At 65.3% G+C, this 55,073-nt stretch carries 64 protein-coding genes and 1 tRNA gene (2 of these 65 cut by a window edge); 12 read left to right on the plus strand and 53 right to left on the minus strand.

All coding sequences use genetic code 11. The features are described 5' to 3' along the window. Window positions 1-657, plus strand: partial view of a LysR family transcriptional regulator gene (locus tag GU927_RS04545; protein WP_161761187.1) — the 3' portion only. It extends 228 nt beyond the left edge of the window; 657 of the gene's 885 nt are visible here — the last part of the coding sequence; its start codon lies off the left edge, out of view; its stop codon occupies window positions 655-657. A 32-nt stretch (window positions 658-689) separates the two neighbouring features. Continuing rightward, complete coding sequence (locus GU927_RS04550; protein WP_232489136.1) at window positions 690-1,541, plus strand: DMT family transporter; 852 nt, start codon at window positions 690-692, stop codon at window positions 1,539-1,541. A gap of 44 nt (window positions 1,542-1,585) precedes the next feature. On the opposite strand, the gene GU927_RS04555 is transcribed toward GU927_RS04550, so the two are convergent. From GU927_RS04555 to GU927_RS04580, 6 genes are all read right to left on the minus strand, one after another. Further along, window positions 1,586-3,091, minus strand: coding sequence for an aldehyde dehydrogenase (NADP(+)) (locus tag GU927_RS04555; RefSeq protein ID WP_161761189.1), 1,506 nt, complete (start codon window positions 3,089-3,091; stop codon window positions 1,586-1,588). Between the two features lie 62 nt (window positions 3,092-3,153). Next, window positions 3,154-4,704, minus strand: coding sequence for a sensor histidine kinase (locus GU927_RS20590; protein WP_161761190.1), 1,551 nt, complete (start codon window positions 4,702-4,704; stop codon window positions 3,154-3,156). Between the two features lie 186 nt (window positions 4,705-4,890). After that, window positions 4,891-4,967: transfer RNA gene (locus tag GU927_RS04565), tRNA-Arg, on the minus strand. Between the two features lie 58 nt (window positions 4,968-5,025). Next, entirely contained in the window at window positions 5,026-6,375 is a 1,350-nt protein-coding gene (locus GU927_RS04570; RefSeq protein WP_161761445.1) for a sensor histidine kinase, read from the minus strand. A gap of 225 nt (window positions 6,376-6,600) precedes the next feature. Then, entirely contained in the window at window positions 6,601-8,019 is a 1,419-nt protein-coding gene (locus tag GU927_RS04575; protein WP_161761191.1) for a dihydrolipoyl dehydrogenase family protein, read from the minus strand. Beyond that, window positions 8,019-8,750 carry a TVP38/TMEM64 family protein gene (locus GU927_RS04580; RefSeq protein WP_161761192.1) on the minus strand — a complete coding sequence of 244 codons (732 nt, stop codon included), beginning with the start codon at window positions 8,748-8,750 and terminating at the stop codon, window positions 8,019-8,021. Before GU927_RS04580 ends, GU927_RS04575 begins: the two co-directional genes overlap by 1 nt. Window positions 8,751-8,979: 229 nt before the next feature. On the opposite strand from GU927_RS04580, the gene rpmH reads away from it, so the two are divergent. From rpmH to yidD, 3 genes are read left to right on the plus strand one after another with little or no spacing between them, the layout of a single operon-like run. Beyond that, the gene (gene rpmH / locus GU927_RS04585; RefSeq protein WP_023666388.1) at window positions 8,980-9,114 is read left to right on the plus strand and encodes a 50S ribosomal protein L34; all 135 of its coding nucleotides are present in this window, start codon (window positions 8,980-8,982) and stop codon (window positions 9,112-9,114) included. Between the two features lie 38 nt (window positions 9,115-9,152). Beyond that, window positions 9,153-9,575, plus strand: a complete 423-nt coding sequence (rnpA, locus tag GU927_RS04590) for a ribonuclease P protein component (protein WP_161761193.1) — start codon at window positions 9,153-9,155, stop codon at window positions 9,573-9,575. Next, complete coding sequence (gene yidD, locus GU927_RS04595; RefSeq protein WP_161761194.1) at window positions 9,572-9,814, plus strand: membrane protein insertion efficiency factor YidD; 243 nt, start codon at window positions 9,572-9,574, stop codon at window positions 9,812-9,814. The genes rnpA and yidD overlap by 4 nt, the downstream gene beginning before the upstream one ends. A gap of 111 nt (window positions 9,815-9,925) precedes the next feature. Here the strand turns inward: yidD and GU927_RS04600 are convergent, their stop codons facing one another. Continuing rightward, complete coding sequence (locus GU927_RS04600) at window positions 9,926-10,462, minus strand: DUF3833 domain-containing protein (protein ID WP_161761195.1); 537 nt, start codon at window positions 10,460-10,462, stop codon at window positions 9,926-9,928. A gap of 117 nt (window positions 10,463-10,579) precedes the next feature. On the opposite strand from GU927_RS04600, the gene ttcA reads away from it, so the two are divergent. The 4 genes from ttcA (at window position 10,580) to yihA (ending at window position 14,800) form a co-directional block, all read left to right on the plus strand. Beyond that, entirely contained in the window at window positions 10,580-11,449 is an 870-nt protein-coding gene (ttcA, locus tag GU927_RS04605) for a tRNA 2-thiocytidine(32) synthetase TtcA (protein ID WP_161761196.1), read from the plus strand. A 128-nt stretch (window positions 11,450-11,577) separates the two neighbouring features. Beyond that, complete coding sequence (yidC, locus tag GU927_RS04610; protein WP_161761197.1) at window positions 11,578-13,404, plus strand: membrane protein insertase YidC; 1,827 nt, start codon at window positions 11,578-11,580, stop codon at window positions 13,402-13,404. Next, window positions 13,401-14,150, plus strand: coding sequence for an MOSC domain-containing protein (locus GU927_RS04615; RefSeq protein ID WP_161761198.1), 750 nt, complete (start codon window positions 13,401-13,403; stop codon window positions 14,148-14,150). Before yidC ends, GU927_RS04615 begins: the two co-directional genes overlap by 4 nt. Beyond that, window positions 14,147-14,800 (plus strand): ribosome biogenesis GTP-binding protein YihA/YsxC, encoded by a 654-nt coding sequence (gene yihA, locus GU927_RS04620; RefSeq protein WP_161761199.1) that lies wholly within the window; start codon window positions 14,147-14,149, stop codon window positions 14,798-14,800. Before GU927_RS04615 ends, yihA begins: the two co-directional genes overlap by 4 nt. A gap of 124 nt (window positions 14,801-14,924) precedes the next feature. Here the strand turns inward: yihA and GU927_RS04625 are convergent, their stop codons facing one another. After that, complete coding sequence (locus GU927_RS04625; RefSeq protein WP_161761446.1) at window positions 14,925-15,656, minus strand: SDR family oxidoreductase; 732 nt, start codon at window positions 15,654-15,656, stop codon at window positions 14,925-14,927. Window positions 15,657-15,798: 142 nt separating this feature from the next. Here GU927_RS04625 and argB point away from each other — a divergent pair, with 142 nt between their 5' ends. Genes argB through GU927_RS04640 form a run of 3 tightly spaced genes read left to right on the plus strand, consistent with a single transcriptional unit; the run spans window position 15,799 to window position 17,845 of the window. Next, a complete protein-coding gene (gene argB, locus GU927_RS04630) occupies window positions 15,799-16,677 on the plus strand; it encodes an acetylglutamate kinase (protein WP_161761447.1) in 879 nt (292 codons plus the stop codon). Next, window positions 16,674-17,318, plus strand: coding sequence for a ferredoxin (locus tag GU927_RS04635; RefSeq protein WP_161761200.1), 645 nt, complete (start codon window positions 16,674-16,676; stop codon window positions 17,316-17,318). The genes argB and GU927_RS04635 overlap by 4 nt, the downstream gene beginning before the upstream one ends. A gap of 23 nt (window positions 17,319-17,341) precedes the next feature. Beyond that, on the plus strand, window positions 17,342-17,845 hold the full coding sequence (locus GU927_RS04640; RefSeq protein WP_161761201.1) for a SixA phosphatase family protein: 504 nt from the start codon (window positions 17,342-17,344) through the stop codon (window positions 17,843-17,845). Window positions 17,846-17,933: 88 nt separating this feature from the next. On the opposite strand, the gene GU927_RS04645 is transcribed toward GU927_RS04640, so the two are convergent. From GU927_RS04645 to rpoB, 45 genes are all read right to left on the minus strand, one after another. Next, entirely contained in the window at window positions 17,934-18,713 is a 780-nt protein-coding gene (locus GU927_RS04645; RefSeq protein WP_161761202.1) for an amino acid ABC transporter ATP-binding protein, read from the minus strand. A gap of 10 nt (window positions 18,714-18,723) precedes the next feature. Continuing rightward, window positions 18,724-20,163, minus strand: a complete 1,440-nt coding sequence (locus tag GU927_RS04650; RefSeq protein WP_161761203.1) for an amino acid ABC transporter permease — start codon at window positions 20,161-20,163, stop codon at window positions 18,724-18,726. 1 nt (window position 20,164) lies between these two features. After that, a complete protein-coding gene (locus tag GU927_RS04655; protein ID WP_161761204.1) occupies window positions 20,165-21,442 on the minus strand; it encodes an amino acid ABC transporter permease in 1,278 nt (425 codons plus the stop codon). A 144-nt stretch (window positions 21,443-21,586) separates the two neighbouring features. Then, window positions 21,587-22,612: an amino acid ABC transporter substrate-binding protein gene (locus tag GU927_RS04660; RefSeq protein WP_161761205.1), complete on the minus strand. Its 1,026-nt coding sequence runs from the start codon at window positions 22,610-22,612 to the stop codon at window positions 21,587-21,589. A 248-nt stretch (window positions 22,613-22,860) separates the two neighbouring features. After that, window positions 22,861-23,568, minus strand: coding sequence for an ATP12 family chaperone protein (locus GU927_RS04665; protein WP_161761206.1), 708 nt, complete (start codon window positions 23,566-23,568; stop codon window positions 22,861-22,863). After that, on the minus strand, window positions 23,565-24,611 hold the full coding sequence (locus GU927_RS04670; RefSeq protein WP_161761207.1) for an RluA family pseudouridine synthase: 1,047 nt from the start codon (window positions 24,609-24,611) through the stop codon (window positions 23,565-23,567). Before GU927_RS04670 ends, GU927_RS04665 begins: the two co-directional genes overlap by 4 nt. Beyond that, on the minus strand, window positions 24,608-24,976 hold the full coding sequence (gene crcB / locus GU927_RS04675) for a fluoride efflux transporter CrcB (RefSeq protein ID WP_161761208.1): 369 nt from the start codon (window positions 24,974-24,976) through the stop codon (window positions 24,608-24,610). Before crcB ends, GU927_RS04670 begins: the two co-directional genes overlap by 4 nt. A gap of 451 nt (window positions 24,977-25,427) precedes the next feature. After that, a complete protein-coding gene (locus GU927_RS04680) occupies window positions 25,428-26,738 on the minus strand; it encodes a replication-associated recombination protein A (protein WP_161761209.1) in 1,311 nt (436 codons plus the stop codon). 23 nt (window positions 26,739-26,761) lie between these two features. Then, window positions 26,762-28,156 carry a trypsin-like peptidase domain-containing protein gene (locus GU927_RS04685; protein ID WP_232843662.1) on the minus strand — a complete coding sequence of 465 codons (1,395 nt, stop codon included), beginning with the start codon at window positions 28,154-28,156 and terminating at the stop codon, window positions 26,762-26,764. A gap of 129 nt (window positions 28,157-28,285) precedes the next feature. Beyond that, a complete protein-coding gene (locus GU927_RS04690) occupies window positions 28,286-28,873 on the minus strand; it encodes an acyl-homoserine-lactone synthase (protein ID WP_161761210.1) in 588 nt (195 codons plus the stop codon). A gap of 48 nt (window positions 28,874-28,921) precedes the next feature. Next, complete coding sequence (locus GU927_RS04695; RefSeq protein ID WP_332838486.1) at window positions 28,922-29,566, minus strand: autoinducer binding domain-containing protein; 645 nt, start codon at window positions 29,564-29,566, stop codon at window positions 28,922-28,924. A gap of 192 nt (window positions 29,567-29,758) precedes the next feature. Beyond that, the gene (gene rplQ / locus GU927_RS04700) at window positions 29,759-30,178 is read right to left on the minus strand and encodes a 50S ribosomal protein L17 (protein ID WP_023664561.1); all 420 of its coding nucleotides are present in this window, start codon (window positions 30,176-30,178) and stop codon (window positions 29,759-29,761) included. A gap of 133 nt (window positions 30,179-30,311) precedes the next feature. Continuing rightward, window positions 30,312-31,328, minus strand: a complete 1,017-nt coding sequence (locus GU927_RS04705; protein WP_161761212.1) for a DNA-directed RNA polymerase subunit alpha — start codon at window positions 31,326-31,328, stop codon at window positions 30,312-30,314. Between the two features lie 116 nt (window positions 31,329-31,444). Next, window positions 31,445-31,843, minus strand: a complete 399-nt coding sequence (rpsK, locus tag GU927_RS04710; RefSeq protein ID WP_101921432.1) for a 30S ribosomal protein S11 — start codon at window positions 31,841-31,843, stop codon at window positions 31,445-31,447. Between the two features lie 15 nt (window positions 31,844-31,858). Beyond that, window positions 31,859-32,227 carry a 30S ribosomal protein S13 gene (gene rpsM / locus GU927_RS04715; protein WP_023664558.1) on the minus strand — a complete coding sequence of 123 codons (369 nt, stop codon included), beginning with the start codon at window positions 32,225-32,227 and terminating at the stop codon, window positions 31,859-31,861. Between the two features lie 188 nt (window positions 32,228-32,415). Beyond that, on the minus strand, window positions 32,416-33,066 hold the full coding sequence (locus GU927_RS04720) for an adenylate kinase (RefSeq protein WP_161761213.1): 651 nt from the start codon (window positions 33,064-33,066) through the stop codon (window positions 32,416-32,418). Window positions 33,067-33,076: 10 nt separating this feature from the next. Next, the gene (secY, locus tag GU927_RS04725; protein ID WP_161761214.1) at window positions 33,077-34,435 is read right to left on the minus strand and encodes a preprotein translocase subunit SecY; all 1,359 of its coding nucleotides are present in this window, start codon (window positions 34,433-34,435) and stop codon (window positions 33,077-33,079) included. 100 nt (window positions 34,436-34,535) lie between these two features. After that, complete coding sequence (gene rplO, locus GU927_RS04730) at window positions 34,536-35,009, minus strand: 50S ribosomal protein L15 (protein ID WP_161761215.1); 474 nt, start codon at window positions 35,007-35,009, stop codon at window positions 34,536-34,538. A 170-nt stretch (window positions 35,010-35,179) separates the two neighbouring features. Beyond that, entirely contained in the window at window positions 35,180-35,371 is a 192-nt protein-coding gene (gene rpmD / locus GU927_RS04735; RefSeq protein WP_023666253.1) for a 50S ribosomal protein L30, read from the minus strand. A gap of 12 nt (window positions 35,372-35,383) precedes the next feature. Further along, entirely contained in the window at window positions 35,384-35,953 is a 570-nt protein-coding gene (rpsE, locus tag GU927_RS04740; protein ID WP_031339254.1) for a 30S ribosomal protein S5, read from the minus strand. Between the two features lie 106 nt (window positions 35,954-36,059). Beyond that, the gene (gene rplR / locus GU927_RS04745) at window positions 36,060-36,419 is read right to left on the minus strand and encodes a 50S ribosomal protein L18 (protein WP_161761216.1); all 360 of its coding nucleotides are present in this window, start codon (window positions 36,417-36,419) and stop codon (window positions 36,060-36,062) included. 11 nt (window positions 36,420-36,430) lie between these two features. After that, complete coding sequence (gene rplF / locus GU927_RS04750; protein ID WP_161761217.1) at window positions 36,431-36,964, minus strand: 50S ribosomal protein L6; 534 nt, start codon at window positions 36,962-36,964, stop codon at window positions 36,431-36,433. Window positions 36,965-36,974: 10 nt separating this feature from the next. Continuing rightward, window positions 36,975-37,373 (minus strand): 30S ribosomal protein S8, encoded by a 399-nt coding sequence (gene rpsH / locus GU927_RS04755; protein WP_161761218.1) that lies wholly within the window; start codon window positions 37,371-37,373, stop codon window positions 36,975-36,977. A 13-nt stretch (window positions 37,374-37,386) separates the two neighbouring features. Next, on the minus strand, window positions 37,387-37,692 hold the full coding sequence (rpsN, locus tag GU927_RS04760; RefSeq protein ID WP_161761219.1) for a 30S ribosomal protein S14: 306 nt from the start codon (window positions 37,690-37,692) through the stop codon (window positions 37,387-37,389). An 18-nt stretch (window positions 37,693-37,710) separates the two neighbouring features. Further along, a complete protein-coding gene (gene rplE, locus GU927_RS04765) occupies window positions 37,711-38,271 on the minus strand; it encodes a 50S ribosomal protein L5 (RefSeq protein WP_161761220.1) in 561 nt (186 codons plus the stop codon). Beyond that, window positions 38,271-38,576: a 50S ribosomal protein L24 gene (gene rplX, locus GU927_RS04770; protein ID WP_161761221.1), complete on the minus strand. Its 306-nt coding sequence runs from the start codon at window positions 38,574-38,576 to the stop codon at window positions 38,271-38,273. Before rplX ends, rplE begins: the two co-directional genes overlap by 1 nt. Further along, window positions 38,576-38,944 (minus strand): 50S ribosomal protein L14, encoded by a 369-nt coding sequence (rplN, locus tag GU927_RS04775; RefSeq protein WP_023666245.1) that lies wholly within the window; start codon window positions 38,942-38,944, stop codon window positions 38,576-38,578. Before rplN ends, rplX begins: the two co-directional genes overlap by 1 nt. 80 nt (window positions 38,945-39,024) lie before the next feature. Further along, a complete protein-coding gene (gene rpsQ, locus GU927_RS04780; protein ID WP_023666244.1) occupies window positions 39,025-39,258 on the minus strand; it encodes a 30S ribosomal protein S17 in 234 nt (77 codons plus the stop codon). 12 nt (window positions 39,259-39,270) lie between these two features. Then, window positions 39,271-39,471, minus strand: a complete 201-nt coding sequence (rpmC, locus tag GU927_RS04785) for a 50S ribosomal protein L29 (protein WP_031339252.1) — start codon at window positions 39,469-39,471, stop codon at window positions 39,271-39,273. Between the two features lie 261 nt (window positions 39,472-39,732). Beyond that, a complete protein-coding gene (gene rplP / locus GU927_RS04790; RefSeq protein ID WP_161761222.1) occupies window positions 39,733-40,146 on the minus strand; it encodes a 50S ribosomal protein L16 in 414 nt (137 codons plus the stop codon). 14 nt (window positions 40,147-40,160) lie between these two features. Next, window positions 40,161-40,877, minus strand: a complete 717-nt coding sequence (rpsC, locus tag GU927_RS04795; protein WP_023666241.1) for a 30S ribosomal protein S3 — start codon at window positions 40,875-40,877, stop codon at window positions 40,161-40,163. Beyond that, window positions 40,877-41,257 carry a 50S ribosomal protein L22 gene (rplV, locus tag GU927_RS04800; RefSeq protein WP_023666240.1) on the minus strand — a complete coding sequence of 127 codons (381 nt, stop codon included), beginning with the start codon at window positions 41,255-41,257 and terminating at the stop codon, window positions 40,877-40,879. Before rplV ends, rpsC begins: the two co-directional genes overlap by 1 nt. 3 nt (window positions 41,258-41,260) lie before the next feature. Beyond that, window positions 41,261-41,539 (minus strand): 30S ribosomal protein S19, encoded by a 279-nt coding sequence (rpsS, locus tag GU927_RS04805; RefSeq protein WP_161761223.1) that lies wholly within the window; start codon window positions 41,537-41,539, stop codon window positions 41,261-41,263. Window positions 41,540-41,542: 3 nt separating this feature from the next. After that, on the minus strand, window positions 41,543-42,382 hold the full coding sequence (rplB, locus tag GU927_RS04810; RefSeq protein WP_161761224.1) for a 50S ribosomal protein L2: 840 nt from the start codon (window positions 42,380-42,382) through the stop codon (window positions 41,543-41,545). Window positions 42,383-42,543: 161 nt separating this feature from the next. Beyond that, entirely contained in the window at window positions 42,544-42,840 is a 297-nt protein-coding gene (locus GU927_RS04815; RefSeq protein WP_161761225.1) for a 50S ribosomal protein L23, read from the minus strand. After that, window positions 42,837-43,457: a 50S ribosomal protein L4 gene (gene rplD, locus GU927_RS04820; protein ID WP_161761226.1), complete on the minus strand. Its 621-nt coding sequence runs from the start codon at window positions 43,455-43,457 to the stop codon at window positions 42,837-42,839. Before rplD ends, GU927_RS04815 begins: the two co-directional genes overlap by 4 nt. Then, window positions 43,454-44,179, minus strand: a complete 726-nt coding sequence (gene rplC, locus GU927_RS04825) for a 50S ribosomal protein L3 (RefSeq protein WP_161761449.1) — start codon at window positions 44,177-44,179, stop codon at window positions 43,454-43,456. The genes rplD and rplC overlap by 4 nt, the downstream gene beginning before the upstream one ends. A 13-nt stretch (window positions 44,180-44,192) precedes the next feature. Continuing rightward, the gene (gene rpsJ, locus GU927_RS04830) at window positions 44,193-44,501 is read right to left on the minus strand and encodes a 30S ribosomal protein S10 (protein ID WP_023666234.1); all 309 of its coding nucleotides are present in this window, start codon (window positions 44,499-44,501) and stop codon (window positions 44,193-44,195) included. Window positions 44,502-44,684: 183 nt separating this feature from the next. After that, complete coding sequence (tuf, locus tag GU927_RS04835) at window positions 44,685-45,860, minus strand: elongation factor Tu (RefSeq protein ID WP_161761227.1); 1,176 nt, start codon at window positions 45,858-45,860, stop codon at window positions 44,685-44,687. A gap of 88 nt (window positions 45,861-45,948) precedes the next feature. Next, window positions 45,949-48,066: an elongation factor G gene (fusA, locus tag GU927_RS04840; protein ID WP_161761228.1), complete on the minus strand. Its 2,118-nt coding sequence runs from the start codon at window positions 48,064-48,066 to the stop codon at window positions 45,949-45,951. 9 nt (window positions 48,067-48,075) lie between these two features. Beyond that, window positions 48,076-48,546, minus strand: coding sequence for a 30S ribosomal protein S7 (gene rpsG / locus GU927_RS04845; RefSeq protein WP_161761229.1), 471 nt, complete (start codon window positions 48,544-48,546; stop codon window positions 48,076-48,078). A gap of 11 nt (window positions 48,547-48,557) precedes the next feature. Further along, window positions 48,558-48,929 carry a 30S ribosomal protein S12 gene (gene rpsL, locus GU927_RS04850; protein WP_023667098.1) on the minus strand — a complete coding sequence of 124 codons (372 nt, stop codon included), beginning with the start codon at window positions 48,927-48,929 and terminating at the stop codon, window positions 48,558-48,560. Between the two features lie 296 nt (window positions 48,930-49,225). Next, window positions 49,226-50,104, minus strand: a complete 879-nt coding sequence (locus GU927_RS04855; protein WP_161761230.1) for a DMT family transporter — start codon at window positions 50,102-50,104, stop codon at window positions 49,226-49,228. A 122-nt stretch (window positions 50,105-50,226) separates the two neighbouring features. Beyond that, complete coding sequence (rpoC, locus tag GU927_RS04860) at window positions 50,227-54,465, minus strand: DNA-directed RNA polymerase subunit beta' (RefSeq protein WP_161761231.1); 4,239 nt, start codon at window positions 54,463-54,465, stop codon at window positions 50,227-50,229. 93 nt (window positions 54,466-54,558) lie between these two features. Beyond that, a protein-coding gene (gene rpoB, locus GU927_RS04865) for a DNA-directed RNA polymerase subunit beta (RefSeq protein ID WP_161761450.1) crosses the window boundary here: on the minus strand, window positions 54,559-55,073 show its 3' portion. Its footprint extends 3,619 nt past the window's final position; the window shows 515 of its 4,134 coding nt (coding positions 3,620-4,134); its start codon lies off the right edge, out of view; the stop codon is at window positions 54,559-54,561.

Consider the following 55,073-nt stretch of genomic DNA (forward strand, 5'->3'; position numbering starts at 1 on the left):
CAATTCGCCCAGCTTGCCAGCCGCATCAAGGGCTTCGGCGAAACCGTGGCCGGAGAGCTGGTCGTCACCTCCATCTCGGGCATGGGCGCGCTGCTCGTCCCCGTCCTGACCCGCTTCCAGACGCAATATCCCGACGTGCTCCTGCGCTTCCTGACCGACATGCGCGTCTTCCGTCTGGACTATGGCGAAGCCCACGTCGCCATCCGCGCCGGTGCCGCGCCGGAAGAACCCGACAACGTGGTCCAGCCGCTCGCCCGCATCCGCACCGGCCTCTACGCCGCACGCAGCTATGCCGAAGCCCACGGCATCCCGACGTCCGAGGCGGATTTCCCCGCCCACCGCTTCGTCGGCCCCGACAATGCCGACAACCGCGCCCCCTTCAACCGCTGGCTGCGCGACAACGTCCCTCTCGACCGCATCACCTTCCGCGCCACCGAGATGGCCGCGATGGACACTGCCGTGCGGCAGGGTCTGGGCATCGGCTTCCTCTCCGCCTTCCGCGCCGAAGCCGACCCCGACCTCGTCGAGGTGATGCCCCCCCGCCCCGAATGGGACGCGCCGCTCTGGATCGTCACCCATGTCGACCTGCACCGCACCCGCAAGGTGCAGGCCTTCCTGTCGGTGCTGAAAGAGGCCGCCCGCGGCTGGTCCCTGTGACGCTCACCGCCCCGCAGCGCGGCCATGCCGCCATGCTCGCCTTCTCGGCGCTGGTGGCAGGCTCCTTCAGCCTCGGCGCCATGGCCGCCCCCCTGATCGACCCGCTCGCCCTCACCGTCCTGCGTTTCCTGCTCGCAGGCGCGCTGGTCGGCACCGCCGCCTTCGCCACCACGGGCATCCGGCGCAGCGCCCTTGCCGCCCCGTGGCGCTACCTGATCCTCGGCGCGCTCCTTGCCACCTATTTCGTCCTGATGTTCGAAGGTCTGAAGACCGCCGAACCCGTCTCGGCGGCGGCGGTTTTCACCCTGACCCCGCTCATGGCCGCAGGCTTCGGCTGGCTCACCCTGCGCCAGCGCCTGACCGCCCGCATGGGCATAGCCCTTGCCATCGGGGCGGCGGGCGCGCTCTGGGTCATCTTCCGCGCCGATCTCGGCAAACTCCTTGCCCTGCACATCGGCTATGGCGAGGTAGTCTATTTCGCAGGCTGCGTCGCCCACGCCCTCTACGCGCCCCTCGTGCGCAAACTGAACCGCGGCGAACCCGCCGTCGTCTTCACCTTCGGGATGATGGTGGCAGGCTGGCTCCTGCTCGCCCTCCTCGGCGCGCCCGCCACGCTTGCCACCGACTGGCCCGCCCTGCCCGCCATCGTCTGGATCACGCTGGTCTACACGGCCGTCTTCGCCTCTGCCGCGACCTTCGTCCTCCTGCAATACGCCACGCTCCGCCTGCCCGCGGCCAAGGTCATGGCCTATACTTACCTCGTCCCCTCATGGGTCATCCTGTGGGAAATCGCGCTGGGCAAGGGCACGCCCCCCGCGCTGGTCCTCGTGGGCGTCGCCCTCTCCGTCACCGCCCTCGCGCTCCTGCTCAAGGACGAAGACTAGCCGCGCCGTATCAGGTGCGGGGGTTGCCCCCCGCTTCCGCCGGTTCAGCGCAGCTCTTCGGGCAGCAGCGCCTCGGGGATGTTCTGATAGCTCACGGGCCGCAGCCAGCGGCGGATCGCCATGGTCCCCACGCTGGTGGCACCGAAATTGGTCGATGCAGGGTAAGGCCCGCCATGCACCATGGCCTCGCAAACCTCCACCCCGGTGGGAAAGCCGTTGGCCAGCACGCGGCCCGCTTTGCGCTCCAGCACCGGCATCAGCCGCCGCGCCAGGTCGGTATCGCCCGCATCCATCTGGAGCGTGCAGGTCAACTGCCCTTCCAGCGACCGCGCCACGGCCTCCATCTGCGCGAAATCCGCCACCCGCACGATCAGGCCCAGCGGACCGAAGACCTCCTCGCCCAGCGCGTGATTGGCCAGCCAGTCATCGCCCGACACCTCGAACAGATAGGGCGTCGCATTGCGCCGGTCGCACATCGTGACCAGCACCTCGCGCACCCCCGCCGTGCCCGCGATCCGCTCGCGCCCCGCGCGATAGGCCGCCGCGATCCCGTCGGTCAGCATCACCTGCGGCCCGACCGCGCCCACCGCCTCTTTCGCCGCCGCGACGAAAGCATCCGCATCCGCCCCCCCGATCGCCACCACGATCCCCGGATTGGTGCAGAACTGCCCCGCCCCCATAGTCAGCGATCCGGCCCAGCCCTTGGCAATCGCCTCGCCCCGCGCCGCCAGCGCGGCGGGCATCAGGAAGACAGGGTTCACCGACCCCAATTCGCCATAGAACGGGATCGGCACCTCCCGCCGCGCGCACAGGTCGAACAGCGCCCGCCCCCCCGCAAGCGACCCCGTGAACCCCACCGCCGTGATCAGCGGATGCGTCACCAGCGCCGCGCCCAGATCGTTGCCCACCCCCTGTATCAGGCTGAATACGCCCGGATGCACGCCACAGGCCGCAATCGCCGCCGCCACCGCCTGCGCCACGATCTCGCCCGTTGCCGGATGGGCCGGATGCCCCTTCACCACCACCGGACACCCCGCCGCAAGGGCCGAGGCCGTATCCCCCCCCGCCGTGGAAAAGGCCAAGGGGAAGTTCGACGCCCCGAACACCGCCACCGGCCCCACCGGCCGCTGCATCATCCGGATATCGGGCCGCGGCAGCGGCTGGCGGTCCGGCAGCGCCACATCATGGCGCAGGTCCAGAAACCCCGTCTCGCGGATATGTTTCGCAAACAGCCGGATCTGCCCCGTCGTCCGCCCCCGCTCCCCCTCCAGCCGCGCCGCGGGCAGCCCCGTCTCGGCATGGCCCGCCGCCGTCAACTCGGCCCCGCGCGCCTCGATCTCTTCCGCGATCCGCTCCAGAAACGCCGCCCGATCCGCACGCGACAGCGCGGAATAGGACCAGAACGCCTCTTCCGCCGCCCGCACGGCACGGTCCACCTCGGCCGCGCCCGCATTGGCGAACTGCGCGGGCTCCCCGCTCGCGGGCTGCGAGGCAAAGGTTTCCGCCCCCCCGACCCATTCCCCAGCAATCAGGTGCTTTCCGTGCAGCATCTCCGGCCTCCGTTCGACATGCCCCGCTGACATGCCAGTTTCGCGCGCCGCAGTCGAGGGGATCAGCCCGCCGGCAAGGGAAAGCGCACCCGCATCATCGCCCCCGCGCCCGAGATGCGCTCGATGCTGCCGCCGATCTGTCCCACCAGCGCATCCACGATCGCCATCCCCGACCTCCGCTGCGGCGCATCGGGCAGGCCCACCCCGTCATCCGACACTTCCAGCACGCCCTCGCCATCCATGCGGTGCAGCCGCACATGGATCACCCCGGCCTCGCGCCCCGCAAAGGCATGCTTGACCGCATTGGTCAGCAACTCCGCCGCGATGACGGCCAGCGGCGTCAACTGGTCCGGCCCCAGCACGATCCCCGGCTCGGCGCGGCAATCGACCGAAATCCCCCGCTCCTGCGGCACGATGGCCGGGCTCTCGGCCAGTTCCCGCAGCGTATGGGCGAAATCCACATGCACCCCGTCGGCGGCGCGATACATCAGGTCATGCACGCGGCTGATCGCCCCGATCCGCGCCTTCAACTGGTTGCCGTCGATCCCCGACTTGCCCCGCATCTGCATGTTGATCAGCGACACCACCAGCGCGAGGTTGTTCTTCACCCTGTGGTTCGTCTCGCGCATCAGATGCGTGCGCTCCTCGGCCATCCGCTCGGCCGCCTCCACCCGCCGCCGCCCCGCCTCCAGTTCCAGCACCTCGCCCAACCGCCGCTGCGCCCGCAACACCGCCAGCAGCAAAAGCCCCGACAGCGCCCCCAGCATCACCCAGACCGGCGCCGCCCGCCGCAGCCAATCCACCAGAACGATCCGCGTCGGCGTTCCGAAATTGGCGTAAAGCGGCAGATTCTCCAGCTTGTGATAGGCATAGACCCGTTCGATCCCGTCGCTCGCCGCCACGGTCGAAAAACTGCCCCGTTCGGCCTTCCGCATTTCCTGCCGGATCCGGGCATCCTCGGGCAGCATCATCGGCGGGGCATCGAAATTCCGGATCAGCAGCATCCCGTCCTCGCGCATGAGAGACGCCGCATCCCCGTCCCGTATCACGATCCCCCGCAGGAATTCCTGCGCCACCGAACTGTCCACGCTGGACACCAGCAGCATCCGCCGCCCGTCCCGCTCCAGCGCGGTGGCCAGAACCATCGCATCGATCCCGTCAGGCTGCAGGATCAGCCGGTCGATGAACGTCTCCGCGCCCCCCGCCACCGCGTCGACATAGCTGCGCCCCGTCAGGCGCATGTCGACCGGCCACTTCCGGCTCGACGCAATCACCTCGCCATCTGCCGCCACCAGCAGCATGCCATGCATCATGGGCATTCCGGCATCCAGATCACGCAGAAAGCGGTGCACCCCCTCACCCCGGATCTCCTCGCCCGTCAGCCCCTCCAGCCGTGCCTTCGCCGCATCCTGCAACAGACGCTGCGTCTCGATCATCCGTTCGGCATATTGCGCGACCAGTTCCGCACTCGCCACCGCATGGCTGCGCGTGTCCTTCATCTCGGCCCGCCAGGCCATCAGACCCCAGACGATGGCAGCAAACATCGGCAGCGCCACGCTTCCAAGGCGCAGGGCAACAAAGGTCGCACGCCCGTCACGAACGAGCTTTGACACGATCTGGCGTTCCCATCCTGATTGCCGATGCTTGTATAAACACCCGTTAAGATGGTGCTGCATCGGCAGCATCGGGTCAATGCGGGAATGCGTCCCCCGCAAGCCAGACAGCCGTAACCCGCGCACGCTGCAGTGCAGCACAGGCAGCGCGGTGCGGTTGCGGCAACGAGTAAAATGAAGGGGAAGTGGCGGACCCGGAGCGATTCGAACGCCCGACCCTCAGATTCGTAGTCTGATGCTCTATCCAGCTGAGCTACGGGTCCGTCTTGAGGGCAGCGTTTAGCCGTGGTCGCGGGGGGGCGCAAGGGGAAAAACGCGCCCTTACTCTCCCTCGCCCGCGCCAAGGCTTTTCGGCAGACGGATCATGAACTCCGTCCCGTCCGCGTCGCTGCGTGCCAGTTCCAGCCGCCCGCCATGCCCGCGCACCAGCTCTGCCGCGATGGCCAGACCCAGCCCCGTGCCCCCCTTGCGCGCCCCGCCCTGAAAGGCCTCGAACAGATGCTCGCGCGCCTTGGGCGGCAGGCCCGGCCCCGTGTCGCCCACACGTATCCACCAGTCCCGCTCGTCCTCGCCGCCGGAAATCTCGATGGTCCCGCCCTGCCCCGTCGCCTCGATCGCCTGCCGCGCGTTTCGCACCAGATTGGCCAGCACGCGGTGCAACTGCTCGCCATCCGCGCGGATCACCAGCCCCGCCGGTACATCCACCAGACAGACCACCGCCCCCTCGGTCCCCGCCAACCCCTCACCCTCGACCACCTCTTCCGCCAGCACCCGCAGCGGCAGCCGCTTCAACTGCGGCGGCGGCTCCTCGGCCTTGCCGAAGGCCAGCGTGGATTCGCACAAGGACACCGCGCGCGAGATGCTCCCCACCAGCTTCGGCGCCGCCCGCGCCACGGCGGGGTCCGCACTCGCCTCCAGCCGGTCCGCGAACAACTGTGCCGTGGTCAGGATGTTGCGCAGATCATGGCTGATCTTGGCCACCGCCGCGCCCAGTTGCGCCAGCCGCTCCTTCTGGCGCAGCGCATTGGTCAACTGCGTCTGCATCGACGCCATCGCCTCCTCGGCCACGCGCAACTCCTCGACCTCGGCCGACGGCGCGATCACCCGCCGCGCATCCTCGGGCGCCTCGGCATAGGCCGTCATGTGCCGCACCACGCGCCGGATCGGCCCCACCAGCAGGCGCTGCACCGCCAGAAACAGCAAGAACGCCGTGACGACCGAAATCAGCGCCGACAGGAACAGGATCCGCAACCCGTACTCCACCATCGCCACGCGCAGCGGCCCCGTCTCCATCGTGATCTCGATCAGAAGCCCCGCATCCTGCACCGGATTGCCGATCACGCGGATGATCCGCTCCTCGGGCCGCCACAGCACCGCCGCCGCATCGCGGATCAGCTCCCACGGCCCCGCCATCCGCAGGTCATAGGTCGCCTCGATCGGCGCCGGAATGGGCGAGGACAGCACCAGTTGCCGCACCTCGTCCCGCCGCAGCACGACGTTGAACACCTCGGCATTCTTCAGCAGTTCGGATTCCAGCTCCGCCCCCACTGTCGCATCCTCCGCCGCCAGCAGCGCGAGCGAGGCGATCTGCGCCTTCTCCAGCCGCAGCGCCAGAAAATCCACGCGGAACCGCGCAATCGACGGCACGAAGATCAGGATCTCGGCCAGCATGACAAAGGCCACGGTCAGCAGCAGGAACCGCCCCGACAGGGTATTCAGGAACCGCCCCCGCCCGATCCTCACCGTCCCCGCCCCCCCGCTCCGGCAGACACCCCCGCCGCCGCGCGGCCCGCCCGCGCGCCCTTGCCGTCCCGACTGGAAACCGCCCTCTTCATCTCGGTCCAAATACCCTCAGGGGGGTCCGGGGGGCAGAATGCCCACCGGTTCCGCCGCAGGTCAGGGGATCATCCGCTCGACGAACCTCACCACACGCTTCAACCCGGCATTATCAAACAGTTTCGGGGAAAAATAGGCACCCGCCGCGCGTTTGGCCACCTCGGCCAGCGTCGGATAGGGCAGCACCATCCCCGCCAGCGCCGAAACCTTCATCCGCGCCGACACCGCCAGCGCCAGCGGCGCGATCACCTCGCCTGCCCGCGGCCCCGCGACCGTGGCCCCCACGACCCGCCCCCGCACCACCATCAGCTTGGCGAAACCCTCCGCCTCGCCCATGGCCTGCGCGCGGTCGTTATGATCGAACCCCGCCCGCGCCACCACCAGCCGCGCCCCCCATGTCGCCCGCGCCTCCGCCTCGGTCGGCCCCACCTGCGCCAGCTCCGGTGCGGTATAGGTCACGCGCGGGATATGGTCGTCCCGCAACCGCGCCGGCAGGCCCAGCACCGCCTGCCGGATCACGATCCCCGCATGATAGGCCGCCACATGGGTGAATTGCGCCCCGCCCGCGGCATCGCCGATGGCATAGACCCGCCGGTTGCTCACCGACCGCAGCCCGCGCCCCACCGTCACGCCCCGCCGGTCAAAGGCCACGCCGCCCGCCGCCAGATCCAGCCGTTCCAGCGCGGGCAACCGCCCCACCGCGACCAGCAGATGCGACCCCGTCACCACCTGCCCGTCGGCCAGCACGATCTCCACCCCGCCGCCCGCGGGCACCCGCAGCCTGACCGCCGCCGCCCCCTCGCGGATATCCACCCCCTCGGCCCGCAGCCGCGCCAGCACCACCGCCGCCGCCTCGGCATCCTCGCGCCCCAACGCCCGCGCCGCCTCCACCACCGTCACCGCACAGCCCAGCCGCCGGTGCGCCTGCGCCATCTCCATCCCGATCGGCCCGCCCCCCAGAATCACCAGATGCTCCGGCCGCTCGCGCAGCGCGAACACCGTCTCGTTGGTCAGATAGGGCACAGCCGCCAGCCCCGGCACATCGGGGACCATCGCATGGGATCCCGTGGCGATGACAAAGCGCCGCGCGCGGATGCGCTCGCCCGCCACCTCCACCTCGTGCGGGCTGACGAAACGCGCCCAACCACGGATCACGCGCACGCCCAGCCCCTCGAACCGCGCCTGACTGTCCACCGGCGCGATGGTGGCGATCACCCCCGCCACATGATCCTTCACCGCCCCGAAATCCACCGCAGGCTCCACCGCGCCGATCCCGAACCGCCCCGCACCCCGCATCGCCGCCGCCGCCTCCGCCGCCGCGATCAGAGCCTTGGACGGAACGCAGCCCGTGTTCAGGCAGTCGCCCCCCATCTCGGCCCCCTCGACCAGCACGACCTGCGCGCCCATCTGCACGGCCCCCGCCGCCAGCGACAACCCGCCCGACCCCGCCCCGATCACACAGATATCCGTTCCCGCCATCACAGCCCCCCGCGCCGCAGCGCCCGCACCACGATGGGCATCACGCCCAGCGCCACCAGCCCCACGATGGGCCCCGCCACCCAGGGCTCCAGAAACACCGACAGGTCCGGCCTGCCCCCCGTCTCGAACACCTCGCCCAGCCCCGACCCGACCGATGTCAGCACCAGCGCGCCCGGCACGATCCCCACCGCCGTCGTCACCGCGAATTTCACCAGCGAGATGTTCAGCAGCGCCGGAATCAGGTTCGCCATGAAGAACGGCACGACGGGCGTCACCCGCATCAGGAACAGCACCTCCCACTCGTTGCGCGCCAGCGCCTCGCGCAGCCGCGCCACCTTTCCCCCCTCGGCCTCGATGCGCGCCGCCAGCCGCGCCCCGAACCCAGCCTTCACCGCCAGAAACAGCAGCACCGCCCCCACCGTCGCCCCCGCCAGATTGAACAGGACCCCGGGAAACAGCCCGAACAGGAACCCGCCCGTCAGCGTGGCCACGGTGGCACCGGGCAGCGAGAAGGCCACGATCCCCGTATAGGCCGCCACAAAGACCACCACGGCCAGCGCATAATGCGCGTCCCGATAGGCCAGCAGGGTCTCGCGATGCGCGGCCAGCGCGTCAAAGCCCAGCTCGTCGCGCAGCAGCACCGCGCCCGCCACGGCGACGGCCAGCAGCACCAGCGCGGGAATCATCCGCCAGCGGGCATTTCTTTCGGGGTGGGGGGCGGGTTGCGTCATGCGCCGACCATGGGCCGATTCACCCCCGCGCCACCAGACGTTTCACGCCGCATTGATCGCCCGCAGCCCTTCTGCAACAATTCCACACCCTGCCCGCGCGTTTTGTTGCAGAATTTCCGCCTTGCCTGCGTTGACTTGATCCGCGCCCCCCCTTAAAGGACGGGCTTCGAATAGAAGCGGCGCTCGAATCCATCATTCGCGCTGCCCTTGAGTGATACGGAGAGCCGCGATGAAGCGCACTTACCAACCGTCGAACCTGGTCCGCAAGCGCCGCCACGGGTTCCGCGCCCGCATGGCGACCAAAGGTGGCCGTCTCGTTCTGGCCGCGCGCCGCGCCAAGGGCCGCAAGCGCCTGTCCGCATAATCCCTTCCGGTCCTTCGGGGCCGATCACGGGTGACGCGATGACACCGCCGATGGACACGGGCACAGGCGATCCCGCCGAAGCGCCCGCCGCTCCGTCGGCGGTTTCGCTTTGCCCGAAACTCCTCACCTTGAAGAAACGCGCCGACTACCTGCGCGCAGCCTCGGCGCGGCGTCAGGGCACAGGCGGCTTCCTGCTTCAGGCCCGCGCCCGCGATGACGGCAGCGCGGCGGTCCGCGTCGGCTTCACCGCCTCCAAGAAGATCGGCAACGCCGTGCTGCGCAACCGCGCCAAGCGCCGCCTGCGCGCGCTGGTGCGCGAAATCCTCCCCCCCCTCGCCCGCGCGGGCTGGGACTATGTCCTCGTCGCAAGACCCGAGGCGACGGTCACCCGCGACTTCGCCACCCTGCGCGACGACCTGCGCGCCGCGCTCGCCTCCGTCCATCAGGCCCGCGCGAAATGACCCCCCTCGCGCGCCTCCTCTCGCTTCCGGTGCGCGCCTACCGCCTGATCCTGTCGCCCTGGGTCGGCCATGGCTGCCGCTTCCAGCCCACCTGCTCGGCCTACGCGCTCGAGGCGCTGGAACGCCACGGCGGCATAAAGGGCGGCTACCTGACGATCCACCGCCTCTGCCGCTGCCATCCATGGGGCGGCCATGGCTATGATCCCGTCCCGGGCTCCGATCCCGACCATGGGAAATAAGGATATTCTGCGAATATCCTTACCCGCGGATTTTCTGCGAAAATCCTCCACACCCCGAATTTTCGCCAGAAAATTCGCACCGAAGATTTTTCGCCAGAAAAATCTTCCCCCTCACCGCTTCTCGAAGAAGATCGACACATCCCCCACATCGACCCCGTAGCGCTTCATATAGGCGCGGTTGAACAGCCGGTCCTCCGTCAGCAGCCACATCCAGTCATCGAACGTCACCCGCACCGTCTCCACGCTCCCGTCCGCCGCCGGCACCGGCAGGTCGATCGTATAGCGCCAGTTGAACCGGTCCCCCTGCTCCACCCCCGTCGCCACCCCGATCACGCCGGGCGCCGTGCCCTCCCACGTCTCCGCACCGGTCTTCTTCAAGGTCCAGACCCGCTGCTCGGTCGATCCGTCCTCATAGGTGAAATCCTCCACCAGCCGCAGCCGCTCGCCATCCCAGTCGCCCGCGATCTCTGCCACGAACTGCCGCCGGACAGTGCCGAAGATGTCCTGGAACTGCCCATGCGCCACCAGCCGCCCGTCGAAGAACGCCTCCAGCTCCAGCTCCCGCGTCGACAGGCTCGCATCCTGAAGCGACGGCTTGCCCGCACAGGCGGCCAGAAACGGGATCAGCGCAAGGGCGGCAAGACGCATGGGTTCACTCCTGATGTTTCCCCTTCTACGCAGGCCGCGCCCGCGCGGATTGCCCAAACCGCGCCCTTCTGGCATAGGACGCATCACTTTCCCGCCATTCCGCCAGAGGCCCGCCCGATGCTGGACGATCTCGACGACATCCACCCGCTCTTCCACGGCGCGCCCACGACGACCGAATTCAAGAAGCTTCGCAAACGCATCGTCCGCGAAACGCGCGAGGCGATCGAAACCTACGGCATGGTCAACCGCGGCGACCGCTGGCTCGTCTGCCTGTCGGGTGGCAAGGACAGCTACACCCTGCTGGCGGTCCTGCACGAACTCAAATGGCGCGGCCTCCTGCCCGTGGACCTTCTGGCCTGCAACCTCGATCAGGGCCAGCCGGGCTTTCCCGCCACCGTCCTTCCCGAATTCCTCACGAAGATGGGCGTCCCTCACCGCATCGAATATCAGGACACCTATTCCATCGTGGTCGACAAGGTCCCGCAGGGCCGCACCTACTGCGCCCTCTGCTCGCGCCTGCGCCGCGGCAACCTCTACCGCATCGCGCGCGAAGAGGGCTGTTCCGCCGTCGTCCTCGGCCACCACCGCGACGACATCCTGGAAACCTTCTTCATGAACCTCTTCCACGGCGGCCGCCTTGCCACCATGCCGCCCAAACTGGTGAACGAGGATGGCGACCTCATGGTCCTGCGCCCCCTCGCCTTCGTGGCCGAACAGGATTGCGAGAAATTCGCCCGCGCCATGAACTACCCCATCATCCCCTGCGACCTCTGCGGGTCCCAAGAGGGGCTGCAACGCATGCAGGTCAAGAAACTCCTCGACGACTGGGAATCCCGCACCCCCGGCCGCCGCAACGTCATGTTCCGCGCGCTGCAGAACGTGCGCCCCTCGCACCTTGCCGACCCCGCGATCTTCGACTTCCTGTCGCTCGCCCCCGGCATGGCCCAGCCGCAACAGGATGACGGCCTCCCGCCTGCCCTGCGCTGACCCGCCCGCGCCCCGATCACAAACACCCGACAGACCTTGCCCGACAGGCGAAACCGCTTGACCTTTCGCCCCCCCTTCTGTTGAAGCACCCCTGACCCATTTCCCACCAAAGGCGGCAGTTTCGTCCTATGGAAGACCAGAACAAGAACCTCCTGCTCGCAACCCTGCTGAGCTTCCTCGTGATCCTCGTGTGGTTCGTCCTCTTCCCGCCGGAAGACGTGCCGGTGGACCCCAACGCCCCCGCCGCCGTGACCCAGACGGAACAGGCCCCCGCCGCCCCCGCGGCCGCGGCAGACGGCGCCGCCACCACCGCCGAAGCCGAACCCCTGCCCGAAGCGCCGCGCCTGACCGTAGACACGCCCGCGCTGACCGGCTCCATCTCGCTGCTGGGCGGGCGCATCGACGACCTGTCGCTGAAATCCTACCGCGAAACGCTGGACCCCGCCTCGCCGATGGTCCGCCTGCTCTCGCCCGTCGGCGAGGCGCACCCCTATTACGCCGTCTTCGGCTGGGGCCCGGGCACCGGCCTCACCGCCGATGACGTCCCCGGCGCGCGCACCGAATGGCGCGTGACGGGCGGCGGCACGCTGGCCCCCGACGCGCCTGTGACCCTGCAATGGCAGAATACCAAGGGCATGACCTTCACGCGCGAAATCAGCGTGGACGACAAGTTCATGTTCACCGTCAAGGACACCGTCCAGAACGCGGGAAGCGCGGCCGTCTCGCTCTTCCCCTACGGCATCGTGGCCCGCCACGGCCAGCCTGCGGGCCTGCAAAACTTCTTCGTCCTGCACGAGGGCATGGTCAGCCGCACCGATGGCACCCTGACCGAACAGAACTACGACGACCTGATGGAACTGCCCGTCATCGAACGCGAAGCCGCGCAGGCCGAGGTGGTGGATGCCACCACCGACGGCTGGATCGGCTTTACCGACAAATACTGGATGACGACGCTGATCCCCGAACAGGGCATCCCCTTCACCGCCGTCACCAAATACGTCCCCTCCGCCGACATCTACCAGACCGAGACGCGCAAGCCCGTGGCCGAACTCGCCGCAGGCGGCAGCGTGACCTCGACCGTGCGCCTGTTCGCGGGGGCCAAGGAATGGGCCACCATCCGCGCCTACGAGAAAGACCTCGGCATCGCGGGCTTCATCGATTCCATCGACTGGGGCTGGTTCTTCTTCCTGACGAAGCCGATCTTCGCCGTCCTGCACTGGCTGAATGCCGCCATCGGAAACATGGGCCTTGCGATCATCGCCCTGACCTTCGTCCTGAAACTCCTCGTCCTGCCGCTGGCCTACAAATCCTATGTCAGCATGGCCAAGATGAAGGAACTGCAACCCGAGCTCGAGGCGCTGAAAGAGCGCGCGGGCGAGGACAAGCAGAAGATGCAGCGCGAGATGATGCAGCTTTACAAGGACAAGAAGGTCAACCCCGCGGCGGGCTGCCTTCCGATCCTGATCCAGATCCCGATCTTCTTCGCGCTCTACAAGGTGATCTTCGTCACCATCGAACTGCGCCACGCCCCCTTCTTCGGCTGGCTCAAGGATCTGTCGGCCCCCGACCCGTCCTCGATCTTCAACCTCTTCGGCCTGCTGCCGTGGGATGCCCCCGTTCAGGGCAGCGTCATGGCGCTGGTCTTCATCGGCATCCTGCCCATCCTTCTGGGCATCACGATGTGGCTGCAACAGAAGCTGAACCCGCAGCCCACCGATCCGGTGCAACAGCAGGTCTTCGCATGGATGCCGTGGATCTTCATGTTCATGCTGGGCGGCTTCGCCTCGGGTCTCGTGGTCTACTGGATCACGAACAACATCATCACCTTCTCCCAGCAATACCTCATCATGCGCAGCCACGGGCACAAGCCCGACGTCTTCGGCAACATCAAGTCGGGCTTCAAGAAAAAGGAACCGGTGCCGGTTGCCGACAAGTCGAAGAAGGCGCGCAAATGACGGGCGGGCGGCTGGATCACATCTGCCGCCACCCGATCAAGGGACACGGACGCGAAACCCTCGCGTCCGTTCGTCTTTCTGCAGGGGAATGCCTGCCGTGGGACCGCCACTGGGCCGTGGCCCATGACGCAGCCAGGCTGACCGAAGGCTGGAACCCTTGCGTCAACTTCGCCCGCGCGGCCAAGGCCCCCGCCCTCATGGCCATCGAAAGCACGCTGGACGAGGCGACCGCCACCGTCACCCTGCGCCACCCCGACCGCGGGCAGATCACCTTCCGCCCCGACGACCCCGCCGACCTGCCCCGCTTCCTCGACTGGGTCACGCCGCTCAACCCCGCCAACCGCGCGCAGCCTGCCCGCATCGTCACCGCAGGGCGCGGCATGACCGACAGCGACTTCGCGTCCGTCGCCATCCTGAACATGGCCTCGCTGGCGGACCTGTCGGCCCGCATGGGCCATGACCTCTCGATCCACCGCTGGCGCGGCAACCTCTGGCTTTCCGGCGCGCCCGCATGGGACGAATGGAACTGGATCGGCCGCCGCCTGCGCATCGGCGATGCCGTGCTGGAAATCCGCGAACGCATCACCCGCTGCTCGGCCACCACGGTGGAACCCGCCACGGGGATCAGCAACGCCGACACCCTCCACGCGCTCGAAACCCACTTCGGCCATCAGGATTTCGGCCTTTACGCCACCGTCCTGACCCCCGGCACCATCGCCACGGGCGATGCATGGACCCTTGAATGACCCAGCTCCAATTCACCCTCGCCCCCGACCCCACCGACGAGGCGCGCGAAAAAGGCCGCCTGATGTTCGCGGGCCCCGTCACCTTCGTCAAAGGCGTGGTCGCCATGTCGGGCCTGCCCCCCGCCGACCGGCTGGAAGTCTGCTTCGCGGGCCGCTCCAACGTGGGGAAATCCTCGCTCATCAACGCGCTGACGGGCCGCAAGACCCTCGCCCGCGCCTCCAACACGCCCGGAAGAACGCAGGAAATCAACTACTTCGCCTTGGGCGAGTCCCGCTACATGACCGACCTTCCCGGCTACGGCTATGCCGAGGCGCCGGTCGCCACCGTCCGCAAATGGCAGGAACTCCTGAAATCCTACCTCGCCGGCCGCCAGACCCTGCGCCGCGCCTTCGTCCTGATCGACTCGCGCCACGGCGTGAAGGCCGTGGATGAAGAGATCCTGAAACTCCTCGACCGCTCCGCCGTCACCTTCCAATGCGTGCTGACCAAGCTCGACAAGATCAACCGCGCCGAACGCGACGCCGTGGTGGAACAGGTCAAGGGCGCGCTCGCCAAACACCCCGCCGCCTATCCCGAGATTGTGGTGACCTCCTCGGAAAAGGGCGACGGCATCGAAACCCTGCGCGCCATCATCGCCACACTCGAATAGCCCCGATTTTTCTGCGAAAAATCGCCGCCTCCGATCCTTCTGGCGAAAGATCCCCCACCCGCGCGCGCCCGAATTTTCGCCAGAAAATTCGCCTCAGGATTTTTCGTCAGAAAAATCCTGCGCCTCACACATGCTGCGCGCCGTTCACCTCGATCTCCGCGCCGCTGATATAGGACGACTGGTCCGAACACAGGAACCAGATCGCATCCGCCACCTCGCGCGGCTGCCCCAGCCGCCGCATCGGCAACTGCTCCACGATCTTCTCCGTCCCCGGCGACAGGATCGCCGTCTCGATCTCGCCCGGCGCGATCGCATTCACCCGCACCCCCAGCGGCCCGAAATCATGCGCCATCTCCCGTGTCAGCGCGGCCAGCGCCGCCTTCGACGTGGCATAGGCCGCCCCCGCAAAGGGATGCACCCGCCCGCCCGCGATCGATGTGACATTCACCACCGACCCCTTCGCCGCCGACAGCTCGTCCTTCAACCCCCGCGCCAGCACGATGGAGGCAAAGAAGTTCACATGGAACACCTGCCCCCATGTCCGCAGATCCGTCTCCAGCGTGTTCAGACGGCTCCCCCCCGGTCCCTTGGGACTGATCCCCGCATTGTTCACCAGCGCATGAAGCCGCCCGTCGATCTTCTCCTTGATCGTGGCAATCGCCGCGATGGTCTTGTCGGGTGACGCCAGATCGATCTGGATATGGTTCTCCTCGCCCCCGGGCCACGGACAGCGCGGATCGAAAGGCTGGCGCGAACAGGTCAGCACCCGCCACCCCTCGGCCGAGAACCGCTTTACCGTCGCATGTCCGATCCCGCGCGAAGCCCCTGTCAGGACTAGGGTTTTCTGCTCGCCCATCCGATTCACCATCCTCTGCTGCACGCGCATCATCCCCCCTTTGCCCGCCGAATACCATTGCCGCTTGGCACGCGCCGCATCCCGCATTACCAAGGCGCGACCCATCCAGCCGGGGATCCCCATGAAACCGCAGACCAGCACCATGTCCGACGCCGCCCACACCGCGAAGATGCTCTCCGAGGCCCTCCCCTACCTGCAGCGCTATTCCGGCGCCGTGGTCGTGGTGAAATTCGGCGGCAACGCCATGGGCGACGATGCCGCCATGGCCGAATTCGCCCGCGACATCGTGCTGATGCGGCAGGTCGGCGTGAACCCCGTGGTCGTGCACGGCGGCGGCCCGATGATCAACGAAATGCTCGACAAGCTCGGCATCAAGTCCGACTTCGTCCGCGGCAAGCGGGTGACGGACAAGGCCACCGTGCAGGTGGTGGAGATGATCCTGTCCGGCCTCGTGAACAAGCGCATCGTTCAGGCCATCATGGATGCAGGCGGCCGCGCCGTGGGCATTTCCGGCAAGGATGACGACCTCATGGTCTGCGAGGCCGACGATCCCGAACTCGGCTATGTCGGCCGCCCCGTCGAGATGAACGTGCAGGTGCTGCGCGATCTCTACAACGCAGGCATCATCCCCGTCGTCGCCCCCGTCGCCACCGGCATGGCCGATAACGAAACCTTCAACGTCAACGGCGACACGGCGGCGGGTGCCATCGCGGGCGCGCTCAAGGCCGACCGCCTGCTCCTCCTCACCGATGTCGCGGGCGTCAAGAACGCGGGCGGAGAGGTGATGACCCAGATCACCCCCGAAGAGGTCCGCCAGATGACCGCCGACGGCGTGATCGCGGGCGGCATGATCCCGAAAACCGAAACCGCGCTCAAGGCGCTCGACGAAGGCGTGCGCGCCGTCACCATCCTTGACGGCCGCGTCCCCAATGCCTGCCTGATGGAACTCTTCACCGATCACGGCGCGGGATCGCAGATCCGCTCCACCGAACCGCGCGTCAAACCGCGCGTCAAACGGTGAGCCTGACCGGAACCCTCGCCGCCCATCACCTCGCCGTGCTGGGCGGTTTCCATCCCGACGCGGATGACAGCACACCGCCCGGCACGCAGACCCTGCTCCTCCTCGGCCCCGCCGAACCGGGCTTCTGGCCGCATGTCACCGCCCAGCCCGAATGGCAGGATGGCCGCCCCGACCCGATCGACCGCTGGTCGCGCCGCACCATCGGCCGCATCGCCTGCGATCTGGGGGCCAAGGCGCTCTTCCCCTTCGGCGGCCCGCCATGGCACCCTTTCCACGCCTGGGCGCTCCGCACGGGCCGCATCTGGGACAGCCCCGTCCGCCTTCTGGTCAGCGCCGATCAGGGCCTCATGGTCAGCTTCCGCGGTGCCCTCGCCCTGAAGGACCGCATCCCCCTTCCCGCCCCCGCCACGCGCCCCTGCGACACCTGCACCAAGCCATGCCTCACCGCCTGCCCCGCCGACGCCCTCACCGGCGCGGGCTATGACGTGCCCGCCTGCCACAGCTTCCTCGACACCGCCGCAGGCCAGCCCTGCCTCTCGGCGGGTTGCGAAGTGCGCCGCGCTTGCCCGCTGTCCCAAGCCTATGCCAGACTTCCCGAACAGTCGGCCTATCACATGCGCCGATTCCACGGGGTGGACTGACCCGCCCCGAAAGGGGGGAATGAATGAAGCGCCTGATCCTGACTCGTCACGCGAAATCCAGCTGGGACGATCCCCTGACCCCCGACCATGACCGCCCGCTGAACGAACGCGGCAAGGCCGCCGCCGCCGACCTCGGCCAATGGCTCGCCTCGCGCGGCTATATCCCGGACGAGGTGCTCTGCTCCGATGCCCTGCGGACGCGCAAGACATGGAGCGGGATCGCCCCCGCCCTGCCCGGCACGCCCGTCCTCGAACTCAAACCCGCGCTCTACCACGCCGGCCCCGACGTGATGCTCGCCGTCCTGCGCCATGCGCGGGGCGATTGCGTGATGATGATCGGCCACAACCCCGGCATCGCGGAATTCGCCGCCCGCCTCGTCGCCCAGCCGCCGCGCAACAGCGAATTCGCCCGCTACCCCACCGGCGCCACGCTGGTCGCGGATTTCACCATCGACCGCTGGGAAGACGTCACCTTCGGCACCGGCACCGTGGACGACTTCATCGTCCCCCGCGAAATCGTCGCCTGACAGGCAAAAGGGGCGCCGGAACGCCCCTTCATCTCGGCCCAAATACCCTCAAGGGGGGTGCGGGGGGCAGAATGCCCCCCGTCCCCGCTCAATGCCCCAGAATCTGGCTCAGGAACAGCTTGGTCCGGTCGCTCTTGGGGTTGTTGAAGAACTCGCGCGGTTCGTTCTGTTCCACGATCTGGCCCTGATCCATGAAGATCACGCGGTTCGCCACCGCCTGCGCGAACCCCATCTCGTGGGTGACGCACAGCATCGTCATCCCCTCCTCGGCCAGCTCGATCATGGTATCCAGCACTTCCTTGATCATCTCGGGGTCAAGGGCCGAGGTGGGCTCGTCGAACAGCATGATCCGCGGCTTCATGCACAGGGACCGCGCAATCGCCACCCGCTGCTGCTGCCCGCCCGACAACTGCCCGGGATACTTGTTCGCCTGCTCTGGAATCTTCACCTTCCGCAGGAAATGCATCGCCGTTTCCTCCGCCTCCCGCTTGGGAATCTTGCGAACCCAGATCGGCGCCAGCGTGCAGTTCTCCAGAATCGTCAGATGCGGGAACAGGTTGAAGTGCTGGAACACCATCCCCACTTCCGACCGCACCTTGTCGATGTTCTTCAGGTCGTTGGTCAGCTCCGTCCCGTCGACGACAATCTGCCCCTGCTGATGCTCCTCCAGCCGGTTGATGCAGCGGATCAGCGTCGACTTCCCCGAACCCGACGGCCCGCAGATCACGATCCGCTCGCCCCGGTTCACCGTCATGTTGATGTCGCGCAGCACATGGAACTGCCCGTACCACTTGTTCATGCCCGAAATCTGGATGGCGACCTCATCCGAGACCTTCATCTTCGAGCGGTCGATAGCAACGTCAGACATTGTGTGATCCTTACCGGTGGTCGGTCTTCAGCTTGCGCTCCAGATACATGGAATAGCGCGACATGCCGAAGCAGATGACAAAGAAGATGGCGCCGACAAAGATGTAGGGCTCCCAGTAGATGCCCTTCCAGTCGATGTCCGCGCGCACGATTTGCGTGACGCCCTTCAGCGGGTCCATCAGGCCAACAAAGGCCACCAGCGTCGTGTCCTTGAACAGGCCGATGAAGGTGGACACGATGGCCGGGATGGAAATCTTCAACGCCTGCGGCAGGATGATCAACCGCTGCGCCCGCCAGTAATCAAGGCCCAGCGCATCCGCCGCCTCGTACTGCCCGCGCGGCAGCGCCGCGAGGCCGCCGCGGATCACCTCGGCCAGATAGGCCGCGGCAAACAGCGTCACAAGGATGATCACCCGCAGGATGATGTCGAAATTCGTGTTCGGCGGCAGGAAATACTGCAACAGCAGCGATGCCGTGAACAGAAGCGTGATCAGCGGCACGCCCCGGATGAACTCGATGAACCCCACGCACAGCGTCTTGACGATCAGCATGTCCGACTGCCGCCCCAGCGCCAGCAGGATGCCGATGGGAAGCGAGAAGGTGATCGCCGTCACCCCGATGGTGATGGCCAGCAGGAACCCCCCGAACTGGTCCGAATTGACCTTTGCCAATGCGAATGGCGCGATACCGTCGATCACCTGCGTCAGCGGCAGATCGACAAACAGCCACCAGACCAGCGCCAGCGCCACGCCGGTCACCGCCGATGTCGTCGGCCCCATCCGCCCGACCAGCGCCAGATAAGCCCCGCCCATCACGACAAAGCCCAGCATCGCCACGACGGGCACCCAGATCGACCCGCCCCACAGCAGCCAGAAGCACAGCGCCGGATAGATCGCCGTGAACCACAAGAGCATCGCAGGCCGCACCTGCGCCAGCGCGATGAACCCCGCCAGCAGCGCCATCACCAGCACCACCACCGCCACAGGGGCCGAGGCCGGCATCAGCGTCACCAGCAGGACCAGCGCCACAGCGCCCAGCAGGACCGACAGGTTCCGCTTCTGCCCGGCAAACAGCACCGGCGCCATCGCCGCGAACAGCAGGCCAAAGGCCAGCACGGGCCGCCAATAGGCATCCTGCGGATAGAAGCCGAACAGGAACTGGTGCCAGCGTTCGCGGATCATCGCCCAGCAGGCCCCCGTCGCGCCCTCTCCGGCCGTGGCCGTGACGATCTCGCGGCACTGGCTCAGGCTTTCTGCCGTCCAGACCGAATTCAGCCACCACGGCAGCGCCGCCGTCACCAGCGACCAGATCACATAGATCCCCGCCAGCGTCAGGATCGTGTTGAACCAGCCCGAAAACAGGTTCTCGCGCAGCCACTTCACCACCCCCCGTTCCGTCACGGGCGGGGCCATCGGCGGCAGCATCTCGGTGCGTGCAAAATGCTTTTCCATCTCAGCGCGCCTTGATCTGGACAGAGGAGTTATACAGGTTCATCAGCGCGCTGATGATCAGGCTGATCGTCAGATAGATCAGCATCATCAGCAACATGCATTCCAGCTCGCGCCCCGTCTGGTTCAGCGTGATCCCCCCCAGCGTGCCGCGCAGGTCCAGATAGCTCACCGCAATCCCCAGCGAGGTGTTCTTGGTCAGGTTCAGGAACTGGCTGATCAGCGGCGGGATGATGACGCGCAGCGCCTGCGGCAGGATGATCAGGTTCATCGTCCGCCCCGGCCGCAGGCCCAGCGCAAAGGCCGCCTCCGACTGGCCACGGTTGATCGCCATGATCCCCGCCCGCACGATCTCCGCGATGAAGGCTGCCGTATACAGCGTCAGCGCGATCAGCAGCGCGGTAAAGGAATGGGCCACAAGGATGCCGCCCGCGAAGTTGAACCCCTTGAGCTCGGGTATCTCCAGATGCAGGCCCAGCCCCACGCTCAGCGCGATCACCGGCCCGAACAGCACCAGCAGCGACTTCCACCACGTCACCGGCCGGTCCCCCGTCGCCTCCTGCCGCGCCCGCGCGGCGGCAAGGATGCGGCGGTTGATCCAGACAGACCCCGCGATCACAAGGATATAGGCAAGGATGGTCAGATTGACCGACATGAAGCCCAGATCCACCGAGCCGAGGCTCACATCGAACAGAGGCGACGGAATGTTGGTGCCGCGATTCGTCACCGCCACCGTATCGAACAGCATCATCGACGCCGCCGGCGCCTCGCCCGCCGCCGCCATCTCGTCGGTCACGCGGAAATCGCGCGGCTGGGGCGTCGTCTCGGACAGGATCACATAGGACAGCAGGATCCACAGCAAGAGCGGCACGTTGCGGAACATCTCGACATAGACGGTCATCAACCGCCCGACGAGCCAGTTCTTCGACAGACGCAGCACGCCGATGATCACACCCAGAATGGTGGCAAGCACACAGCCCAGCAGGGCCACGACCAGCGTATTGACCAGCCCCACGAAAAGCGCGGTCAGGTGGCTGCTGTCATTGCTGTAGGGGATCAGCGCCTGACCGATGTCATAGCCTGCCCGCGACCACAGGAAGCCGAAATTGAATTCTTTTCCGCGGATTGCCAGATTGCTGATCGTATTGCTGATCAGCCAAGACACGAACAGCGCAAAAAGCAGCAGGACGAATATCTGGATCGTAATGGAACGATACCGCGTATCGTAGATGAGCATAGAGAGCCGAAAGGACTCCTTCGGCACGTCACTGGCCACGGCCATGCAGTATTCCCCTGTGTGTCTTGCGCTTCTTTCGACGCGAACCCCGGTGTTCCGGGTGTTCATCGGATCGGCCAGCCACCCTGCGGGCGATCCGTAATGGCGAACAGGGGGCGCCCGCACAGGGCGCCCCCGTCAGTGGTCAGATCAACGGAAGGGCGGGGCGTATTGCAGGCCGCCCTGCGTCCACAGCGCGTTCAGGCCGCGCGCCAGGTTGATGGTCGTGCCTTCGCCGATATTGGCGGCGAAGATCTCGCCATAGTTGCCGACCGCCGCGATCGCGTTCTTGAACGCGTCATTCGGCAGGCCAAGCTTGGCCGGCAGGTCGCCCGAATCGGCCAGACCCAGCAGACGCTTCACTTCCTCGTCCGTGGTCGAACCGGCAACCTCGTTCACATTGGCCTTGGTGATGCCCTTCTCCTCGGCGATCAGCAGCGCGAAATAGGTCCAGCGGACGATATCGCCCCAGTTGCTGTCGCCATGGCGCACGACCGGGCCCAGCGGTTCCTTCGAGATGATTTCCGGAAGGATCACGTGGTTCTCGGCATCCGGCATCGTGGCGCGGCTTGCGGCCAGACCCGAGGCGTCGGTGGTATAGGCGTCGCAGGCGCCGGCCAGATACTGGCGCTGCGCTTCCGAATCGTCGGCCACGGTCACCGGCTGGTAGCTGATGTTGTTCTGCTTGAAGAAGTCGGCAAGGTTCAGTTCCGTCGTGGTGCCGGTCTGGATGCAGACGGTCGCCCCGTCCAGTTCCTTGGCCGACGACACGCCCAGATCCTTCTTCACCATGAAGCCCTGGCCGTCATAGTAGTTCACCGCCACGAAATCGAGCGCCAGCTCCGAGTCACGGCTGACCGTCCAGGTGGAGTTGCGGACCAGCAGGTCCACTTCGCCCGACTGCAGCGCGGTAAAGCGGGTTTCGCCCGTGGTCGGGACGAACTTCACCTTGGTGCCATCACCGAAGATCGCCGCAGCGACCGCGCGGCACAGGTCCACGTCAAAGCCGGCCCAGTTGCCGTTCGCATCCGGCGCACCAAAGCCCGTCAGACCGGTGTTCGAGCCGCAGATCAGCTCGCCACGTGCCTTGACGGCTTCCAGCGTCGATTGCGCCGCCGCCGCGCCCGCAACCATGGTGGTTGCCGCAACGACGCCGAGGAATACGGATTTCTTCATTCTTACCTCTTCCTGAGTGTGCCATCCCTTCTGGGATGGACGTTTTCTTGGTCCCCTGAGGCGCGACGCGCCCTACCGGGGGCATACCTTCTGGAGGTGAGCCTCTCCCAGTACCCGACAGTTTCTTCCGAAGCGGTTTGAAAGGTCAAGCATAACCCGCGCCGCGGTCGAAAGCCGTTCGGTATCAATGATTTGTGATTGCTTCGCCGCAGATCAAGATGCAGCTGCCCGAAAATTCGGCAGCATTGTCACCCGCACAATGCATAGAATCGGGCCGCATCCAGAAAGGCCGCATGGCGCACCCTCTCGGCGGCGGCGGCTTCCTCGTCCTCGCCCCATTGCTCGACCTGCCACGCCTCGTCGATGCGCGACAGACGCCACGCCTCTTCCGGCAGCAGCCGACCCTCGGTCACCGCCAGCGCCAGCACCAGCGATCCCGACACCGCGACCAGATCATGGAACCCCGCCAGCCGGAACGGCGACATCGCCGCCACCCGCGCCGACAGCGCAGCGACCGCCTCCGCAGGCTGCGCCACGGGGATCACGCCCCGCGTCACCGCAAGCCGCGCCCCCGCCAGACCCGCCGCCCAGTCCAGCACGGGATCCCACCCCGCCGCCTGCCGCGACACAAGCGCCTCGGGGCCCGTCGCGCGATAGCACAGCAGGTCCGATGCGCCATAGGCCGCCACGATCTCCACCACCTCGGCGCGCTGCGGCACGATCTTGTCGATCGCCGAATTGGCCGCCCGCGTGACGGGCATCGTATCGGGCTTCACCTCGCCCGTCTGCGCGTCCCATTCCGCCGCGATGGCCAGCGCCATCGCCAGCGTCGGCACCACCAGCGGCGCCTTGGCGGGGGTCTTTACCGCCCGCCCGTCCAGCCGGACGGTGAACCCGCCCTCGCAGGGCTCTGCCTCGGCGCGGGTCCAGAACCGCTTTGCCTTCCATGCACTCACTTGAACACCTCGAAAGGATCGGCCGGCACGTCATCCTCTTTCCAGTCCAGCGCCTTCCACGTCCGCGCCATATGTTCGGGCAGCGGCGCGGTGAAGGTCATCTCCTTCTTCGTCACAGGATGCTCCACCGTCAGCATCCGCGCATGAAGATGCAGCTTGCGCGAGATGTCGCCCCCCACGGCCGCACCCCAGCCATCGCCCATGTTGTCGGCCTCGGACCCGCCGTATTTCCCGTCCCCGATGATCGGATGACCGATCTCGGCCATATGGGCGCGCAACTGGTGCGTCCGCCCCGTGACAGGTTCCAGCGCCATCCACGACAGCCGCGTCCCAAGGAACCACAGCGTGAAGTAATCGGTATGCGCCCGCTTGGCATCGGGGAACTCGGCCATCTTGGCGGGATGGACGCACAGCATCTTCTCGCCCTCGCCGCGCTTGCCATGGCCCGGGGCCTTCATCAGCCCGTATTTGATGCTGCCCTTCTTGGGATGGGGCACGCCCGCCACCACCGCCCAATAGATCTTGCGCGTGTTGCGGTGGCGCAGGCTTTCCGACAGCCCCCGCGCCACGCGGTCCGTGCGCGCCAGCATCAACAGCCCCGACGTATCCTTGTCCAGCCGGTGCACCAGCTTGGGCCGGTCCTTGTAACCGAACTTCAGCGCCTCGGTCAGCCCGTCGACATGCCGGTCGCCCTGCCCGCTGCCGCCCTGCGACGGCAGACCCGCAGGCTTGTTCAGGACGATCATATGCTCGTCCATCCACAGCACGCAGTCCTGGATCATCTTGGCGTCCGCCGCACTCACCCCGTCAGGGCGGGGGCGCGACGGCGCATCGGCATCGGGCAGCGGCGGCACGCGGATCGCCTGGCCGGGGATCACGCGATCCGACGCCTTCGCCCGCGCGCCATCCACCCGCACCTGACCCGTGCGGCACATCTTTTCCACCGCGCCTTGCGTCACATGCGGAAAGCGCCGCTTGAACCAGCGGTCCAGCCGCTGTTCGCCCTCGTCTTCCGAAACGGTCAGGGTCTTGACGCCGCTCATGCGGGGATACTCCGGGCAAGGGCCGCGCCAAGCGCCACGGCAGCAAGAGAAAGGATGACCGAGGCCGCGACATAAAGGGCGGCCTGCATCGCCTGCCCCCCCTCCCACAGCTTCAGCGTGTCGAGAGAGAAGGCCGAAAACGTCGTGAACCCGCCAAGGAACCCCGCAACCAGCAGCGGCGCAATCTGCACCCGCTGGGTCAGCAGGACATAAAGCACCCCGATGGCAAGGGACCCCGCGACATTCACCGCCAGCGTCCCCAGCGGCCAGCCGGGCACGACCCGACCCACGCCCCCGACAACGAGAAAGCGCGCGACGGAACCCGCAGCCCCGCCCAAGGCAACAAGAAGGATGCTCTGGATCATGGGCTTTCCATTGCGCCACGGGGGCGGAATGTCAACCGTGGTGGGGAGGGGAGCCCCCCGCGCAACGGTCCGGTTTGCCCCGTGGCCCAAAGCCACGGGGCGCGCACCTCCCGCTCCACCGGGACGTGCGCCAAGGGCGCCCGCCCCGGCGTGACGCGCGCGCCCCTACCGGCGGCCACGCGAAACGCCCCACTGGGGCCTTTCGCGCGCCCTTGCGCTCGATGTGACGAAAGAACATCCCTGCAGACCACAACGCGCGCAGCGCCTTCCCGTCCCTCCGGCCGAGACGGCCAAGGCAAGGGAAAACCCCCACCCTGTGCACCCACGCACCCTTAACCAACAATCGGCACCCAAATCTCTCCGGATTTGTATGTACACTTTGCGGCACAACCGTCTGCACAACGCACGGCACAACCCCGTCGCGCCAACCCCCTGCAACCAAACGGAAAACTTAACCGCCCTGCCGCTTCGCCCGCAATTTCGCGAAGTATTCCACCCGCTTCTTCAGCTCGCGCTCGAACCCCCGTTCGGGCGGCGCATAGAAGACGGGCCGCTTCATCCCTTCGGGGAAATAGTCCTGCCCCGAAAAACCATCCTCGGCATCATGGTCATAGGCATAGCCCGCGCCATAGCCGATCTCTTTCATCATCTTCGTCGGCGCGTTCAGGATATGCCGCGGCGGCATCAGCGACCCCGTCTCGCGCGCCGCCGCCCGCGCCGCCTTGTAGGCCACGTAGACCCCGTTCGATTTCGGCGCAAGTGCCAGATAAACAACGGCATTTGCCAGGGCCAGCTCGCCCTCGGGCGACCCCAGCCGCTCATAGGTCTGCCAGCTGTCGATGCAGATGCCCTGCGCCTGCGGGTCCGCCAGCCCGATATCCTCCACCGCCATCCGCACCAGCCGCCGCGCCAGAAAGCGGGGGTCCTCCCCCCCCTCCAGCATCCGCGCGAACCAGTAGAGCGCGCCGTCCGGGTCCGACCCGCGGATGGATTTGTGCAGGGCCGAGATCAGGTTGTAATGCTCCTCCCCCGACTTGTCGTATTTCGCCGCCCGCCGCATCAACCTTTGCGAAAGCTGGGCGCGGTCCAATGGCCGCTCCACCTTCCACGCCGCCGCCTGCTCGATCAGGTTCAAAAGCGCCCGCCCGTCGCCATCCGCCATCTCCAGCATCGCCTCGCGCGCCTCGCCCGTCAGCGGCAGCGACCGCCCCAACTCCTTTTCCGCCCGCTGCGCCAGCCGCTCCAGATCGGCCAAGGAAAGTCGTTCCAAAACAATAACTTGCGCGCGCGACAACAGCGCCGCGTTCAACTCGAAGCTCGGATTCTCGGTGGTCGCCCCCACCAGAAGGATCGTCCCGTCCTCCATATGCGGCAGGAACCCGTCCTGCTGCGCCTTGTTGAAACGGTGGATCTCATCCACGAACAGCAGCGTCCCCTGCCCGTTCTGCCGCCTGATCTTCGCCTGCTCGAACACCTTCTTCAGGTCCGGCACGCCGGTAAAGATCGCGGAAATCTGCACAAAGGCCAGATCCGTCTCGTCCGCCAGCAGCCGCGCGATGGTGGTCTTGCCCACCCCCGGCGGCCCCCAAAGCACCAGCGAACTCAACGACTTGGCCGCCAGCATCGCGCCCAGCGGCCCCTCGGGCGACAACACATGCGCCTGCCCGATCACCTCGGACAGCCGCCTTGGCCGCAGCCGGTCAGCCAGCGGTCGCGGACCGGCGGGGGTATCCTTGGGCGCAGAGTCGAACAGGTCAGCCATGCCCCGACCTTACCCCCATCCGCTCAGAAGCGGAACCGCATCCGCATCCCCCGCCCCTGCCGCACAAGGTCCACCACCCAGACCCGCGACGGCACCTCGGCCAGCGCCACCACATCCGACGGCGACCCAACCACCGCCCCATTGATCGCCATGACCAGATCCCCCCGCTGGAACCCCGCCCGCGCCGCCAGATCCTCGGCCTGCACCACCACGACCCCCTCCACCCCGACGGGCAGGCGCAACTCCTCGGCCACCGCCGGATTGACCCGCGCCACGGTCAGGCCGCGCAGGGCCACATCCTCCGTCACCGTCACCTGCTCGCGCGGCGGATCGTCCGGCGCCGCGATCAGCCGCAGCGTGCCGCGCATCTCCGCGCCGTCGCGCAGCCAGACCAGCTCGGTCTCGGCCCCCGTCCCCAGCGCCGCCATGCGGAAGATCATCTCCTGCGGCGTATTGGTCGCCGCACCGCCCATCGACAGGATCACATCCCCCGCCTTCACCCCCGCCGCCGCAAAGGGGCTGAGCGGATGCAGATCCGACACCAGCACCCCGTCCGGCCGCGCCAGACCCAGCCCCTCGGCCAGCGCCGCATCCATCGCCTGCCCCGTCACCCCGGCCCAGGGCCGCGCGAAACGCTCTGCCCCCGCCTCGGCCTGCGCGACGATGCTCTTGACCAGATTGGCAGGGATCGCAAAGCCGATCCCGTTCGACCCGCCGCCCTGCGTCAGGATCGCGGTGTTGATCCCCACCAGCCGCCCTTCGGTATCGACCAGCGCCCCCCCCGAATTGCCCGGATTGATCGCGGCATCGGTCTGGATGAAATACCCCCGCCCGTCGCCCACCTGCAAAGCCGACCGCGCAAGGCCCGAGATGATGCCCGACGACACCGTCTGCCCCACGCCAAAGGGGTTGCCGATGGCCAGCACCAGATCGCCCACCTCCACCTCGTCCGAATTCCGCAGGGGCAGTACCGGCAGATCGCCCGCATCCCGCAGGCGCAGCACCGCCAGATCGCTTTCCTGATCGCCAAGGATCACATCCGCCGCATATTCGCGCCGGTCGTTCAGAACCACACGGATTTCTGTCGCCTGCCCAACGACGTGATAGTTCGACACCACGATCCCGTCCGCATCCACGATCACCCCCGACCCGAGCGAGTTCTGCAACCGCGGCTGCGCCGGCCCCAGCGCATCGAAGAACTGGCTGAAGAAGGGATCATCGGCAAAGGGGCTGCGCCGTTCCTGCACGACGCGCGTGGCATAGATGTTCACCACCGCCGGTGCCGCCGCCTTGACCACCGGCGCAAAGGATAGCGCGACCTGCGCGGCCGACTCCGGCACGGCCGTTTCGGCCCGCGGGGCCGAAGGAAGGACAACACACAGCGCAACAAGGGCCACAAGGCCCGCTGACCGGATCATGGCAATCGCCTCCGCTGGAACCGGTCAAGGATATGCGCCCAGCCGCAACGCGGCACAAGCGCCCCTGTGGCCACCCGTGCCGCGCCGCCATTCACAGTTCCGCGCGCCCCACCCGATCGCGCCCTGCATTCAGTGCAACCGCGTCTGCATGCTGATCGTCACGCAGACGCTGCGCATCCCGCCCGCACCGATCACCGGACCGGCGGGCAGACAGTCAAGCCCCACCCGCCGCGCCAGCCGCGGCGCATGTTCCGGAATGATCCCCAAAAGCTGCTGCGCCCCCAGCGCACGGGCCGACACCACCATCTCGTGGATAAGCTGCATCTGCACCCGCAGCCGGTCCGAGGCTGGCACCGCCTCGGCCACGAAGACGCGGCTCGATTCCCAGATCAGCGGGTCGACCGGCGCGGCGAAGTTCAGCAGGTCGTCGGGGATCGTCTCGAGCAAGCCCCGCTGCGCGTCGCGGATCATATAGCTGTAGATGCCGCAGCGGTGGATCGTCGGGGTCAGGCGGACACCGGCCAGCACCTCGCCGCCCTCATGCACCGCCACCCAGCGGCTTGCGGGCGTGTCGTACTGGTCGAACTCCATCCCGTCGGCCTGCGGCAGGTCCCACCCGTTGTGCTGGATGAACGTACGGTGCCGCGCACGGAACATCTCGGCAAACAGGGTGCCGTGGTTGTGGATATTGTCGAAAGACAGGGTCGTCGCTTCCATCCTGCATCTCCTTCTCTGGCTGGAACCGGAAAAGGGATGGCCCGCGCGTCAGATCAGGCGGTACTCCCGCGCCTTCCTGATCGCTTCGGATGTGGTTCTCGCCTCGAGACGGATGCGCGCGGACACCAGCCGCGCCTTCAGCGCACTTTCCGAGATGCCGAGCCGTTCCGCCGCCGCCGCGTGCCGGTCCCCATCCGCCAGACAGCGAAGCGCCTCGATCTGAGCCTTGGTCAGCTCGCTCGGCGGTTTTGCCTCGATGTGCAGGCGGATCGTCAATTCTTCCAGCGCGGAAAGCTCGGTATCGGAGAATTCGCGGTCGCTGCGGGCGATGCCCACGATGGACCGCGACGTCACCGGACCATAGGACGATACGGCCCCGAAATTCAGGCCATAGCGCGCCGCCTTGTCCATCACGCCAAAAGGATCGGGAAGGGGAATGGCACTCCACCGCGTGGTGCCCGCAAGACCGAGGCCCCAGAACACCAGCGGGTCACGCAGATAGTAGGAATGGGTGTTGTAGATATCGACCCATTCCTCGGGATAAGTGCTGCGGTAGACGAGGGGGCTTGCAAAGCGGATGTGCAATCCGACCGAATATCCCATCGGGGCGATCGAACCCAACTCCTGCAACAACTGATTAATGCCCCTGCGTTCCAGCATGACCGGCCCCGTGGCCGCCCCCTTGCTACCCATGATTGTTACGACCAGAAGTGCATAGCGCGCAAGTTGAAAGCGGCCCGCACAGGTTGTCTGTCGCATGACAGAAGGCCTGTGTCAAAATTTTGCCACATTTTCCGCAGGCTTGGCGCGCGGGCCGTGACGGGGGGTAAGAAAGCAAAAGGCCCGCCGTCACCGGCGGGCCTTGCATCCATCCAGTCGGACGGATCAATCTTCGGCGGCTTCTTCCGCCTCGACGCGGGCGCGGTCGGCGGCGCCCTTGGCCGAGGTGTCGCGGTCCACGAATTCGATGATCGCCATCGGGGCCATGTCACCGAAACGGAAACCGGCCTTCAGCACGCGCAGATAGCCGCCGTTGCGCGACTTGTAGCGGGGGCCGAGGATGTCGAACAGACGCGCCACGTGGCGGTCTTCCTTCAGCTGGGCGGCAGCCTGACGGCGGGCGTGCAGGTCGCCCCGCTTGGCCAGCGTGATCAGCTTTTCCACGATCGGACGCAGTTCCTTGGCCTTGGGCAGGGTGGTCTTGATCTGCTCGTGCTCGATCAGCGAGCCGGCCATGTTGGCAAACAGCGCCTTGCGGTGTTCGTGGGTACGGTTCAGGCGGCGGTAACCGCGGGCGTGACGCATGGTGATCTCCTATCGTCTCGTTTTGCTTTGTGTTGCGACCCGTGCGTGCGGACCGCGTCGTTGGGGCGGTATTGCCCATGCTTTCCCCGGAAATCCGGGCATTTGCGTAGGGCGGGGTTGACCCCGCCCCCCGTCAGAACTGGTCCTCGAAGCGCTTGGCCAGATCCTCGATGTTCTCCGGCGGCCAGTCCTCGACTTCCATGCCAAGGTGCAGGCCCATGCCGGACAGCACTTCCTTGATCTCGTTCAGCGACTTGCGGCCGAAGTTCGGGGTGCGCAGCATCTCGGCTTCGGTCTTCTGGATCAGGTCGCCGATATAGACGATGTTGTCGTTCTTCAGGCAGTTGGCCGAACGGACCGAAAGCTCCAGCTCGTCCACCTTCTTCAGAAGCAGCGGGTTGAATTCCAGACCCGCATCGACCTCGCCCTTGCCAGCCTGTTCCGGCTCGTCGAAGTTGACGAAGATCGACAGCTGGTCCTGCAGGATGCGCGCGGCATAGGCCACGGCGTCATCCGGCGTCAGGCTGCCGTCGGTTTCGATCTTCATCGTCAGCTTGTCATAGTCCAGCACCTGCCCCTCGCGGGTGGGCTGCACTTCGTAGCTGACCTTCTTGACCGGCGAATAGATCGCGTCGATCGGGATCAGGCCGATGGGCGCATCCTCGGGGCGGTTCTTGTCGGCCGAGACATAGCCCTTGCCGGTGTTGACCGTCAGTTCCATGAACACGTCCGCGCCGTCATCCAGATGGCAGATCACGTGGTCCTTGTTCAGAACCTCGATCCCGTTCGACTCCGAGATGTCGCCCGCCGTCACGACGCCCGGCCCCTTGGCCGAGATCGACAGGCGCTTAGGCCCCTCGACTTCCATCTTCAGGCTGACGCCTTTCAGGTTCAGCACGATGTCGGTGACGTCCTCACGCACACCCGCCACGCTGGAGAACTCGTGCAGCACGTTGTCGATCTGCACGCTGGTGATGGCACCACCCTGCAGCGACGACATCAGCACGCGGCGCAGCGCGTTGCCCAGCGTCAGGCCGAAGCCCCGCTCCAGCGGCTCGGCGATCACCGTGGCCACGCGCGAGGGATCGGCGCCGGGGCGCACGACCAGCTGCGTCGGCTTGATGAGTTCCTGCCAGTTCTTGTGGATCATGCTTTCGCCTCCATACCTGTCCGCTGCCCATGTCCAGAAAGCAGCCGACGCCCGAGGATCAGAAATAGCTGAAGCGGGCCGCACCAGATGGCACGGCCCGCCTTATTCGAAATATCTTAGACGCGGCGGCGCTTCGGCGGGCGGCAGCCGTTATGCGCCAGCGGGGTCACATCACGGATCGAGGTGATGTTGAAGCCCACGGCGGCCAGCGCGCGCAGCGCCGACTCGCGGCCCGAACCCGGGCCCTGCACTTCGACTTCCAGCGTCTTCACGCCATGTTCCTGCGCCTTGCGGCCCGCATCCTCGGCGGCCATCTGGGCCGCGTAGGGGGTCGATTTGCGCGAACCCTTGAAGCCCATGGTGCCGGCCGACGACCACGAGATCGCATTGCCCTGCACGTCCGAGATCAGGATCTTGGTGTTGTTGAACGACGAGTTCACATGCGCCACGCCAGCGGCGATGTTCTTGCGTTCCTTGCGCTTGGTGCGCGCGGCGGATTTGGTATCACGTGCCATATCTGAACGCTCCCCTTACTTCTTCTTGCCGGCGATCGGCTTCGCCGGGCCCTTGCGGGTGCGGGCGTTGGTGTGGGTGCGCTGGCCGCGAACCGGCAGGTTCTTGCGGTGACGCAGGCCGCGATAGCAGCCGAGGTCCATCAGACGCTTGATGTTCATCGACACTTCACGGCGCAGGTCGCCCTCGACGGTGAAGTTGGCGTCGATGAATTCGCGGATTGCCAGCACTTCGGCATCCGACAGCTGGTTCACGCGACGGGCGCGGTCGATGTTCAGCGAATTGCAGATGATTTCCGCATTATGCGGACCGATGCCGGTGATGTAGGTCAGGGCGATCGGCACCCGCTTCTGGGTGGGGATGTTGACGCCAGCAATACGTGCCACGCGTGTGTTCCTTTTCGTTGCGGTTCCGTGATGCCAGAACCTTTTTTCACAACTCCGGCAGAGCGGACGTTCCGTTCCACCGATTCGGTCTGACCGGCCAAGCATCAATTATGGCCGGACGATTCCCTTGCGGGACGCCGTGCTTTATGGGCTTTTCCCCCGCACGTCAAGGGCGCGGGAAGGGTTTGTCAAGCTTTGTCAAGCACTGCCGCGATGGCCTGCGCCACCGCATCCATTTCCGCCAGCCCGTCGACCGACGAAAGCTGCTTCTTGGCGTAGTAGTAACCGATCAGCGGCGAGGTCTTCTTGTAATATTCCATCAGCCGCTGCTTCAGCGCGTCCTCGTTGTCGTCGGCCCGCCGCTTCAGGTCATGCGACCCGCAGACATCGCAGGTGCCCGCCGCCTTGGTGGGCTTCGTGACATCGTGATAGACCTCGCCGCACTGGCCGCAGGTGAAGCGGCCGGTGATCCGCGCGACCAGCGCCGCGTCGTCCACCTGCATCTCGATCACCGCATCCAGCACCTGCCCCGTCCGCGACAGAAGCTGCCCCAGCGCATCCGCCTGCGGCAGCGTGCGGGGGAAACCGTCGAAGATGAAGCCGCCACCGGCGGGACCGGTGATCTTCTCCTCGATCAGGCCGATCACGATGTCATCGGTGACCAGCTCGCCCCGCGCCATGACCTCGGCCACGCGCTTGCCCATTTCGGTGCCGCTCGTCTTGGCCTCGCGCAGCATGTCGCCGGTGGACAGCTGCACCATGCCGCGCTCTTCGACCAGACGCTTGGCCTGCGTGCCCTTCCCCGCGCCGGGCGGGCCCAGAAGGATGATGTTCGCCATCTGTCCGCCCTCAGCGCCGCGCAGGGGCCTTGGGGGCCGAGCGTTTCTTGCCACGCAGGTTCGACTTCTCGATCAGCCCCTCATACTGGTGGGCCAGCAGATGCGACTGGATCTGGTTGATCGTGTCCATCGTCACCGACACCACGATCAGCACCGACGTGCCGCCGAAGTAGAAGGGGATGCCCACTTCCGCGATCAGGATCTCAGGCAGCAGACAGACGGCGGCCAGATAGGCCGACCCCAGCACCAGAACGCGGTTCACCACATATTCCAGATATTCCTCGGTCTTCTTGCCGGGACGGATGCCGGGGATAAAGCCGTTCTGGTTCTTCAGGTTGTCCGCCACATCCTCGACCTTGAAGGCCACGTTGGCGGTGTAGAAATAGGCGAAGAACACGATCATCCCCGCCATCGCCAGCAGGTGCAGCGGCTGGCCATAGCCCAGATAGGCCATCAGCGTGGACAGGACGGGGTTCGTGTCCTGACCCGAGAAGGTGCCGATCGTGGTGGGCAGCAGCAGCAGGGACGAAGCGAAGATCGCCGGGATCACGCCCGCGGGGTTCACCTTCACCGGCAGGTGCGACGACCCGCCGTCATAGATCTTCATGCCCACCTGACGGCGGGGATACTGGATGTGGATCTTGCGCAGCGCGCGTTCCATGAAGACGACAAAGGCGATGACCGCCACCACCATCACGATGATGCCAAGGATCAGCGGGGTGGACAGCGCGCCCGACCGGCCCTGTTCGAAGAACTGCACCAGCGCGGCGGGGATTTCCGCCACGATGCCCACAAAGATGATCAGCGAGATGCCATTGCCGATGCCGCGCGCGGTGATCTGCTCGCCCAGCCACATCAGGAACATCGTGCCGCCGACCAGCGTGATCACGCAGGCCGCCTTGAAGAACAGGCCCGGATCATGGGCCAGACCGCCCGCCTCGATGGAAACGGCAATGCCCCAGGCCTGGAAGGTCGCCAGAGCCACCGTGCCATAACGGGTGTACTGGTTGATCTTCTTTCGGCCCTGCTCGCCCTCTTTCTTCAACTGCTCCAGCGCGGGCACCATCGACGCCAGAAGCTGCACGATGATCGACGCGCTGATATAGGGCATGATCCCCAGCGCGAAGATGCCCATCCGGCTGATCGCGCCGCCCGTGAACAGGTTCAGCATCCCGCCGATCCCCTGTCCCGCCTGCGTCATGAACTCGCGCAGCGCCGTGCCGTCGATCCCCGGAACGGGGATATAGGTCCCCAGACGGTAGACGATCAGCAGACCGAGGGTGAAGAAGATACGCTGGCGAAGATCGGTCGCCTTGCCAAGGGCGGACCAGCTCAGGTTCGCCGCCATTTGCTCTGCAGCAGATGCCATTCCCGGACTCTTTTCATGAAGGCGCCGCCGAACCGTTTTCCGGTCGGCGGCGCGGGAAAACTTGTGGTTATGTAAGCGGTCCTGCGACCGCTCACAACCGTTATTCGGCCGCAGCAGCCGCCTTGACGGTCAGCGTGCCGCCGGCCTTCGCCACGGCTTCGATGGCCGAGGCCGAGGCGCCGGTCACAACAAGCGTGACCTTGGTCTTGATCTCGCCCTTGGCCAGCACGCGGATACCGTCGCGCTTGTTCGAGGTCAGGCCCGCAGCGACCAGCACGTCCTCGGTGATTTCCGATTTCGCGTCCAGCTTGCCCAGACCGATGAACTTCTCGATCAGGCCGAGGTTCACCACGGCGTATTCCATGCGGTTCGGCTTGTTGAAGCCGCGCTTGGGCAGGCGGCGGTACAGCGGCATCTGGCCGCCTTCGTAGCCGCCGATGGCCACACCCGAACGGGACTTCTGACCCTTGATACCGCGACCGGCGGTCTTGCCCTTGCCCGAACCCGGGCCGCGCGCCACGCGCTTCTGCTTCTTGGCGGCGCCGTCGTTGTCACGCAGTTCATTCAGTTTCATGTCGCATACTCCTTGGCCGGAATGCCCATCCTGCGACGGATGAGGGGCAACGCGGCATTTCTTGCTTGTTGCGGGTCGGGCATCGCTGCCCCCCTACTTAATGGCAAAGGGCGCGCAGGTTTCCCCGCGCGCCCTTGGCTCGGTAGGGCGGGGTTCACCCCGCCAAACGCTCAACCGCGCTCTTCGATGATCTGCACGAGGTGCGAGATCGAGCGGACCATGCCGCGAACCGAAGGCGTGTCTTCCAGTTCACGGGTGCGGTGCATCTTGTTCAGGCCGAGCCCTTTCAGGGTCGCGGTCTGGATCGCGGGGCGGCGGGCGGCCGAGGCCACCTGCTTCACGACGATGGTTTTCTTGGCCATTGTCCGGTCTCCTTACGCTTCGACTTCGGCGTCGGGCTTCTTCAGGATCTCGGCCACCTTCTTGCCACGGCGCGAGGCGACGTGACGGGGCGAGGATTCCTGCTTCAGACCGTCGATGGTCGCGCGGATCATGTTGTAGGGGTTCTGCGACCCGATGGACTTGGCCACCACGTCCTGAACGCCCAGCATCTCGAACACGGCGCGCATCGGACCACCGGCGATGATACCAGTACCGGCAACGGCCGTCCGCATCACCACCTTGCCAGCGCCATGACGACCTTCGATGTCGTGGTGCAGGGTGCGGCTGTCCTTCAGCGGCACGCGGATGAGCGAGCGCTTGGCCTGCTCGGTCGCCTTGCGGATCGCTTCCGGAACTTCCTTGGCCTTGCCCTTGCCAAAGCCGACACGACCACGCTGGTCGCCCACCACGACGAGTGCCGCAAAGCCAAAGCGCTTGCCGCCCTTCACGGTTTTCGACACGCGGTTGATCGCGACCAGACGGTCTGCGAATTCCGGGGTTTCTTCCGGGCGGTTGTCACGACGGTCGTCGCGGCGCTCCCGGCGGTTCTCACGTTCTGCCATATGGCATTCCTTCATGTTGGCGCGGCCGCGCCGTTATAGCCAATCCTCGTGCACCGCAGGGCGGGCCGGGATCATCGGGGCGGCACTTGCGCGCCGCCCGCATGGATCAGAACTTCAGGCCACCTTCACGGGCAGCATCGGCAAGTGCCTTGATCTTCCCGTGGAAAATGAAACCGCCGCGGTCGAAATAGCACTCTTCCACGCCGGCCTTCTTGGCCCGCTCGGCAATCGCAGCGCCGATCTTGGCCGCAGCCTCGACGTTGTTCTTGCCGACGACGCCCAGATCCTTCTCGAGCGACGAGGCGGCGGCCACGGTGACCCCCTTCACGTCGTCGATCAGCTGGACGCTGATGTTCTTGTTGGACCGGTGGACCGACAGGCGAAGACGCCCGTTGGCCATGGCCTTGATCTTGTTCCGGACGCGCAGGCGGCGCTTGAGGAACAGCTCTCTCTTGGTGTTCGCCATTTTTGCGCCCCTTACTTCTTCTTGCCTTCCTTGCGGAAGATGTACTCATCCTTGTAGCGGATGCCCTTGCCCTTGTAGGGCTCGGGACGCTTCCACTCGCGGATGTTCGCGGCCACCTGACCGACCAGCTGCTGGTCGATGCCTTCCACGACGATCTCGGTCTGCTTCGGCGAGGCGACAGTCACCCCCTTCGGCACTTCGAAATTCACTTCGTGGCTGTAGCCGAGCGAAAGTTTCAGGACATTGCCGGCCATCGCGGCGCGGTAACCCACGCCCTGGATTTCCAGCTCTTTCTTGAAGCCGTCGGTCACACCGGTGACGAGGTTCGCCACCATGGACCGCACCATCCCCCACTGCTGGCGGGCGCGCTTGGACGTGCCACGCGGCGTCACCTTGACGGTGGTACCGTCGATGGTGATCGTCACGTCGTCGCCAGCGGTGAAGCTGCGAGTGCCTTTCGGCCCCTTCACTTCGATGGTCTGGCCGGACAGCGAGGCCGACACGCCCTTGGGCAGTTCGACCGGTTTCTTGCCAATACGAGACATCCCACCCTCCTCAGAACACGGTGCAGAGGACTTCGCCGCCAACATTGGCAGAGCGAGCCGCTGCGTCCGACATCACGCCCTTCGGCGTGGAGACGATGGAGACACCCAGACCGTTGCGCACTGACGGGATGTCCTTGACACCCATGTAGACGCGGCGGCCCGGCTTGGACACGCGCTTGAGTTCGCGGATCACGGGGGTGCCTTCGAAGTACTTCAGCGAGATCACCAGTTCGCCCTGGCCATTCTCGGTCGTCTTCTTCTCATAGCCGCGGATATAGCCTTCCGAGGCCAGCACATCCAGCACCCAGGCGCGCAGCTTGGAAGCCGGCGACGAGACGGTGGACTTGCCGCGCAGTTGCGCGTTGCGGATGCGGGTCAGCATATCGCCGAGAGGATCGTTCATCGACATCTGTCTTCCTCCCTTACCAGCTCGACTTCACCATGCCGGGGATCTGGCCGAAGGAGGCCAGTTCGCGCAGCATGATCCGCGAGAGCTTCAGCTTACGGTAGTAAGCGTGGGGACGGCCCGTCAGCTGGCAGCGGTTGTGCAGCCGGGTGGCGGACGAGTTACGGGGCATCTCGGCCAGTTTCAGAGTCGCCTTGAAGCGCTCTTCCATCGGCTTGGACTGGTCGTTGATCACCGCCTTGAGGGCTGCGCGCTTGGAAGCGTGCTGCTTCACAAGCTTCTGCCGCTTCTCTTCGCGGTTCACCATGGATTTCTTTGCCATATCTCAGGTTCCTCGCGCTCAGGCCGTGAAGGGCATGTTGAAGTGCTTCAACAGCGCCTTGGCTTCGGCGTCGGTCTTCGCGGTGGTGCAGATGATGATGTCCATGCCGAGAACTTCGTCGACCTTGTCGAAGTTGATCTCGGGGAACACGATGTGCTCTTTCAGGCCCATGGCATAGTTGCCGCGGCCGTCAAAGCTCGTGCCCTTCACGCCGCGGAAGTCGCGGACGCGCGGCAGGGCGATCGTGATCAGACGGTCAAGGAATTCATACATCCGGTCGCCGCGAAGCGTGACCTTGCAGCCAAGAGGCATCTCTTCCCGCACGCGGAAGCCGGCGATCGACTTTTTGGCGTGGGTGATGACAGCCTTCTGACCGGCGATCTGCGACAGTTCTTCCGCCGCCTGCTTCACCTTCTTGGTGTCCTTGACGGCCTCGCCGACACCCATGTTCAGCACGATCTTCTCGAGCCGGGGGATCTGCATGTCGTTCTTGTAGCTGAATTCCGACTTCATGGCGGGACGGATCTTCCCGGCATATTCGGCCTTCAGGCGCGGGGTATAGGTAGCTGCGTCCAACATCAGATCGCCTCCCCGGTCGATTTGGCGTAGCGCACCTTCTTGTCGCCTTCCATGCGGAAGCCGACGCGGGTGGCCTTGCCGTTCTTGTCAACGATCGCAAGGTTCGACAGGTCGATCGGCTGCGACACCGGCAGACGACCACCCTGCGAGGCGGCGGACTGCTTGGTGTGGCGGATGGCGACATTCACGCCGTCCACGATCGCCTTGTTGTCCTTGGGCATGACGGCGGAAATCTCGCCCTTCTTGCCCTTGTCCTTGCCGGTGAGCACGATGACCGTGTCACCTTTCTTGAGCTTCGCAGCCATCAGAGCACCTCCGGAGCCAGCGAGATGATCTTCATGAAGTTCTTGGCACGCAGCTCGCGCACGACCGGCCCGAAGATACGGGTGCCGACCGGTTCGCCCTGGTTGTTCAGGATGACGGCGGCATTGCGGTCGAAACGGATCGAGGTGCCGTCTTCACGGCGAACTTCCTTGGCGGTGCGGACGACGACGGCCTTGCGGACGTCACCCTTCTTCACGCGGCCCTTCGGAATCGCTTCCTTGACCGACACCACGATGATGTCGCCCACGGATGCGTAGCGGCGGTGCGAACCGCCCAGAACCTTGATGCACTGAACCCGGCGAGCGCCGGAGTTGTCAGCAACATCCAGATTGGTCTGCATCTGGATCATTGGTTTACTCCCGACCTTTGGGAACGGTCATGATCTGCAACCGTCCCAGGGTTTCGTTCGGACTGAACGGAGGTCTTGGCTTACGCCTCGACGACCACCGTCCAGCGTTTCGTCTTCGAGATGGGCGCGCACTCTTCGATACGGACAGTGTCGCCAACCTTGAACTTGTTATGCTCGTCGTGGGCCCGGTACTTCTTGGACTTGCGGACGGTCTTTTGCAGCAGCGGGTGCTTGAAGCGGCGCTCGACGAGGACGGTGATCGTCTGCTCGTTCTTGTCCGAGGTCACGACACCTTGCAGGATACGCTTGGGCATTTCGTGGTCCTCTTACTTCGCGGCTTCGGCGGCTTTTTGGTTCAGCACCGTCTTGATGCGCGCCACGTCCTTGCGGATGGCGTTGAACCGGGCGGTATTCTCGAGCTGGCCGGTGGCCTGCTGGAAGCGCAGGTTGAAGGCTTCCTTCTTCAGAGCGACCAGGCTGTCACGCAGCTGGTCAGGGGTCTTGCCCCGCAGTTCTTCGGCTTTCACGGCCTTTGTCCTTTTCTCAATCACCAGAGGGCCCCTGCGGTCTGCTCAGGGTTACCTTGAACCTGGTGGATCAATGATGAACCAACGATTCCGAGTCGCCCCGGAACCGTGGATGCGTCCCGATACAGGAGGGGGGAGCCAAGGGCAAGCAGAAACATCTACGGATGCAAGAGCGGGGGCCGACACCTTGGGCCTTTATGCAAAAGGCCCCCGCCGTCACCGGCAGGGGCCCACGTAGGGCGGGGTTCACCCCGCCGCTACTTACCAGTCTTCCTTCGCCACGATGCGCGTCGTGACCGGAAGCTTCATCGCCCCCAGACGCAGCGCCTCGCGCGCGATGACTTCGGACACACCGTCGATCTCGAACATGATGCGGCCCGGCTTCACCTTGGACGCCCAGTAGTCCACCGAACCCTTACCCTTACCCATACGGACTTCGGTAGGCTTCGACGAAACCGGGACATCCGGGAAAATCCGGATCCAGACGCGGCCCTGACGCTTCATGTGGCGGGTGATCGCGCGGCGGGCCGCTTCGATCTGCCGCGCCGTGACGCGCTCGGGTTCGGTGGCCTTCAGGGCGAACGAGCCGAAGTTCAGCAGGAAGCCGCCCTTCGCCTCGCCGTGGATACGGCCCTTGTGCTGTTTGCGGAACTTCGTCCGTTTCGGTTGCAGCATTTCCTTCTACTCCCTTACGCGCGTTCGCGGTCGCGACGCGGCGCACGCGGCGCAGCGCCGTCCTGCGCTTCCGCCTGACGGCGGTCGCGGGCCTGCGGATCATGCTCAAGGATCTCGCCCTTGAAGATCCACACTTTCACACCGATGATCCCGTAGGGCGTCTCGGCTTCCGACAGCGCATAGTCGATGTCGGCGCGCAGCGTGTGCAGCGGAACGCGGCCTTCGCGGTACCATTCGGTACGCGCGATTTCAGCCCCGCCCAGACGACCCGCAACGTTCACCCGGATACCCAGAGCGCCCATGCGCATCGCGTTCTGCACGCCCCGCTTCATCGCGCGGCGGAACGAAACCCGGCGCTCCATCTGCTGGGCGATCGATTCGGCCACCAGCTGGGCGTCCAGTTCCGGCTTGCGGACTTCGACGATGTTCAGGTGCAGTTCGGACTTGGTGAAGACCGACAGCTTCTTGCGCAGACCTTCGATGTCCGCGCCTTTCTTGCCGATGATCACGCCCGGACGCGCCGTGTGGATCGTCACGCGGCACTTCTTGTGCGGACGCTCGATGATCACGCGGCTGACGCCGGCCTGCTTGCATTCCTCGTGGATGAACTCGCGCATCTTGAGGTCTTCAAGCAGCAGGTTGCCATAGTCCTTCGACTCGGCGAACCAGCGGCTGTCCCAGGTCCGGTTGACCTGCAGGCGCATCCCGATGGGGTTAACCTTCTGTCCCATTATGCCGACTCCCCGGTCTGACGCACCTTGATGGTGATTTCGCTGAACGGCTTCATGATCTTGCCGAAACGGCCCCGCGCACGCGGACGGCCACGCTTCATCACAAGGTTCTTGCCAACCCAGGCTTCCGCAACGACGAGATTGTCCACATCCAGACCGTGGTTGTTCTCGGCATTGGCGATGGCCGACTGCAGGCACTTCTTCACGTCACCCGCGATCCGGCGCTTGGAGAAGGTGAGGTCGGCCAGAGCCTTGTCCACCTTCTTGCCGCGGATCAGACCGGCGACGAGGTTCAGTTTCTGCGGCGAGGTGCGAAGCATCCGGGCAATCGCCATCGCTTCGTTGTCCGCCACGCGGCGCGGATTCTTTTCCTTACCCATGGCTTACTTCCTCTTGGCTTTCTTGTCGGCCGCATGGCCGTAATAGGTCCGCGTCGGCGAATATTCCCCGAACTTCTGACCGATCATCTCCTCGGTGATGGCCACCGGGATATGCTTGTGACCGTTGTAGACCCCGAAGGTGAGCCCGACGAACTGCGGCAGGATGGTGGAACGGCGCGACCAGATCTTGATCACTTCGTTCTTGCCCGATTCCCGCGCCTTCTCGGCTTTCTTCAGCACGTAAGCGTCGACGAACGGGCCTTTCCAAATAGAACGAGACATGGATTAGCGCCCTTTTTTCTTGGCGTGACGCGAACGGACGATGTACTTGTCCGTCTGCTTGTTCGACCGGGTCCGGTTGCCCTTGGTGCCCTTGCCCCACGGGGTAACGGGGTGACGGCCACCCGAGGTGCGGCCTTCACCACCACCATGCGGGTGGTCGATCGGGTTCATCGCGACGCCGCGCACGGTCGGGCGGACGCCCATGTGACGCTTCCGGCCCGCTTTACCCAGGTTCTGGTTCGAGTTGTCGGGGTTCGACACGGCACCCACGGTCGCCATGCATTCCTGACGCACCATCCGCAGCTCGCCCGAGGACAGGCGGATCTGCGCATAGCCGCCGTCACGGCCGACGAACTGGGCATAGGTGCCCGCAGCGCGCGCCAGCTGGCCGCCCTTACCGGGCTTCAGCTCGACGTTGTGCACGATCGTCCCGATCGGCATGCCGCTGAAGGGCATGGCGTTACCGGGCTTCACGTCGGTCTTGGCACCCGCGATCACCTGATCGCCAACCGCCAGACGCTGGGGGGCGAGGATGTAGGACAGCTCGCCATCCGCATACTTCACCAGCGCGATGAAGGCGGTGCGGTTCGGGTCATATTCGATCCGTTCCACGGTCGCCGCGATATCGAACTTGCGGCGCTTGAAATCCACAACGCGGTACAGGCGCTTTGCGCCGCCGCCCTTGTGCCACATCGTGACACGTCCGGTGTTGTTCCGGCCGCCCGTCTTCGTCAGACCCTCGGTGAGGGCTTTGACGGGGCGTCCTTTCCACAGCTCCGAACGGTCGATCAGAACCAGCCCACGCTGGCCAGGCGTCGTCGGTTTATACGACTTGAGTGCCATGCTCTCTGTCTTCCGTCAGCTAGGGGACCGCTTGGCGATCCCGATGGTTATAGGGCTCCGAAGATCCCCGGCAGGTCGGTCAGCGCCTCACGGCGAGGACCGGATTCTTCAAAAAATCCACGGCCCCGGAAACCGGGGCCGCGAGATTCGTGCGGCTAATATCAGAGGCCGGTGGCAACGTCGATAGTGTTGCCTTCCTCCAGCGTGACATAGGCCTTCTTCTTGTCGCTCCGTTCGCCGGGACGGCCGCGGAACTTCTTCGTCTTGCCCTTGGTGACGACGGTGTTCACCGCTTTCACCTTCACGCCGAAAACCGCTTCCACGGCTTCCTTGATCATGGGCTTGGACGCATCCATCGCGACCTGGAAGACCACCGCACCGTTCTCCGACGCCATGGTCGCTTTCTCGGTGATGATCGGCTTCTTGATCAGGTCGAAGTGTTCGGGTTTCGCGCTCATTTCAGACGAGCCTCCAGAGCTTCGACACCCGCCTTCGTGATCACCAGAGTGTCACGCTTCAGGATGTCATAGACGTTTGCGCCGATGGTCGGCAGCACGTCGATCCCCTCGATGTTGCGGGCCGCCAGCGCGAAATTCGCGTCGACATCCGCACCGTCGATGATCAGCACGCGCTTCCAGCCCCGTTCCTTGACCGTCTTGGCCAGCAGCGCGGTCTTGGCTTCCGCCATCGCGAGGCTGTCCACGATCACCAGCTCACCCGCCTTGGCCTTGGCCGACAGCGCGTGACGCAGGCCCAGGGCGCGGAACTTCTTCGGCAGGTCATGGGCATGCGACCGCGGGGTCGGGCCCTTGTAGACGCCACCGTGACGGAAGATCGGCGCCTTGCGGGAGCCGTGACGTGCGCCACCGGTGCCCTTCTGGCGATAGATCTTCTTGGTCGAGTAGGACACGTCCGACTTGCCAAGGACCGAGTGGGTGCCAGCCTGTGCCTTAGCACGCTGCCAGCGCACCACGCGATGCAGGATGTCCGCGCGCGGCTCAAGGCCGAACAGCGCCTCATCCAGATCGATGGAACCGGCCTTGCCGCCGTCCAGCTTGATCACATCGAGTTTCATGCTTCACCCCCTTCGACCGCAACTTCAGCAGCCGGAGCAGCAGCAGCCGACGAACGCACCGCAGCCGGACGCGGAGCGTCGGCGAACGGGGCCTTCTTGACCGCATCCTTGATGGTGACCCAGCCGCCCTTGGAACCGGGAACGGCGCCCTTCACCATGATCAGGCCACGGTCGGCATCCGTGCGCACGACCTGCAGGTTCTGCGTGGTCACGCGGACGGCACCCAGATGGCCGGCCATCTTCTTGCCCTTGAACACCTTGCCGGGGTCCTGGCACTGGCCGGTGGACCCGTGCGAACGGTGCGAGATCGACACACCGTGCGAGGCCCGCAGACCGCCGAAGTTGTGCCGCTTCATCGCACCGGCGAAGCCCTTACCGATCGAGGTACCGGCGATGTCCACGAACTGGCCCGCCAGATAGTGGTCGGCGGTGATTTCCGCGCCCACGTCGATCAGGTTGTCGGGCGACACGCGGAATTCCGCGATCTTGCGCTTGGGGGCAACATTCGCCTTGGCGAAGTGGCCACGCTGCGCGGCGGTGGTCCGCTTGGCCTTGGCATTGCCTGCGCCGAGCTGGACGGCGGTGTAGCCATCCTTGTCGGCGGTGCGCTGCGCCACGACCTGCAGGTTGTCAAGTTGGAGGACGGTCACAGGAACCTGTGCGCCGTTTTCCAGGAACAGCCGGGTCATGCCCAGCTTCTTTGCGATAACGCCAGAGCGCATGGTCATGCCCTCCTCAAACCTTGATCTCGACATCCACGCCAGCGGCGAGGTCGAGCTTCATCAGCGCGTCCACGGTCTGGGGGGTCGGATCGACGATGTCGAGAAGACGCTTGTGCGTCCGGATTTCCCACTGGTCGCGCGACTTCTTGTCGATGTGCGGACCACGGAGAACCGTGAACTTCTCGATCTTGTTCGGCAGCGGGATCGGGCCGCGCACTTGCGCGCCGGTCCGCTTGGCCGTGTTCACGATTTCCTGCGTGCTGGCATCCAGAACGCGGTAATCGAAGGCCTTCAGCCGGATGCGGATGGTCTGACCTTGCATCTTTGTTTTCCTTCGGAACGTAGATCGCGCAGGATTGCCCGACCCATAGGTTCACGTTTGTTGATGGTCTGCGGCGCACCCCGGAAGGTGCGCCGCGCGTCCTTACAGATTGCTTGCCCCCTTGGAAAGGGGATTCGCGATCTTTCTTTGCACAGGGCGAGGTGATCCGCCCTGCCCGCCAGATCAGGCGATGATCTTCGAGACGACGCCTGCGCCGACGGTGCGGCCGCCTTCACGGATGGCGAAGCGCAGCTTCTCTTCCATCGCGATCGGGGCGATCAGCGTCACGTTGAACTTCAGGTTGTCGCCCGGCATCACCATCTCGGTGCCTTCCGGCAGCTCCACCGTCCCCGTCACGTCGGTCGTGCGGAAGTAGAACTGCGGACGGTAGTTCGCGAAGAACGGCGTGTGACGGCCGCCTTCTTCCTTGGTCAGGATGTAGGCTTCCGCCTCGAACTTCGTGTGCGGGTTCACCGACTTCGGCTTGCACAGCACCTGGCCGCGCTCCACGCCGTCACGGTCGATGCCGCGCAGCAGGACGCCGACGTTGTCACCGGCTTCCCCACGATCCAGCAGCTTGCGGAACATTTCCACGCCCGTGCAGACCGACTTCTTCGTGTCGCGGATACCCACGATCTCGACTTCGTCGCCGACGTTGATCACGCCACGCTCCACACGACCGGTCACAACCGTGCCGCGGCCCGAGATCGAGAACACGTCTTCGATCGGCATCAGGAAGGGCTGATCCACAGCACGCGCCGGCGTCGGGATGTAGGTGTCGACCGCCGCCATCAGCGCGCGGATCGAGTCTTCCCCGATGTCCTTGCGCTCGCCGATCATGGCCTGGTGGGCCGAGCCCTTGATGATCGGGATATCGTCGCCGGGATAGTCGTACGACGACAGCAGCTCGCGCAGTTCCATCTCGACCAGCTCGAGCAGTTCCTCGTCATCCACGAGGTCGATCTTGTTCATGTAGACGACCATGTAGGGAATGCCCACCTGACGGCCGAGCAGGATGTGCTCGCGCGTCTGCGGCATCGGGCCGTCCGAGGCGGCGCAAACGAGGATCGCCCCGTCCATCTGCGCGGCACCCGTGATCATGTTCTTCACATAGTCGGCGTGGCCGGGGCAGTCGACGTGGGCGTAGTGACGGTTCTCCGTCTCGTATTCCACATGCGCGGTCGAGATCGTGATCCCGCGGGCCCGCTCTTCCGGCGCGCCGTCGATCTGGTCATAGGCGCGGAATTCGCCGAAATACTTCGTGATCGCCGCCGTCAGCGTCGTCTTGCCGTGGTCAACGTGGCCGATCGTGCCGATGTTGACGTGCGGTTTGTTACGTTCAAACTTTGCCTTTGCCATCTGGGCAACTCCTCATTCGTTGTTACGGGCGGCGGGGTGAACCCCGCCCTACGGGGGTGGTAGGGCGGGGTTCACCCCGCCACACCGATCAAGCGTATTTCTTCTGGATTTCCTGAGAGATGTTCTCGGGCACCGCGTCATAGTGGTCGAACAGCATGGTAAAGACCGCACGGCCCGACGACATCGAACGCAGGTTGTTGATGTAGCCGAACATGTTCGCCAGCGGCACCATCGCGTTGATCACGTTGGCATTGCCGCGGGTGTCCTGTCCCTGCACCATGCCCCGACGCGAGGTCAGGTCACCGATGATCGAACCGGTATATTCTTCCGGCGTCACGACCTCGACCTTCATGATGGGTTCCAGCAGCTTCGCACCGGCCTTCTTCAGACCTTCGCGCATCGCGGCGCGGGCCGCGATTTCGAAGGCCAGAACCGACGAGTCGACGTCGTGGAAGGCACCGTCGACCAGCGCCACCTTGAAGTCGATGACCGGGAAGCCGGCAAGCGGACCCGAGTCCATGACGGACTTGATGCCCTTTTCGACGCCGGGGATGTATTCCTTCGGCACCGCACCACCGACGATCTTGGATTCGAAGGAGTAACCCTCGCCCGGTTCCGTCGGGGTGATCTGCAGCTTGACGCGGGCGAACTGGCCCGTGCCACCGGTCTGCTTCTTGTGGGTGTAGTCGATCTCGTGCGCGCTCGAGATCGTTTCACGATAGGCCACCTGCGGCGCACCGATATTCGCCTCGACCTTGAACTCGCGACGCATGCGGTCGACGAGGATGTCGAGGTGAAGTTCGCCCATGCCCTTCATGATGGTCTGGCCCGATTCCAGATCGGTCTCGACGCGGAAGGACGGGTCTTCGGCAGCCAGACGGGCCAGCGCGAGGCCCATCTTTTCCTGGTCGGCCTTGGACTTCGGTTCCACGGCAATCTCGATCACCGGTTCCGGGAAGGTCATGGTTTCCAGAACGACCTGGTTGTTCGGGTCGCACAGGGTGTCACCGGTGGTGGTTTCCTTCAGGCCCGCCAGAGCGATGATGTCGCCCGCGAAGGCTTCTTCGATTTCCTCGCGGTTGATGGCGTGCATCATCATCATGCGGCCCACGCGCTCTTTCCGGCCCTTGGTCGAGTTGACCATCTGGTCGCCCTTCTTCAGGACGCCGGAATAGATGCGGGTGAAGGTGAGCGAGCCCACGAAGGGGTCGTTCATGATCTTGAATGCCAGCGCGGCGAAGGGCTGCGTGTCATCGGCCGACCGCGGGATGTCGCGGGTTTCCGTCTCGTCGCCCGGCTTGAAGCCCATATAGGCGGGCACGTCCAGCGGCGAGGGCAGATAGTCGATGACCGAGTTCAGGACCGGCTGCACACCCTTGTTCTTGAAGGCCGACCCGGCGGTGACCGGAACGAAGGCCATCGACAGGGTGCCCTTGCGGATCAGGCGGCGCAGTTCCTCGACCGAAGGCTCGTTGCCCTCGAGATAGGCTTCCATCGCCGCGTCATCCTGCTCGACCGCGAGTTCGACCAGCTTGCCGCGCCATTCGTCGGCTTCGGCCTTCAGGTCGGCACGGATGTCCTGGATGACCCAGGACGCGCCCAGATCTTCGCCCTGGTAGACCCATTCCTTCATGGTCACCAGATCGATGATACCTTCCAGCTTGTCCTCGGCGCCGATCGGCAGGGCGATCGGGGCGGGGGTCGCACCGGTGCGGTCCTTGATCATCTTGACGCACTTGAAGAAGTCCGCGCCGATCTTGTCCATCTTGTTGACGAACACGATCCGCGGAACCTTGTAGCGGTCAGCCTGACGCCACACGGTTTCGGTCTGGGGTTCCACACCGGCGTTGGCGTCCAGAAGGCAGACGGCGCCGTCGAGAACCGCCAGCGAACGCTCCACCTCGATGGTGAAGTCGACGTGGCCGGGGGTGTCGATGATGTTGAAGCGGTGCTTCGGGGTCTGCGGGGTCGCGCCATCTTCGGTGCGTTCCCAGAAGGTGGTCGTCGCAGCCGAGGTGATGGTGATGCCCCGCTCCTGCTCCTGCTCCATCCAGTCCATCGTGGCGGCGCCGTCATGGACTTCGCCGATCTTGTGGGACTTGCCGGTGTAGTAGAGGATGCGTTCCGTCGTCGTGGTCTTGCCCGCGTCGATATGGGCCATGATCCCGAAGTTGCGGTAGAGGTTCAGCGGATATTCGCGTGCCATGATGCCCTCTTACCAGCGGTAGTGGCTGAACGCTTTGTTCGCGTCGGCCATCTTGTGGGTGTCTTCACGCTTCTTCACCGCCGTGCCGCGGTTGTTCACCGCGTCAGCCAGTTCGGCAGCCAGACGTTCTTCCATCGTGTTCTCGTTGCGCTTGCGGGCAGCGGTGATCAGCCAGCGGATCGCCAGCGCTTCACGGCGCTCGGCGCGCACTTCGACGGGGACCTGATAGGTCGCACCACCGACGCGGCGCGAACGCACTTCGACGGAGGGCTTCACATTGTCCAGAGCTTCATGGAACGCCTGGATCGGCTCGCGCTTCAGGCGCTGCTCGACGCGCGACAGCGCGCCATAGACGATCGATTCCGCGACGGATTTCTTCCCGTCGAGCATCAGGTTGTTCATGAACTTGGTCAGCACGCGATCGCCATACTTGGCGTCGGGCAGGATTTCGCGCTTTTCTGCGGCGTGACGGCGGGACATCTCTCAGCTCCTCACTTCGGACGCTTCGCGCCGTACTTCGAACGGCGCTGACGACGGTCTTTGACGCCCTGGGTATCCAGAACACCGCGCAGGATGTGGTAACGCACACCGGGAAGGTCTTTCACACGGCCGCCACGGATCAGGACGACAGAGTGTTCCTGAAGGTTGTGCTTTTCGCCGGGAATGTAGCTGATCACCTCGAAGCCGTTCGTCAGGCGCACCTTGGCGACCTTACGCATAGCGGAGTTCGGCTTCTTCGGGGTCGTGGTGTAGACGCGGGTGCAAACACCACGCTTCTGCGGGCAGGATTCCAAGTGCTGCGACTTGGACCTTCTGACTTTCGCTTCCCGCGGCTTGCGGATCAGCTGTTGGATCGTCGGCATTCAACTACCTCGATTTGCCCGTCCTGGGCGGTTGTCAATACTCGCGCCGGACCCGGCGCGCTGCTTCTCGACTGATGCCTTGCGCGGATCGCAAAACACCAAAACCGCATCCGCCCCCATCAGGGGACGACGCGGTGGAATTCCAGAGGATCGGGGCTTTGCGGCCCGGATCATGACCACTCACTTTTCGATATCCCGAGGCCCGCTCCCGAAGGGGCAGGCGCACGATGTAGCGGGCGTATAGGGGGAGTCGCGGGGGATGTCAACGCCCGCAGGGCCGCGGGGCCTGTCGCGGCTTAGGCCCGCGCCGCCTTGACCTTGCGCTCGCGCCACAGCGTGAACAGACCCGATGCCACGACCAGCCCCGCCCCGAACAGCGTCAGCGGATCGGGCACCGTACCAAAGACCGCCCACCCCAGCACCAGCGCCACCAGAAGCGAGACATAGCGGAACGGCGCGACAAAGCCGATATCGCCCACACGCATGACCATGACAACGAAATTGTACCCCACCACCAGCGACGCCGCCGCCCCGCAGATCAGCAAACCCTCGCGCAGCGAAAACCCCACCCACCCCTCGGGCAGCGACAGGACCAGCGCCGTCGCCGTCACCGAAAGGCTCGCCGCCACCGCCACCGTGGCCGACGGCACCGACCTGGACAATTCGCGCGTCGACAGATCGCGCACCACGACAAAGGCGACCGAAGCCAATCCGATCAGCGCCCAGTGGTCGAACCCCGCAGGTCCCGGCCGCACGATGATCAGCACGCCCACGAAACCGACCAGAATGGCCGTCATCCGCCGCCAGCCGATCCGGTCGCCGAACACCGCCCATGCCGCCAGCGCCACGGCCAGCGGCAGCGACTGCATGATCGCCGACAGGTTCGCCAGCGGCATATGCACCAGCGCGGCAAGGAACAGCAACGTCGACGCCACCTCGGCAAAGGACCGGATCCCCACCGTCACCGCATCGCGCCGCCCCATCCGGAACGTCAGCCGCCCCGTCATCGCCCCGATGGCCACCAGCGGACCCAGCGTCAGCAGCCCCCGCATGGCAATCGCCTGCCACAGCGGCAGCGTCTGCGTCGCCGCCTTCATCATCGCGTCATTGATGGTGAAGGCCGCCATGGCCACGCACATGTAAAGCGCGCCGCGCAGGTTGTCGGACATGGGCATGGGCGTCTCCTCTTGCCCGTCCCTAGCAAGGCGCAACCGCGCCCGCCACCCCGCCAGCGACACCAAAAGGAAAAGGGCCGCCGCATCGCTGCGACGGCCCCCTTCATTCACAGGTGTTCCGATCAATCGCGGCTTTCAACCGTATCGACCAGACCCGCATCCATCTCGGTATCCATCACATCCATCGGCGCGGCAAGAGCGGCGGCCTCTTCGGCCTCCGAACGGCGGGCATCGATGACGTTCTGGTCACGATCCGACGCGATCTTCTTCACGCGGCTCGTCGCGCCACCGGTCCCTGCCGGGATCAGGCGACCGACGATCACGTTCTCCTTCAGACCGACCAGCTTGTCGCGCTTGCCCTGGACCGAAGCCTCGGTCAGCACGCGGGTCGTCTCCTGGAAGGACGCGGCCGAGATGAAGGAACGCGTTTGCAGCGACGCCTTGGTGATCCCCAGCAGCACCGGCTCGGCTTTCGCCTCGCGCAGGCCACGGGCCCGTGCCTTGGCGTTCTCCTCGTCCAGTTCGATCCGCTCCACCTGTTCGCCCTTCAGCAGGGTCGTGTCCCCGCTATCCAGGATTTCAAGCTTCTGCAGCATCTGGCGGACGATCACCTCGATATGCTTGTCGTTGATCTTCACGCCCTGCAGTCGGTACACGTCCTGCACCTCGTCGATCATGTAGTTCGCCAGCGCCTCGACACCCATGATGCGCAGGATGTCATGCGGCGCGGGGTTGCCGTCCATGATGTAGTCGCCCTTTTGCACGAAGTCGCCTTCCTGCACCGGGATGTGCTTGCCCTTCGGGATCATGTACTCGATCGGCGTCAGGGTCTCGTCGACAGGCTCCACCGTGATGCGGCGCTTGTTCTTGTAGTCCTTGCCGAACCGCACATAACCATCCGTTTCCGCGATGATCGCGTGATCCTTCGGACGACGGGCCTCGAACAGTTCCGCCACGCGGGGAAGACCCCCGGTGATGTCCTTGGTCTTGGCGCCTTCGCGCGGGATACGCGCCACCACGTCGCCCGGCCGGACTTCCTGCTGGTCCTCGACCGACAGGATGGCGTCCACCGACATCGGATAGGTGATCGGGTTGCCGTTGTCCGCACGCACCGGTTCGCCCGTCGCCGGGTCCATCACGATGATCTCGGGCTTCAGCTCGTTGCCTTTCGGCGCCGACCGCCAGTCCGACACGATCTTCTGCGTCATGCCGGTCGCTTCGTCCGTCTCTTCCCGGACCGAGATGCCCGAGATCAGGTCGACGAACTTTGCCAGACCCGCCTTTTCCGCGATGATCGGCAGCGTGTAGGGGTCCCATTCGAACAGCTTGGTGCCGCGCTTGACGGACTGCCCTTCCTTCACATGGACCTTCGCACCGTAGGACAGCTTGTGCACCGCACGCTCTGCCCCCGCCTCGTCGATGATGGCCAGAGACATGTTCCGCCCGATCACGATCTGCTCGCCATTGGCGTTGGACAGAAGGTTCGCGTTGCGGAACTCGATCTTGCCTTCCTGCGACGCCTCGAGGAACGACTGCTGGCCGCCCTGCGCGATGCCGCCGATGTGGAAGGTCCGCATCGTCAGCTGCGTGCCGGGTTCACCGATGGACTGGGCGGCGATGATGCCGACCGCTTCCCCGATGTTCACCAGCGTGCCGCGGGCAAGGTCACGGCCATAGCAGGCCGCGCAGACGCCCTCTTCCGCCTCGCAGGTCAGCGGGCTGCGGATACGGCAGGATGCCACGCCCGCCTGGTCGATCGCATCGGCCTTGCGTTCGTCGATCAGCTCGCCCCGCGCCACGATCACCTCGTCCGTGCCCGGAACAAGGATGTCGTCCGCCGCCACACGGCCCAGCACACGCTCGGCCAGCGACTGCACCACTTCCCCGTCATTGACCGCGGCTTCCGCCGTGATCGCCCGTTCGGTGCCGCAGTCGTTGGACCGCACGATGCAGTCCTGCGCCACGTCCACCAGACGGCGGGTGAGGTAACCCGAGTTCGCGGTCTTGAGTGCGGTATCAGCCAGACCCTTCCGCGCACCGTGGGTCGAGTTGAAGTATTCAAGAACGGTCAGACCTTCCTTGAAGTTCGAGATGATGGGCGTTTCGATGATCTCGCCCGACGGCTTGGCCATCAGACCGCGCATCCCGCCCAGCTGCTTCATCTGCGCAGGCGAACCCCGCGCACCGGAGTGCGACATCATATAGACCGAGTTCGGCTCTTTCTCCGCACCCGCATCGTCGAAACGGACCGCCGAGATTTCGGCCATCATCTCGCCCGCGACCTTGTCGGAACACTTCGACCAGGCATCGACGACCTTGTTGTACTTCTCGCCCTGCGTGATCAGGCCGTCCATGTACTGCTGTTCGAATTCCTTCACCTGATCGCGGACCTCGTTCACGATGGTCCACTTGGAATCCGGGATCAGCATGTCGTCCTTGCCGAACGAGATGCCGGCACGGAACGCCTCGCGGAAGCCCAGACCCATGATCTGGTCACAGAAGATGACCGACTCCTTCTGGCCGCAATAACGGTAGACGGTGTCGATGACGTTCTGCACGTCCTTCTTCCGCAGCAGGCGGTTCACCAGTTCGAACGGCGCCTTGGCGTTCAGCGGCAGCAGGTTGCCCAGACGCAGACGGCCGGGGGTCGTCTTGTAGCGCTTCCAGACCTCGTTGCCCTCGTCGTCGATCTGGCGCAGGCGCGCGGTGATCGAGGCATGCAGATGCACCTCGCCCGCGGCCAGCGCATGTTCGACTTCCTCGATATCGGCAAAGATCTTGCCCTCGCCGACCATGCCCTTGCGTTCCATGGTGACGTAGTAAAGGCCCAGAACCATGTCCTGCGACGGAACGATGATCGGCGCGCCGTTGGCGGGCGACAGAACGTTGTTCGTCGACATCATCAACACGCGCGCTTCCAGCTGCGCCTCAAGGCTCAGCGGAACGTGCACGGCCATCTGGTCGCCGTCGAAGTCCGCGTTGAACGCCGAACAGACCAGCGGGTGCAGCTGGATCGCCTTGCCTTCGATCAGGATCGGCTCGAACGCCTGGATCCCCAGACGGTGCAGCGTCGGCGCGCGGTTCAGCAGCACGGGATGTTCGCGGATGACCTCATCGAGGATATCCCAGACCTCCGGACGCTCCTTCTCGACCAGCTTCTTCGCCTGCTTGACGGTGCTGGACAGCCCCTTCGCCTCAAGCCGCGAATAGATGAACGGCTTGAACAGCTCCAGCGCCATCTTCTTCGGCAGGCCGCACTGGTGCAGCTTCAGTTCCGGACCCGTCACGATGACCGAACGGCCCGAGAAGTCCACGCGCTTGCCCAGCAGGTTCTGGCGGAACCGGCCCTGCTTGCCTTTCAGCATGTCGGACAGCGATTTCAGCGGGCGCTTGTTGGTGCCCGTGATCACGCGACCGCGGCGGCCGTTGTCGAACAGCGCGTCCACCGCCTCCTGCAGCATCCGCTTTTCGTTGCGCACGATGATATCGGGCGCACGCAGTTCGATCAGCCGCTTCAGACGGTTGTTCCGGTTGATCACCCGACGGTACAGGTCGTTCAGGTCCGACGTCGCGAACCGGCCACCATCCAGCGGCACCAGCGGGCGCAGTTCCGGCGGGATCACCGGAAGAACGGTCAGGACCATCCACTCCGGCCGGTTGCCCGACTCGAGGAAGGACTCCACGATCTTCAGCCGCTTGATGATCTTCTTCGGCTTCAGCTCGCCCGTGGCTTCCTTCAGCTCCTCGCGCAGCGTCTCGGCCGTCTGGTCCAGATCGATCGCCGCCAGCATCTCGCGGATAGCCTCGGCGCCGATATTGGCGGTGAAGGCGTCGGCGCCATACTGGTCCTGCGCGTCCAGATACTCTTCCTCGGTCATCAGCTGACCATATGTCAGGTCCGTCAGACCGGGTTCGATGACGACATAGTTTTCAAAGTACAGGATGCGTTCCAGATCGCGCAGCGTCATGTCCAGCATCAGGCCGATGCGGGACGGCAGCGACTTCAGGAACCAGATATGCGCGACGGGTGCTGCCAGTTCGATATGGCCCATCCGCTCGCGACGGACCTTCTGCAGCGTCACTTCCACACCGCATTTCTCGCAGACGACGCCGCGATACTTCATGCGCTTGTACTTGCCGCAGAGGCATTCGTAATCCTTGATCGGCCCGAAGATACGGGCGCAGAACAGGCCGTCACGCTCCGGCTTGAACGTGCGGTAGTTGATGGTTTCCGGCTTCTTGATCTCGCCATAGGACCAAGACAGGATGCGCTCCGGCGACGCGAGCGAGATCTTGATCTCGTCGAACGTCTTGATCGGGGCAACCGGATTGAACGGGTTGTTGGTCAGTTCCTGGTTCATTTCAATTCCCTAAGATGAGGGCTGCGGGGAAGGATGCCGGACGGTTGCCCGTCCGGCCGAGGACCGTAGGGCGGGGTTCACCCCGCCATCCGGTCACTCCTCCTCCGCATCCAGGAGTTCCATGTTCAGGCCGAGGCCGCGGACTTCCTTGACGAGCACGTTGAAGCTCTCGGGAACGCCCGCTTCGAAATTGTCCTCGCCCTTGACGATCGACTCGTAGACCTTGGTCCGGCCCGCCACGTCGTCCGACTTCACCGTCAGCATCTCCTGCAGGGTATAGGCGGCGCCATAGGCTTCCAGAGCCCAGACCTCCATCTCCCCCAGACGCTGGCCACCGAACTGCGCCTTCCCGCCCAGCGGCTGCTGGGTAACGAGGCTGTACGGACCCGTCGAACGGGCGTGCAGCTTGTCGTCGACAAGGTGGTGCAGCTTGAGCATGTACTTCACGCCCACCGTGACCTTCCGCGCGAACTGCTCGCCCGTGCGGCCGTCGAAGACCACCGACTGGCCGGACTGGTCGAAACCGGCGCGCTTCAGCGCGTCGTTCACGTCCATCTCCTTGGCCCCGTCAAAGACCGGCGTGGCGATCGGAACGCCACGGGTCACGT

The organism is Paragemmobacter amnigenus (assembly GCF_009908265.2).
GTDB classification, from domain to species: Bacteria; Pseudomonadota; Alphaproteobacteria; order Rhodobacterales; family Rhodobacteraceae; genus Paragemmobacter; species Paragemmobacter amnigenus.

Excerpts from the sequence above, each read along its gene's own strand:
- GU927_RS04550 (WP_232489136.1), top strand. The coding sequence starts at position 690 with ATGCTCGCCTTCTCGGCGCTGGTGGCAGGCTCCTTCAGCCTCGGCGCC.
- GU927_RS04555 (WP_161761189.1), bottom strand. The coding sequence starts at position 3,091 with ATGCTGCACGGAAAGCACCTGATTGCTGGGGAATGGGTCGGGGGGGCG.
- GU927_RS04570 (WP_161761445.1), bottom strand. The coding sequence starts at position 6,375 with ATGCTGGCCGAGATCCTGATCTTCGTGCCGTCGATTGCGCGGTTCCGC.
- GU927_RS04575 (WP_161761191.1), bottom strand. The coding sequence starts at position 8,019 with ATGGCGGGAACGGATATCTGTGTGATCGGGGCGGGGTCGGGCGGGTTG.
- GU927_RS04580 (WP_161761192.1), bottom strand. The coding sequence starts at position 8,750 with ATGACGCAACCCGCCCCCCACCCCGAAAGAAATGCCCGCTGGCGGATG.
- rpmH (WP_023666388.1), top strand. The coding sequence starts at position 8,980 with ATGAAGCGCACTTACCAACCGTCGAACCTGGTCCGCAAGCGCCGCCAC.
- rnpA (WP_161761193.1), top strand. The coding sequence starts at position 9,153 with ATGACACCGCCGATGGACACGGGCACAGGCGATCCCGCCGAAGCGCCC.
- yidD (WP_161761194.1), top strand. The coding sequence starts at position 9,572 with ATGACCCCCCTCGCGCGCCTCCTCTCGCTTCCGGTGCGCGCCTACCGC.
- GU927_RS04600 (WP_161761195.1), bottom strand. The coding sequence starts at position 10,462 with ATGCGTCTTGCCGCCCTTGCGCTGATCCCGTTTCTGGCCGCCTGTGCG.
- ttcA (WP_161761196.1), top strand. The coding sequence starts at position 10,580 with ATGCTGGACGATCTCGACGACATCCACCCGCTCTTCCACGGCGCGCCC.
- yidC (WP_161761197.1), top strand. The coding sequence starts at position 11,578 with ATGGAAGACCAGAACAAGAACCTCCTGCTCGCAACCCTGCTGAGCTTC.
- GU927_RS04615 (WP_161761198.1), top strand. The coding sequence starts at position 13,401 with ATGACGGGCGGGCGGCTGGATCACATCTGCCGCCACCCGATCAAGGGA.
- yihA (WP_161761199.1), top strand. The coding sequence starts at position 14,147 with ATGACCCAGCTCCAATTCACCCTCGCCCCCGACCCCACCGACGAGGCG.
- GU927_RS04625 (WP_161761446.1), bottom strand. The coding sequence starts at position 15,656 with ATGGGCGAGCAGAAAACCCTAGTCCTGACAGGGGCTTCGCGCGGGATC.
- argB (WP_161761447.1), top strand. The coding sequence starts at position 15,799 with ATGTCCGACGCCGCCCACACCGCGAAGATGCTCTCCGAGGCCCTCCCC.
- GU927_RS04640 (WP_161761201.1), top strand. The coding sequence starts at position 17,342 with ATGAAGCGCCTGATCCTGACTCGTCACGCGAAATCCAGCTGGGACGAT.
- GU927_RS04645 (WP_161761202.1), bottom strand. The coding sequence starts at position 18,713 with ATGTCTGACGTTGCTATCGACCGCTCGAAGATGAAGGTCTCGGATGAG.
- GU927_RS04650 (WP_161761203.1), bottom strand. The coding sequence starts at position 20,163 with ATGGAAAAGCATTTTGCACGCACCGAGATGCTGCCGCCGATGGCCCCG.
- GU927_RS04655 (WP_161761204.1), bottom strand. The coding sequence starts at position 21,442 with ATGGCCGTGGCCAGTGACGTGCCGAAGGAGTCCTTTCGGCTCTCTATG.
- GU927_RS04660 (WP_161761205.1), bottom strand. The coding sequence starts at position 22,612 with ATGAAGAAATCCGTATTCCTCGGCGTCGTTGCGGCAACCACCATGGTT.
- GU927_RS04670 (WP_161761207.1), bottom strand. The coding sequence starts at position 24,611 with ATGAGCGGCGTCAAGACCCTGACCGTTTCGGAAGACGAGGGCGAACAG.
- crcB (WP_161761208.1), bottom strand. The coding sequence starts at position 24,976 with ATGATCCAGAGCATCCTTCTTGTTGCCTTGGGCGGGGCTGCGGGTTCC.
- GU927_RS04680 (WP_161761209.1), bottom strand. The coding sequence starts at position 26,738 with ATGGCTGACCTGTTCGACTCTGCGCCCAAGGATACCCCCGCCGGTCCG.
- GU927_RS04685 (WP_232843662.1), bottom strand. The coding sequence starts at position 28,156 with ATGATCCGGTCAGCGGGCCTTGTGGCCCTTGTTGCGCTGTGTGTTGTC.
- GU927_RS04690 (WP_161761210.1), bottom strand. The coding sequence starts at position 28,873 with ATGGAAGCGACGACCCTGTCTTTCGACAATATCCACAACCACGGCACC.
- GU927_RS04695 (WP_332838486.1), bottom strand. The coding sequence starts at position 29,566 with ATGGGTAGCAAGGGGGCGGCCACGGGGCCGGTCATGCTGGAACGCAGG.
- rplQ (WP_023664561.1), bottom strand. The coding sequence starts at position 30,178 with ATGCGTCACGCCCGCGGTTACCGCCGCCTGAACCGTACCCACGAACAC.
- GU927_RS04705 (WP_161761212.1), bottom strand. The coding sequence starts at position 31,328 with ATGATCCACAAGAACTGGCAGGAACTCATCAAGCCGACGCAGCTGGTC.
- rpsK (WP_101921432.1), bottom strand. The coding sequence starts at position 31,843 with ATGGCACGTGATACCAAATCCGCCGCGCGCACCAAGCGCAAGGAACGC.
- GU927_RS04720 (WP_161761213.1), bottom strand. The coding sequence starts at position 33,066 with ATGGCGAACATCATCCTTCTGGGCCCGCCCGGCGCGGGGAAGGGCACG.
- secY (WP_161761214.1), bottom strand. The coding sequence starts at position 34,435 with ATGGCATCTGCTGCAGAGCAAATGGCGGCGAACCTGAGCTGGTCCGCC.
- rplO (WP_161761215.1), bottom strand. The coding sequence starts at position 35,009 with ATGAAACTGAATGAACTGCGTGACAACGACGGCGCCGCCAAGAAGCAG.
- rpmD (WP_023666253.1), bottom strand. The coding sequence starts at position 35,371 with ATGGCCAAGAAAACCATCGTCGTGAAGCAGGTGGCCTCGGCCGCCCGC.
- rpsE (WP_031339254.1), bottom strand. The coding sequence starts at position 35,953 with ATGGCAGAACGTGAGAACCGCCGGGAGCGCCGCGACGACCGTCGTGAC.
- rplR (WP_161761216.1), bottom strand. The coding sequence starts at position 36,419 with ATGGCGAACACCAAGAGAGAGCTGTTCCTCAAGCGCCGCCTGCGCGTC.
- rplF (WP_161761217.1), bottom strand. The coding sequence starts at position 36,964 with ATGTCTCGTATTGGCAAGAAACCGGTCGAACTGCCCAAGGGCGTGTCG.
- rpsH (WP_161761218.1), bottom strand. The coding sequence starts at position 37,373 with ATGTCGATGAACGATCCTCTCGGCGATATGCTGACCCGCATCCGCAAC.
- rpsN (WP_161761219.1), bottom strand. The coding sequence starts at position 37,692 with ATGGCAAAGAAATCCATGGTGAACCGCGAAGAGAAGCGGCAGAAGCTT.
- rplE (WP_161761220.1), bottom strand. The coding sequence starts at position 38,271 with ATGTTGGACGCAGCTACCTATACCCCGCGCCTGAAGGCCGAATATGCC.
- rplX (WP_161761221.1), bottom strand. The coding sequence starts at position 38,576 with ATGGCTGCGAAGCTCAAGAAAGGTGACACGGTCATCGTGCTCACCGGC.
- rplN (WP_023666245.1), bottom strand. The coding sequence starts at position 38,944 with ATGATCCAGATGCAGACCAATCTGGATGTTGCTGACAACTCCGGCGCT.
- rpsQ (WP_023666244.1), bottom strand. The coding sequence starts at position 39,258 with ATGCCCAAGCGTATCCTGCAAGGTGTCGTGACCTCGGACAAGAACGAG.
- rplP (WP_161761222.1), bottom strand. The coding sequence starts at position 40,146 with ATGCTGCAACCGAAACGGACGAAGTTCCGCAAACAGCACAAGGGCCGT.
- rpsC (WP_023666241.1), bottom strand. The coding sequence starts at position 40,877 with ATGGGACAGAAGGTTAACCCCATCGGGATGCGCCTGCAGGTCAACCGG.
- rplV (WP_023666240.1), bottom strand. The coding sequence starts at position 41,257 with ATGGGTAAGGAAAAGAATCCGCGCCGCGTGGCGGACAACGAAGCGATG.
- rpsS (WP_161761223.1), bottom strand. The coding sequence starts at position 41,539 with ATGTCTCGTTCTATTTGGAAAGGCCCGTTCGTCGACGCTTACGTGCTG.
- rplB (WP_161761224.1), bottom strand. The coding sequence starts at position 42,382 with ATGGCACTCAAGTCGTATAAACCGACGACGCCTGGCCAGCGTGGGCTG.
- GU927_RS04815 (WP_161761225.1), bottom strand. The coding sequence starts at position 42,840 with ATGAGCGCGAAACCCGAACACTTCGACCTGATCAAGAAGCCGATCATC.
- rplD (WP_161761226.1), bottom strand. The coding sequence starts at position 43,457 with ATGAAACTCGATGTGATCAAGCTGGACGGCGGCAAGGCCGGTTCCATC.
- rplC (WP_161761449.1), bottom strand. The coding sequence starts at position 44,179 with ATGCGCTCTGGCGTTATCGCAAAGAAGCTGGGCATGACCCGGCTGTTC.
- rpsJ (WP_023666234.1), bottom strand. The coding sequence starts at position 44,501 with ATGCAAGGTCAGACCATCCGCATCCGGCTGAAGGCCTTCGATTACCGC.
- tuf (WP_161761227.1), bottom strand. The coding sequence starts at position 45,860 with ATGGCAAAGGCAAAGTTTGAACGTAACAAACCGCACGTCAACATCGGC.
- fusA (WP_161761228.1), bottom strand. The coding sequence starts at position 48,066 with ATGGCACGCGAATATCCGCTGAACCTCTACCGCAACTTCGGGATCATG.
- rpsG (WP_161761229.1), bottom strand. The coding sequence starts at position 48,546 with ATGTCCCGCCGTCACGCCGCAGAAAAGCGCGAAATCCTGCCCGACGCC.
- rpsL (WP_023667098.1), bottom strand. The coding sequence starts at position 48,929 with ATGCCGACGATCCAACAGCTGATCCGCAAGCCGCGGGAAGCGAAAGTC.
- GU927_RS04855 (WP_161761230.1), bottom strand. The coding sequence starts at position 50,104 with ATGCCCATGTCCGACAACCTGCGCGGCGCGCTTTACATGTGCGTGGCC.
- rpoC (WP_161761231.1), bottom strand. The coding sequence starts at position 54,465 with ATGAACCAGGAACTGACCAACAACCCGTTCAATCCGGTTGCCCCGATC.